Source organism: Verrucomicrobiota bacterium (genome assembly GCA_016871675.1).
GTDB lineage: Bacteria > Verrucomicrobiota > Verrucomicrobiia > Limisphaerales > VHCN01 > VHCN01.
Map to the genome: position 1 here is coordinate 1 of VHCN01000016.1, position 57,671 is coordinate 57,671.

General features: G+C 64.8%; 49 protein-coding genes and 3 tRNA genes (1 of these 52 running past the window's edge). 42 read left to right on the forward strand and 10 right to left on the reverse strand.

The features are described from left to right. Positions 1–442, forward strand: a 442-nt coding sequence (locus FJ386_05465) for a DUF1553 domain-containing protein (protein ID MBM3876153.1), incomplete at its 5' end; no start/stop codon positions are given. 9 nt (positions 443–451) lie between these two features. Continuing rightward, positions 452–1,876 (forward strand): DUF1501 domain-containing protein, encoded by a 1,425-nt coding sequence (locus FJ386_05470; GenBank protein MBM3876154.1) that lies wholly within the window; start codon positions 452–454, stop codon positions 1,874–1,876. A gap of 59 nt (positions 1,877–1,935) precedes the next feature. On the opposite strand, the gene FJ386_05475 is transcribed toward FJ386_05470, so the two are convergent. The 6 genes from FJ386_05475 to FJ386_05500 form a co-directional block, all read right to left on the reverse strand. Beyond that, complete coding sequence (locus tag FJ386_05475) at positions 1,936–3,906, reverse strand: hypothetical protein (protein ID MBM3876155.1); 1,971 nt, start codon at positions 3,904–3,906, stop codon at positions 1,936–1,938. A gap of 81 nt (positions 3,907–3,987) precedes the next feature. Continuing rightward, positions 3,988–4,899: a hypothetical protein gene (locus tag FJ386_05480; protein ID MBM3876156.1), complete on the reverse strand. Its 912-nt coding sequence runs from the start codon at positions 4,897–4,899 to the stop codon at positions 3,988–3,990. A gap of 49 nt (positions 4,900–4,948) precedes the next feature. Continuing rightward, a complete protein-coding gene (locus FJ386_05485; protein MBM3876157.1) occupies positions 4,949–5,806 on the reverse strand; it encodes a metal-dependent hydrolase in 858 nt (285 codons plus the stop codon). Position 5,807: 1 nt separating this feature from the next. Then, positions 5,808–6,239 carry a type II toxin-antitoxin system VapC family toxin gene (locus FJ386_05490; GenBank protein MBM3876158.1) on the reverse strand — a complete coding sequence of 144 codons (432 nt, stop codon included), beginning with the start codon at positions 6,237–6,239 and terminating at the stop codon, positions 5,808–5,810. A gap of 4 nt (positions 6,240–6,243) precedes the next feature. Beyond that, complete coding sequence (locus tag FJ386_05495; GenBank protein MBM3876159.1) at positions 6,244–6,498, reverse strand: hypothetical protein; 255 nt, start codon at positions 6,496–6,498, stop codon at positions 6,244–6,246. Between the two features lie 33 nt (positions 6,499–6,531). After that, positions 6,532–6,801 (reverse strand): hypothetical protein, encoded by a 270-nt coding sequence (locus FJ386_05500; GenBank protein ID MBM3876160.1) that lies wholly within the window; start codon positions 6,799–6,801, stop codon positions 6,532–6,534. Between the two features lie 242 nt (positions 6,802–7,043). Between FJ386_05500 and FJ386_05505 the strand changes: the two genes are divergently transcribed. The 11 genes from FJ386_05505 (at position 7,044) to FJ386_05555 (ending at position 28,998) form a co-directional block, all read left to right on the forward strand. Next, positions 7,044–8,390: a DUF1501 domain-containing protein gene (locus FJ386_05505; GenBank protein MBM3876161.1), complete on the forward strand. Its 1,347-nt coding sequence runs from the start codon at positions 7,044–7,046 to the stop codon at positions 8,388–8,390. 71 nt (positions 8,391–8,461) lie between these two features. Then, positions 8,462–9,751, forward strand: coding sequence for a DUF1501 domain-containing protein (locus FJ386_05510; protein ID MBM3876162.1), 1,290 nt, complete (start codon positions 8,462–8,464; stop codon positions 9,749–9,751). Between the two features lie 48 nt (positions 9,752–9,799). Next, entirely contained in the window at positions 9,800–12,364 is a 2,565-nt protein-coding gene (locus tag FJ386_05515; GenBank protein ID MBM3876163.1) for a DUF1549 domain-containing protein, read from the forward strand. Between the two features lie 7 nt (positions 12,365–12,371). Beyond that, positions 12,372–13,769: a DUF1501 domain-containing protein gene (locus FJ386_05520; protein MBM3876164.1), complete on the forward strand. Its 1,398-nt coding sequence runs from the start codon at positions 12,372–12,374 to the stop codon at positions 13,767–13,769. Positions 13,770–13,845: 76 nt separating this feature from the next. Next, positions 13,846–16,791, forward strand: a complete 2,946-nt coding sequence (locus FJ386_05525; GenBank protein ID MBM3876165.1) for a hypothetical protein — start codon at positions 13,846–13,848, stop codon at positions 16,789–16,791. Continuing rightward, entirely contained in the window at positions 16,791–20,057 is a 3,267-nt protein-coding gene (locus tag FJ386_05530) for a hypothetical protein (protein MBM3876166.1), read from the forward strand. Before FJ386_05525 ends, FJ386_05530 begins: the two co-directional genes overlap by 1 nt. A 183-nt stretch (positions 20,058–20,240) precedes the next feature. Then, positions 20,241–23,330, forward strand: coding sequence for a hypothetical protein (locus tag FJ386_05535; GenBank protein MBM3876167.1), 3,090 nt, complete (start codon positions 20,241–20,243; stop codon positions 23,328–23,330). Positions 23,331–23,404: 74 nt separating this feature from the next. Beyond that, positions 23,405–24,394 (forward strand): terpene cyclase/mutase family protein, encoded by a 990-nt coding sequence (locus tag FJ386_05540; GenBank protein ID MBM3876168.1) that lies wholly within the window; start codon positions 23,405–23,407, stop codon positions 24,392–24,394. Between the two features lie 34 nt (positions 24,395–24,428). Continuing rightward, the gene (locus FJ386_05545) at positions 24,429–25,964 is read left to right on the forward strand and encodes a hypothetical protein (protein ID MBM3876169.1); all 1,536 of its coding nucleotides are present in this window, start codon (positions 24,429–24,431) and stop codon (positions 25,962–25,964) included. Between the two features lie 155 nt (positions 25,965–26,119). After that, positions 26,120–27,553: a hypothetical protein gene (locus tag FJ386_05550; protein ID MBM3876170.1), complete on the forward strand. Its 1,434-nt coding sequence runs from the start codon at positions 26,120–26,122 to the stop codon at positions 27,551–27,553. A 14-nt stretch (positions 27,554–27,567) separates the two neighbouring features. Beyond that, the gene (locus FJ386_05555; GenBank protein MBM3876171.1) at positions 27,568–28,998 is read left to right on the forward strand and encodes a hypothetical protein; all 1,431 of its coding nucleotides are present in this window, start codon (positions 27,568–27,570) and stop codon (positions 28,996–28,998) included. A 26-nt stretch (positions 28,999–29,024) separates the two neighbouring features. Here FJ386_05555 and FJ386_05560 read toward each other — a convergent pair whose 3' ends face one another. Genes FJ386_05560 through FJ386_05575 form a run of 4 tightly spaced genes read right to left on the reverse strand, consistent with a single transcriptional unit; the run spans position 29,025 to position 34,547 of the window. Further along, positions 29,025–31,004 carry a c-type cytochrome gene (locus FJ386_05560; protein MBM3876172.1) on the reverse strand — a complete coding sequence of 660 codons (1,980 nt, stop codon included), beginning with the start codon at positions 31,002–31,004 and terminating at the stop codon, positions 29,025–29,027. 17 nt (positions 31,005–31,021) lie between these two features. Further along, entirely contained in the window at positions 31,022–32,371 is a 1,350-nt protein-coding gene (locus tag FJ386_05565; protein MBM3876173.1) for an MBL fold metallo-hydrolase, read from the reverse strand. Between the two features lie 41 nt (positions 32,372–32,412). Further along, complete coding sequence (locus tag FJ386_05570) at positions 32,413–33,801, reverse strand: MFS transporter (GenBank protein MBM3876174.1); 1,389 nt, start codon at positions 33,799–33,801, stop codon at positions 32,413–32,415. Next, positions 33,789–34,547: a creatininase family protein gene (locus FJ386_05575; GenBank protein ID MBM3876175.1), complete on the reverse strand. Its 759-nt coding sequence runs from the start codon at positions 34,545–34,547 to the stop codon at positions 33,789–33,791. Before FJ386_05575 ends, FJ386_05570 begins: the two co-directional genes overlap by 13 nt. A 331-nt stretch (positions 34,548–34,878) precedes the next feature. Between FJ386_05575 and FJ386_05580 the strand changes: the two genes are divergently transcribed. The 29 genes from FJ386_05580 to rplE form a co-directional block, all read left to right on the forward strand. After that, positions 34,879–34,954 (forward strand) — tRNA-Thr (locus FJ386_05580). 40 nt (positions 34,955–34,994) lie between these two features. Further along, a complete protein-coding gene (gene tuf, locus FJ386_05585) occupies positions 34,995–36,185 on the forward strand; it encodes an elongation factor Tu (GenBank protein ID MBM3876176.1) in 1,191 nt (396 codons plus the stop codon). 82 nt (positions 36,186–36,267) lie between these two features. After that, positions 36,268–36,343, forward strand: a tRNA-Trp gene (locus FJ386_05590). Positions 36,344–36,357: 14 nt separating this feature from the next. Beyond that, positions 36,358–36,447, forward strand: a tRNA-Ser gene (locus FJ386_05595). A gap of 74 nt (positions 36,448–36,521) precedes the next feature. Beyond that, complete coding sequence (secE, locus tag FJ386_05600; GenBank protein MBM3876177.1) at positions 36,522–36,722, forward strand: preprotein translocase subunit SecE; 201 nt, start codon at positions 36,522–36,524, stop codon at positions 36,720–36,722. 16 nt (positions 36,723–36,738) lie between these two features. After that, the gene (nusG, locus tag FJ386_05605; GenBank protein MBM3876178.1) at positions 36,739–37,287 is read left to right on the forward strand and encodes a transcription termination/antitermination factor NusG; all 549 of its coding nucleotides are present in this window, start codon (positions 36,739–36,741) and stop codon (positions 37,285–37,287) included. Between the two features lie 52 nt (positions 37,288–37,339). Beyond that, the gene (gene rplK / locus FJ386_05610) at positions 37,340–37,765 is read left to right on the forward strand and encodes a 50S ribosomal protein L11 (protein ID MBM3876179.1); all 426 of its coding nucleotides are present in this window, start codon (positions 37,340–37,342) and stop codon (positions 37,763–37,765) included. 53 nt (positions 37,766–37,818) lie between these two features. Further along, positions 37,819–38,529 carry a 50S ribosomal protein L1 gene (locus tag FJ386_05615; GenBank protein MBM3876180.1) on the forward strand — a complete coding sequence of 237 codons (711 nt, stop codon included), beginning with the start codon at positions 37,819–37,821 and terminating at the stop codon, positions 38,527–38,529. Between the two features lie 38 nt (positions 38,530–38,567). Continuing rightward, positions 38,568–39,092, forward strand: a complete 525-nt coding sequence (locus tag FJ386_05620) for a 50S ribosomal protein L10 (protein MBM3876181.1) — start codon at positions 38,568–38,570, stop codon at positions 39,090–39,092. 185 nt (positions 39,093–39,277) lie between these two features. Then, the gene (locus tag FJ386_05625; protein MBM3876182.1) at positions 39,278–39,670 is read left to right on the forward strand and encodes a 50S ribosomal protein L7/L12; all 393 of its coding nucleotides are present in this window, start codon (positions 39,278–39,280) and stop codon (positions 39,668–39,670) included. A gap of 223 nt (positions 39,671–39,893) precedes the next feature. Beyond that, complete coding sequence (rpoB, locus tag FJ386_05630) at positions 39,894–43,847, forward strand: DNA-directed RNA polymerase subunit beta (protein ID MBM3876183.1); 3,954 nt, start codon at positions 39,894–39,896, stop codon at positions 43,845–43,847. Between the two features lie 34 nt (positions 43,848–43,881). After that, positions 43,882–48,075, forward strand: coding sequence for a DNA-directed RNA polymerase subunit beta' (rpoC, locus tag FJ386_05635; protein MBM3876184.1), 4,194 nt, complete (start codon positions 43,882–43,884; stop codon positions 48,073–48,075). Between the two features lie 173 nt (positions 48,076–48,248). Further along, positions 48,249–48,644 carry a 30S ribosomal protein S12 gene (locus FJ386_05640; GenBank protein ID MBM3876185.1) on the forward strand — a complete coding sequence of 132 codons (396 nt, stop codon included), beginning with the start codon at positions 48,249–48,251 and terminating at the stop codon, positions 48,642–48,644. A gap of 51 nt (positions 48,645–48,695) precedes the next feature. Next, the gene (gene rpsG / locus FJ386_05645) at positions 48,696–49,169 is read left to right on the forward strand and encodes a 30S ribosomal protein S7 (protein ID MBM3876186.1); all 474 of its coding nucleotides are present in this window, start codon (positions 48,696–48,698) and stop codon (positions 49,167–49,169) included. Positions 49,170–49,328: 159 nt separating this feature from the next. Then, positions 49,329–51,563, forward strand: coding sequence for an elongation factor G (fusA, locus tag FJ386_05650; GenBank protein ID MBM3876187.1), 2,235 nt, complete (start codon positions 49,329–49,331; stop codon positions 51,561–51,563). A gap of 20 nt (positions 51,564–51,583) precedes the next feature. Beyond that, entirely contained in the window at positions 51,584–51,892 is a 309-nt protein-coding gene (gene rpsJ / locus FJ386_05655; GenBank protein ID MBM3876188.1) for a 30S ribosomal protein S10, read from the forward strand. A gap of 5 nt (positions 51,893–51,897) precedes the next feature. Beyond that, positions 51,898–52,632, forward strand: a complete 735-nt coding sequence (locus FJ386_05660) for a 50S ribosomal protein L3 (protein ID MBM3876189.1) — start codon at positions 51,898–51,900, stop codon at positions 52,630–52,632. A gap of 3 nt (positions 52,633–52,635) precedes the next feature. Further along, a complete protein-coding gene (gene rplD / locus FJ386_05665) occupies positions 52,636–53,268 on the forward strand; it encodes a 50S ribosomal protein L4 (GenBank protein MBM3876190.1) in 633 nt (210 codons plus the stop codon). Further along, entirely contained in the window at positions 53,265–53,546 is a 282-nt protein-coding gene (locus FJ386_05670; protein MBM3876191.1) for a 50S ribosomal protein L23, read from the forward strand. Before rplD ends, FJ386_05670 begins: the two co-directional genes overlap by 4 nt. An 8-nt stretch (positions 53,547–53,554) precedes the next feature. Continuing rightward, positions 53,555–54,409, forward strand: coding sequence for a 50S ribosomal protein L2 (rplB, locus tag FJ386_05675; GenBank protein ID MBM3876192.1), 855 nt, complete (start codon positions 53,555–53,557; stop codon positions 54,407–54,409). Between the two features lie 38 nt (positions 54,410–54,447). Then, positions 54,448–54,729 carry a 30S ribosomal protein S19 gene (rpsS, locus tag FJ386_05680; GenBank protein ID MBM3876193.1) on the forward strand — a complete coding sequence of 94 codons (282 nt, stop codon included), beginning with the start codon at positions 54,448–54,450 and terminating at the stop codon, positions 54,727–54,729. Between the two features lie 2 nt (positions 54,730–54,731). Then, positions 54,732–55,073: a 50S ribosomal protein L22 gene (locus FJ386_05685; protein MBM3876194.1), complete on the forward strand. Its 342-nt coding sequence runs from the start codon at positions 54,732–54,734 to the stop codon at positions 55,071–55,073. 48 nt (positions 55,074–55,121) lie between these two features. Continuing rightward, positions 55,122–55,817, forward strand: a complete 696-nt coding sequence (gene rpsC / locus FJ386_05690; GenBank protein ID MBM3876195.1) for a 30S ribosomal protein S3 — start codon at positions 55,122–55,124, stop codon at positions 55,815–55,817. Positions 55,818–55,851: 34 nt separating this feature from the next. After that, positions 55,852–56,271 carry a 50S ribosomal protein L16 gene (rplP, locus tag FJ386_05695; GenBank protein ID MBM3876196.1) on the forward strand — a complete coding sequence of 140 codons (420 nt, stop codon included), beginning with the start codon at positions 55,852–55,854 and terminating at the stop codon, positions 56,269–56,271. Positions 56,272–56,281: 10 nt separating this feature from the next. Further along, the gene (locus FJ386_05700) at positions 56,282–56,485 is read left to right on the forward strand and encodes a 50S ribosomal protein L29 (protein ID MBM3876197.1); all 204 of its coding nucleotides are present in this window, start codon (positions 56,282–56,284) and stop codon (positions 56,483–56,485) included. Positions 56,486–56,488: 3 nt separating this feature from the next. Beyond that, on the forward strand, positions 56,489–56,791 hold the full coding sequence (rpsQ, locus tag FJ386_05705; GenBank protein MBM3876198.1) for a 30S ribosomal protein S17: 303 nt from the start codon (positions 56,489–56,491) through the stop codon (positions 56,789–56,791). 8 nt (positions 56,792–56,799) lie between these two features. Then, entirely contained in the window at positions 56,800–57,168 is a 369-nt protein-coding gene (rplN, locus tag FJ386_05710) for a 50S ribosomal protein L14 (GenBank protein ID MBM3876199.1), read from the forward strand. Continuing rightward, positions 57,165–57,503: a 50S ribosomal protein L24 gene (locus tag FJ386_05715; protein MBM3876200.1), complete on the forward strand. Its 339-nt coding sequence runs from the start codon at positions 57,165–57,167 to the stop codon at positions 57,501–57,503. Before rplN ends, FJ386_05715 begins: the two co-directional genes overlap by 4 nt. A gap of 1 nt (position 57,504) precedes the next feature. Next, positions 57,505–57,671, forward strand: the 5' end (the start) of a protein-coding gene (rplE, locus tag FJ386_05720) for a 50S ribosomal protein L5 (protein MBM3876201.1). It continues 475 nt past the right edge of the window; 167 of the gene's 642 nt are visible here — the first part of the coding sequence; the start codon lies at positions 57,505–57,507; the stop codon falls past the right edge of the window.

Below are 57,671 nucleotides of genomic sequence, written 5' to 3' on the forward strand. Positions count from 1 at the left end.
CGGCGACATGGACATCGGCCGCAACCGAAACGCCGTCCTCAAGGCGGATTCCCGCAAGCGCAGCGTTTACCTGCCCATCGTTCGCGACATGGTGCCCGACGTGCTCGACCTGTTCGACTTCGCCGAACCCAGCCTCGTGGTGGCAAACCGCGATGTGACCACTGTGCCGTCGCAAGCGTTGTTCATGTTGAACAGCCCGTTCATCCACGAGAACTCCACCGCGCTGGCGAAGCGTGTGCAGACCGCTGCGTCCGATGATCGCGCGCGAATCACGAGCGCGTATCTGACCGCGCTCTCGCGCCCGCCAACCCCCGTCGAACTCGCGCGCGGCGAGAGTTACTTGAAGAAGTTGTCCGCCGAGCCGGGTTGTTCGCCCGAGACCGCGTGGACGACCTTTTGCCAGGCCTTGATAGCGAGCGCCGAGTTCAGGTATATCAAATAGACACAAACCATGAGCACCAACCGCCCGTTTGATTGTTCCCAGGTGCAGCCCCTCGTTTTGACCCGCCGCGACATGCTCAAAGGCGCGGGCGCGGGTTTCGGCTACCTCGCGTTTGCAGGGTTGTGCGCCGAGGCCGCCGCGCCGTATCAGAGCCCGCTGCTGCCCAAGGCCCCGCACTTCACGCCCAAGGCCAAACGCATCATTTTCCTCGCGATGCAGGGCGGGCCTTCGCACCTCGACACTTTCGACTACAAGCCCAAGCTCATCGCCGACGCAGGCAAGGCCGGGGACAAGGGCAAGCTCGTCGCGCCCGTCGCAGAGTTCAAGCAGCGCGGCCAGAGCGGTCTGTGGATTTCCGACGCATTTTCAAAAGTCGCCGAACACGCCGACGACATCTGCCTGCTTCGCGGCATGACCACGGACATCCCGAACCACCCGCAGGCCTTCGTCCAAATGCACACCGGCAGCGCGCGATTCGTGCGGCCCTCGATGGGCGCGTGGACGCTTTACGGACTCGGCACCGAGAATCAGAACCTGCCCGGCTTCATCACCATCGCCGCGCCCGTCGCGCTGGGCGGCGCGCAGAACTACGGGAGCGCGTTCCTGCCCGCGTCGTTCCAGGGCACGCGCATCGACCAACCCGCCGGCAACGCCTCGGCCAAGCCCGCGAAGGGCAACGCGGCCATGGCCACCGAGGGCATCGGCAACATCCGCAACCCGCGCTTGTCCGAGAAGGCCCAGCGCGAGCAGCTCGACTTGGTGCAGTCCATGAACCGCGACTTGCTCACCGGCGGTGCAAACCCCGAGGTCGAAGGCGTCATCCAGTCCTACGAACTCGCGTTCCGCATGCAGGCTGAAATCCCGAAGGTCATGGACTTCCGCAAGGAATCCGCCGCGACCCTGCAATCGTATGGCATCGGCGGCGGGCCGACCGAAGGCTTCGGCAAGCAATGCCTCATGGCGCGGCGGTTCGCCGAAGCAGGCGTGCGCTTCATCGAGGTCTGCCACCAGGGCTGGGACCACCACAACGGCCTGAAGACCCGGCTCAACGGCAGCAGCGCCGCGGTGGACCAGCCCATCGCCGCGTTGCTCGCCGACCTCAAGCGCCGCGACATGCTCAAGGACACGCTCGTCATCTGGGGCGGTGAATTCGGCCGCACGCCGACCAACGGCTCGGCCGACGGCCGCGGCCACAACGCGAAGGGCTACACCATGTGGATGGCCGGCGGCGGCGTGAAGGGCGGCTACTCGCACGGCGCGACCGACGACCACGGCGGCACGGCGGTCGAGGACAAGACGCACGTGCACGACATGCACGCGACGGCGTTGCACCTGCTCGGGCTCGACCACGAGAAGCTCACCTACCGATACGCGGGCCGCGACTTCCGCCTCACCGACGTCCACGGCCACGTGGCGCAGAAGGTGATCGCGTAACGGATGCGCTCAACGTCTGTCCCCACGGTCTCCCGCGGGATGCCGGCAGCGTCGTCGCGTCACTTCGTTTCCCTGATGAACTTGAGGATCGCCTTCGCCGTGTCGTTCTGGTCCTGCAGGAAGGCGAACACTTCCATGATGTGGGTCTCGCCCGGCGTGTAGACGAGCTGCGACTCGACGCCCGACTTCCGCAGCGCATTGTGAAACGCGCGCGCCTGCGCGGGCAGCGTGAAGTAATCGAACTGGCAGTAGCTCACGAGGAACGGCGGCGCGGGCGATTTCACAAAGCCCAGCGGCGAAGCGTCGCGACGCACGCCGGGATCGTTGCCGAAGACCGACGTGAGCCCGTCAATGTTCATGTCGTAGACACCGCTCAATCCGAGCACGCCCTTGATCTGCCGCGCCGAAAGCCCGTGCGCCGCGAGGAATCGCGGATTCAACGCCAGCAGCGCCGACAGGTGCCCGCCCGCGGAGTGCCCGCCCATGAACAGGCGCTTCGGGTCGCCGCCGTGTTCCGCGACATGCTTGACGGTCCACGCAAACGCAGCCGCGGCATCCTCGGCCTGCGCGGGCCATGGACTTCGCGGCGCGAGCCGGTAGCTCGGCACCACGCACACGATGCCGTGCCGCGCGTAAAACGTGCCGAGCGACGGATACAAGTTGCGGTCGCCGAACCGCCACGCCCCGCCGTGCAGGAAGACATACACGGGCGCGTTCGTCGCGCCCTTCGGTGAATACACGTCGAGCATCTGCTTCGTCGCGAGGTCGGCGCCGCCGGTCTCCGAATAACGGATGTTCTTCGCCGCCAAAACCCCGGGCGCCTCGATGGGCGTCATGCGGATTCCATTCAGCGAACTGGCGCCCACGTGGATGGCGTTCGCGTAAATCCACGGCCGGTCCTCGCCCGCGATGTTCAGCCACGCCTCGAGCCTGTAGGAGCCGTTCTCCTTGGGTTCGTGCTCGAAGCGCGTCGCGACGCGGTCCGCGATGACTTTGCCGTCGCGGATCAGCTTGTAGCGCGCGGCCACCGGCGCCTGCGCGACGAACCGCGTGCGCCCGCTGCCGACACCGAGTTGCGCCGAGTCGCCCATGCCAAAGGTGCCGAGGTTGTTGATGCACGCGAAGCCGAAGCCCGTCGGGTCGCAAAGCCAGTCGTGCGCGACGTAGCAGCGACCCGCCGCGAGCGCGTCACGGATCGCCCGCTCGGCCAGGTCGGGCGCGAGGATGTGCGTGGTCAGGTTGCGGAAGCTCACGTCGTAGGGATCGAACGTAATGTCCTTGAACACCTGGTTCTGGTGCGCGTCGTTCGCGGCGATGCCGGTGAAGAACCTTCGCGCGACAAGCTCGCGGTCCCACTTGGCCATGATCAGGTCGCGATGATCGCTGCCCGCCCCGAACAGTTCGTCGGGATACTCCTTGAATGTCGCGACCAGCCTCTGCCACGAGATCTCACTCACGGAATTCGCCAGCAGGTAGAGGTGCAAGCCCTTGTCGAGTTTCGCGTCGGTGTGGCGGTTGACAATCTCGAGCCCGGCGAAGCCCTTCGAGTCCGCGTCGAATCGCTCCTCGATGTGCGAGAGGAAGCGCAGCCCGCTCTTCTCGACGGCCCTGCCGTCCGCGCCGAATTCGGGGAACCACAACTCGCCGCCGCCGCCGACTTCGGAGCCGGCGAAGAACAGCACGCCGTCGCGCAACCCGCGCCATGTGTCGGCCTTGGGCCCGCGGTGGTCGGTGAACATCACCACCTGCACGCCGGTCTTCTTCGCAGCCGCGAGGACCTGCTCGCGCGTGCCCTTCGTGTGGTCGCTGTCCTCCGCGTGGACGTGCAACACGGCGCGGTAGTCGTTGTAGTGACCGAAGCCCGGGACGGGCTGGCGTTCGCGGGCAAGCCGCTCGCGCGCCTCGCGCGTGGCCTTGAGGTGGGCGGGTTCGAGCCGCTGAAGGACCGTGAAGCGGTTCGTGGACTGCGCGGTGGCGGCGTGCGCGAAAAGGACTGCGCCCAAAATCCCGGCGATGCGGACTGGCTGCATGGAGCGATACTAGCGGCTCCAGCCGTAATTGTCACACGCCGCTTAGGCGGCGGCTCACTATGGCCTAGATGTTAGCCTTGGTTAGCGCTCTGACGGCCCAGTGTAGGTTACGGGCTTGATTAGGGATTCGTCGATCCCAGCCTTCCTTGCCTCGTCCGGACTGATCCGCCAAACCGCGATCCCGGCAGAATCCCGCAATGATTTCTCCGCGGCTTTCTTTGCTAGCGGGAGGAGGAAAGGCACCGCTGAAACAGCTCTCGATTCGAGCGCACCCAACCCGACGCACGCCGCAACTTGCACGGCTTCTTCGCGATCGTGGAGGAGTCGCGAGATTTCGACAACGGAGGTCTCGGGCTCCTGGCGGCTTCGCCCCAGGGCCCTGGCAACAGCCGCGCGTGCCACAGCGTTTGTGTCCCTTAGCCGTGCGAGAAGAACACGGGCGGCGTCCGGAGTTGATGGGTTGACCGAGTCGAGCGCGGTCAGCGCGTTGCCGACGAGCCGCGGGTTGGGATCGGAGAGCATGTCCACAAGCGGGTTCAAGGTGTCGCCCCCGATGCATGCCATTGCCAGAGTCGCAGTCACGGAAGTTTTTGTGTCCCGCGCCATTCCCAAGAGCGCGGGACCGGCGGGCGCACCGGCCGCACCGAGTGCCCGGAATCCATTCAAAGCTTGAGCTCGCCGGACCACTGGAGGCGCAAGCTTCAACTCATCCAGTTTGTCGGTTCCCACGACCGCCTTGAGTTGCTTGTTGAATTCAGTGTCGTCGGATCGGGCCATCTCCACGAGCACGGGCACCACCATCGCCGCGGAAGCTCGCAGCGCGTCCGAAGCATTGTTCCGAACTGCCTCGGTGGCACTGGTAAGGTCTTTGAGCAAGTCGGGAATGGGCTTGGTTCCAGCCGTTGGCTCGACCGGTCGTGAACAGGCGGCTATGGCCAGGGTGACCATTCCGACTGCAACCAAACGCGAGCCGAGTGGTCGGGAAGGAATCATGACGATCTTACTTGTATGGTCCGAGCCCTTCCGAAATCCAGCCGAAACTTCACGCGGATCGATTGCATTCAGAGAATTGAACGGATTGCGGTTTCGCTGGAGCGCCCGCCAGCGTGAACTTCGGACACTGGCTCATGAAGCGGATGGGGTTGCCGTAAACCACGGCGTCCACGTCCGCCGCCGTCCAGCCGCGCTTGCGCATTTCCAGCGCGGTGTAGGGCACGTTGAGCGGGATGCTCACGCCCCAGTCGCAGGCGCTGTTCATCCAGAGGCGCTCGCGCCCGTAACATTCGAGGATGTCAATCGCGCGCGCCGGCGAGCATTTGCTCTCGGGATACAGCGTCATGCCCGCCCAGAAGCCCGCGTCGAGCACGAGTTTCACCGTGTGTTCCTCGACGTGGTCAATGATGCAACGCGCGGGCTCGATGCGCCGGTCGGCCTTCAGGGCGTCAATGATCAGCCGCGTGCCCTTGAGCTTGTCCTCGAGGTGCGGCGTGTGGACGAGGATCAACTGGTTCGTGCGCGCGGCGAGGTCAATGTGCCATTCGAGCACCTTGAGTTCGTTCTTCGAATTCTTGTTCAATCCGATTTCGCCGATGCCGAGCACGTTGGGCCGGTCGAGGAACTTGGGGATGATGGAGACGACTTCCTCGGCGAGTTTGGTGTCCTCGGATTCCTTGGGGTTGATGCACAGCCAGCAGAAATGCGGCAGGCCGAACTTGGCGGCGCGCTTCGGCTCGTAGTCGGTGAGCTGGCAGAAGTAGTCGTGGAAGCCGTCCACGCTGCTGCGGTCGTAGCCCGCCCAGAACGCCGGCTCGCACACGGCGGCGCACCCGGCGGTGACCATGTCGCGGTAATCATCCGTCGTGCGGCTGACCATGTGGCCGTGGGGTTCGATGTAGCGCATGTCAAATCCTCACAAGTTTGAGTCCTGCCGCCGCCGCCAGCTTCCGCTGCCGGTCGTCGAAGGTCAGGAAGTGCTTCAGCTTGAGTTCCACTGCGCAGGCCACGTGCAGCACGTCTGCCGCGCGAGTGCCGAATCGCGGCGAGTGGGCCTGGCTCAATGCGACCGCCTCATTCAACGCCGCGCGCCAAGCCAGTGAGACCAGGTGCAGGTGGCCCTCGGCTATGTCGTGATCCAGCAAGGCCCAAGCTTCGGTGGCTTTGTCCGCTGCAATCTCGGCGCGAAACCTGGCCAAACTGATGGCATTGACTACCTCAGCCCGTCCGTGGTGGGTGATCGGCAGCGAGCCGCCCAGCCTTGCCCGCCATGCGACTAGTTCGCGCGAGCGCGGCTGGTGCAGATAAAGAGGAATCAGCGCGCTCGGGTCGCAATACATGGACTCAGCGGTCGCCACGGTTGAAATCGTGAATGGCCTGGGCTGCTTCGATCGACATCGGTTCCGCTCGCTGCGCCTTCAACCTCGCCATGTAGTCGGGCAGCGGCTTGCGCTTCCTGGGCTTGGGCGCCACCGGCTCCATGACATAGGCCGGATGACCGTTGTCCGTGATGGTGACTCGTCCAAACTCCTCGACCTTCCTCTTCACGGAGCGGAAGTCGGTGCGAAGCTCGCGGATGCTGACCGTGGCGGTGCTCATGGTGTGAAACGGTAGTGTTTCACGGCAGGCGGGTCAACTGGCCTTTCCCGGCCACGCCCCCGTCGCCCCCTTCACCGTTGCCTTCGTCAGCGGCTTGGTCGTCGGGTCGCTGAGGGACAGCAGGACTTGCCTGGCGCGTTCAGGTTGTTTCTTCGCGAGTTCCTTCATCGCCTCGCGGAAGGCGCGGATGCGGAAGTCGTCTTCGCCCGGCGCACGGTCCACGCGGTCGAGGAACGCGGCGAGTTCGATGAGCTTGAAGCGGGCGTCCATGAAGTAGAGGTCGAGCACTTGGTCGCGTGTCATGGTGAGGTGTTCGAGTGCGGGATCGTCGCAGTCTGCGGCGACGGGTCGGCCGCTGGTTCGGGGCCAATTAAGCCACGCCCCGTCGAAATGACAACCGGGATTCGCCGCGCCGTCATGCGGTTTCGGCGTGGATGGGCGCCGGGCGCGCGCCGGGGCGGCGAAAATGTCTGAACATTCCTTAAATTGATCTTGCGGGCCGGGCGTCGGAAGTTCATAAACTTACCAAAGAACCAGCCCTGTTTATGCTAACGATACTCGGCCCCAAGCACACCGGCTTCTGTGACGGCGTCTCGCGCCGCAACTTCCTGAAGATCGGCACGCTTGGACTCGGCGGTCTCGCGCTGCCGGAGTTGTTCCGCGCCGAGGCGCAGGCCGGCACGCGACTCGGCCACAAGGCCGTCATCATGATCTTCCTGCCGGGCGGACCCTCGCATCAGGACATGTTCGACCTGAAGCCCGATGCGCCGAGCGAGTTCCGCGGTGCGTTCAATCCCATCGCGACGAACGTGGACGGCATTCAGATTTGCGAGCACCTGCCGCGCATGGCGAAGCTGATGGACAAGTGCACGATCATCCGCTCGATGGTCGGCGCGGCCGATGACCACTCGTCGTTCCAATGCTACACGGGACGGCTTCGTCGCAACCAGCCGCCCGGCGGCTGGCCCGCGCTCGGCTCGGTGCTCTCGAAGGTCGAAGGTGCGGCGCGGCGCGACATGGTCCCGTTCGTCGGCCTTGCGCCGAAGATGGGCCACACGCCATGGTCGGAGAATGGCCAGCCCGGTTTTCTTGGCCCCGGCCACTCGCCGTTCCAGCCGAACAAAGGCGGCGGCATGGAGGACATGGTGCTCAACGGCCTCACGCTCGACCGGCTCGGTGACCGCAAGACGTTGCTCGCGAGCTTCGACAAGTTTCGCCGCGACGTGGACGCGAGCGGGTTGATGGAAGGTCTCGACACGTTCAACGAGCAGGCGTTCGGAGTGCTCACGTCGAGCCGGCTGATGGAGGCGCTCGACATCTCGAAAGAAGACCCGAAAGTCCGCGACAGCTACGGCAAGGGCGACCCAAAGAACCGCGACGACGGCGGGCCGAAGCTGATGGAACATTTCCTCGCCGCGCGACGGCTCGTCGAGGCGGGCGCGCGCTGCGTGACGCTTGCCTTCAGCCGGTGGGACCACCACGGCGACAACTTCGGCGCGCTGCGCCAGGATTTGCCGCTGCTCGACCAAGGGCTGAGCGCGCTGCTCACGGACATCTATCAACGCGGTCTCGACAAGGACGTGTCCGTTGTCGTGTGGGGCGAGTTCGGCCGCACGCCGAAGATCAACGGCTCCGCCGGCCGCGACCACTGGCCGAATGTTTCCTTCGCGCTGCTCTCCGCGGGCGGCATGAAGCACGGGCAGGTCATCGGCGCGACGGACCGCATCGCCGGTGAAGCCGTGGACCGGCCGGTGAAGTTCGGCGAAGTCTTCGCCACGCTCTATCGCAATCTTGGCATTGATGTGCACAAGACTTACGTCAACGACCTGAGCGGCCGCCCGCAGCACCTCGTCGAGCCGGACTGCGACCCGATGCGGGAAATGTTGGGGTAGTTGAGCCGGGCGTCCCCCTCGATCCGTTACAAGGGATCGCGGCTGGAAGCTCATCGGAACATCAAGATCTCATGCTGACAATTTACGGCGACAAGAATCGATTCTGCGACGGCGTGAGCCGCCGCAACTTCCTCCGCATCGGCGCGCTCGGCATGGGCGCGTTTTCGCTGCCATCGCTGATGCGACTCGACGCGCTCGCCGGCAACGGCGCGTCGAACAAGTCCGTCATCATGATTTACCTGCCGGGCGGCGCGTCGCACCTCGACATGTATGACATCAAGGAGAACGCGCCCTCTGAAATCCGCGGCGAGTTCCGCGCCATCTCCTCGAACGTCCCCGGCATCCGCGTCTGCGAGCACATGCCACGACTCGCGGCGGCCATGGACAAGTTCGTGCCCATCCGCGCGCTCGTCGGGCAGGTGGACCAGCACAGCCCCTTCCAGACGATGACCGGCCGCGTGGAGCAGAAACAGCCGCCCGGCGGCTGGCCTTCGGTCGGCGCGACGCTCTCGCGATTCCTCGGCGCGCGCGAGGGCGTGCCCGCGTTCGTCGCGCTTTCCGGGAGGACGGCGCCGAGCGGTTACGCGGGCGCGGCGCACGGTTCCTTCGAGCCGAGCGGCCCCGGCAAGAACGACATGGTGCTCAACGGCGTCACGCTTGACCGCCTCGAGGACCGCAAGGCGCTGCTCACTTCCTTTGACAAGTTCCGCCGTGACGCCGACGCGAGCCGGATGATGGAGGGCTTCGATGGCTTCAATCAAAGGGCGTTCGACGTCATCACCTCGAGCCGGCTCGTGAAGGCGCTCGACCTCAAGAACGAAGATCCGAGGGTCGTCGCGCGCTACAACTCACCGACGCAGGGACGGCGCGGGCTGGAGAATTTCCTCATCGCGCGGCGCCTCGTCGAGGCCGGCGCACGCTGCGTGACTTTGAACTTCGGCGGCTGGGACACGCACAGCCAGAATTTCCAGACGCTACGCACGCAACTGCCGCAACTCGACCAAGGAGTCACCACGCTCGTCGAGGAATTGCACGAACGCGGACTCGCGAAGGACGTGAGCGTCGTCGTGTGGGGCGAATTCGGCCGCACGCCGCGCGTGAATGGCAGCGCGGGCCGCGACCACTGGTCACGCGTTGGCAGCGCGCTGCTCGCCGGCGGCGGCATGAAAACCGGTCAGGTGCTCGGCGCGACCGACCGCGGCGGCGGCGAGGCGGCGGACCGCCCGGTGCATCTCGGCGAAGTGCTCGCGACACTCTATCACAACTGCGGCCTCCAGCCCAACGTGCAGACGTTGCCCGATTTCGCCGGCCGGCCGCACTACCTCGTCGACAAGCATGCGCCGATTCCTGAATTGGTGTGATGGAGCCGGCTCGGCAAGCGTTCGAAACTGACCTGGCAACAGAGGATTATGCGACTGAAAAACCATTGGTTACACTCGACCGCGGCGTTTGTGGCGGCGTCCACACTCGCCTGCGCCGCCGCTGCGATTGGCCCCTCGAAGGAAACGCCCAAGCCCGCCAAGGACTCCACCGCGGCCAGGCCTTCCGAGAAACCCGCGTCGCTCGTGCTGCACATCGCCGACCCCGACCAACCCGCGTCCATCAAGCTCAAGGGCGGCGATGCGCGACAGCAGTTGCTCGCGACCGCAAAGTTCGCCGCCGGCAACGTCCGCGATTACACGCGGACCGTCACTTACTCCGCCGCGCCCGCGAACATCGTCGCCGTGGACAAGGAAGGTCTCGTGACGCCTGTCGCCGATGGCAGGGCCACCGTCACCGCACGATCGAAGGACGGCGTCACCGCCAGCATCGAGGTCGCAGTCGAGAACGCGAAGTCCGTCAACGCGATCAATTTCGCGAACCAGATCGTGCCCATCTTCACCAAGGCCGGATGCAACGGCGGCGGCTGCCACGGCAAGGCGAGCGGACAGAACGGCTTCAAGCTCTCACTGCTAGGCTTCGAGCCGGTGGAGGATTACGAGCACCTCGTGAAGGAGGCGCGCGGCCGCCGTCTCTTCCCGCCCGCGCCCGACCAGAGTCTGCTGCTGCTCAAGGCCGCCGCGGTCGCGCCGCACGGCGGCGGCAAGCGCATTGACATCGGCTCCTACGATTACGAACTCATCAAGCGCTGGATCGCCCAGGGCATGCCTTACGGCGACCCGAAAGACCCGACCGTCGCGCGCATCGAGGTCTTCCCGAAGGAGCGCACCATGACGAAGGACAGTGAGCAGCAAATCGTCGTCGTGGCCACATACACCGACGGCCGCACCGAGGACGTCACCCGCGGCGCGCTCTACGAGGCGAACGACAAGGACATCGCCGCCACCGACAGCAACGGCCGCGTGACGATGACCGGCCAGACCGGCGACGTCGCGGTGATGGTCCGCTATCAGGCGAAGGTGGCGACGTTTGTCGCCACGGTGCCGCTCGGCGAGAAGGTCGAAAACCTGCCCGTCGCGAAAAACTTCGTGGACGAGCTGGTCTTCAAGAAGCTCGTCAAAGTCGGCATGCCGCCGTCGCCCGTGTGCGACGACGCAACCTTCCTGCGACGCGCGACCCTCGACATTGCCGGCCGCACGCCGACGGCCGCCGAGGTGGAAAAGTTCCTCGCCGACAAGTCGGCCGACAAGCGCGACAAGTGGATTGACCAGCTCCTCGACAGCTCGGACTACGCGGACTACTTCGCGAACAAATGGGCCGCGCTGCTTCGCAACAAGCGCGTCCAGCCCACGCACACCCGCGGCACCTACGCCTTCTACAACTGGATTCGCGACAGCCTCGTGGTGAACAAGCCCTACGACCAGTTCGTGCGCGAAATCCTCGCGGCCTCCGGCGACATCGGCGAGAACCCGCCCGTGGCGTGGTATCGGCAGGTCAACAACATGACCACGCAGCTCGAGGACACCGCGCAGCTATTCCTCGGCACGCGGCTCCAGTGCGCGCAGTGCCACCACCACCCCTACGAGAAGTGGAGCCAGGCCGACTACTACAGCTTCGGCGCGTTCTTCTCGCAGGTCAGCCGCAAGCCCAGCGGCCAGCCCGGCGAGGAAATCATCTTCGCCAAGCGCGCCGTGCCCACGACGCAGAACAAGAAGAACAACCAGACCGTCAAGCCCGCCGGGCTCGGCGCGCCGCCGCTCGACATCATCCCCGACGAAGACGCCCGGCATGCGCTCGCCGACTGGATGAGCGCGCGCGACAACCGCTTCTTCGCCCACTCACTCGCGAACCGCTACTGGAAGCACTTCTTCAACCGCGGCCTGGTCGAGCCCGAGGACGACATGCGCGAGACCAACCCCGCGACGAACCCCGAGCTGCTCGACGCGCTCGCGAAAAGCTTCATCGAATCGGGCTTCGACATGAAGGCCCTCGTGCGCACGATCACCCGCTCGACGACTTACCAGCTCAGCGCCATCCCGAACGACTTCAACAAGGCCGACAAGCACTACTACTCGCGCTATTACCCGAAGCGCCTCACCGCCGAGGTGCTTTTCGACGCCATCAATGTCGTCACCAAGTCCGAGCCCACGTGGGCCGGCCTCCCGCCCGGCACCCGCGCCGTGCAGCTCCCCGACAACAGCTACAACGCCAGCTCCTACTTCCTCACGGTCTTCGGCCGCCCCGACTCGTCGAGCTCGTGCGAGTGCGAGCGTTCGCAGGACGCCTCGCTCGCGCAGAGCCTGCATCTGCTCAACTCAAAGGACATCCAGTCCAAGCTCGCCGCCGACAACGGCCGCGCCGCCGCGCTCGCCACCGACGACAAGCGCACCGACGACGACAAGCTTCGCGAACTCTACCAGTGGGCCTACGCGCGCAACCCCGAGTCCTACGAGGCCGAACTCGCCAAGCAGCACATCGAGAAAGTCCTCAAGAAGGAAGCCGACGCCGCGAAGAAGCCCGTCGCGAAGCGCCAGGCCTACGAGGACATCGTGTGGGCGCTCGTGAGCAGCAAGGAGTTCCTGTTCAACCATTGACCGCCGCATGACTCGCCTCGACCAGCCCAACCGTGTCGGCTGTCCCGAGTTCCGGAGCCTGCTCCGCCAGAACCGCCGCGGCTTCCTCAAGTCGGGTTTCCTCGCCAGCGCCGGCTTCGGTCTCGCGGACCTGCTCCGCGTCGAATCCGCCGCGCGCGCCGCGGGCAAGCCCACCTCGCGCGACAAGTCGGTCATCATCCTCTGGATGCGCGGCGGCCCCAGCCAGCACGAGACGTGGGACCCGAAGCCCGACGCGCCCGAGGATTATCGCGGCTCATTCGGCGCGATGAGCACGAGCGTGCCCGGCATCCAGATCTGCGACCTGCTGCCGATGCACGCGAAGATCCAGCACAAATACAGCATCATCCGCAGCCTGCACCACACCGACGCCGGCCACTCCGCGGGCGACCAGATTTGCTTCACGGGCTACCTGCCGAATCCGGGCCAGCCGGACATCAACGTCTATCCGAGCTGCGGCTCCATCGTCTCGAAGCAACTCGGCCACTTGAACCCGAAGATGCCGCCCTACGTCATCATCCCGCGCGATATGCCGGGGAGCGGCGCGGCGTATCTCGGGCAGAAGCACGCCGCGTTCGCCACGAACGCAGACCCGGCCAAGGACGGCCCGTTCAGCGTGCCAAATTTCGAGCTGTCCGAGGGGCTTTCCTTCGACCGCCTCACCGACCGCCGCTCGCTCATCAGCGGCATTGACCGCATCCGCCGCGAAGCCGACGCCAGCGGCCAGATGGTGGCGCTCGACAGCTTCCAGCAGCGCGCGTGGGACATCGTCACCGGCGCCGCCGCGCGCGACGCCTTCAACCTCGACGCCGAGCCCGCGAAGATTCGCGAGCGCTACGGCTTCATGCCCGAATACAAGGCGCCCACGCCCGACCGCTGCGGCGTGCCCGCGTGGAGCCAGCGCATCCTGCTCGCGCGGCGGCTCGTCGAGTATGGCGTGCGCCTCGTCACCGTGGATGTCCGCTGGTGGGACACCCACGTGAAGGGCTACGAGACGATGCGCGACGGCTTCCTGCCGCGATGGGACCGCGCCTACACCGCGCTCATCGAGGACCTCGAATCCCGCGGCATGCTCGACTCGACGATGGTCATCGCGTGGGGCGAATTCGGCCGCACACCCAAGGTCAACTCCACGGGCGGGCGCGACCACTGGCCGAACGTCTTCAGCGCCGCCATCGCCGGCGGCGGCGTCAAGGGCGGCCGCGTCGTCGGCTCTTCCGACGCGCGCGGAGGTGAGCCCAAGGACAACCCGAAGCATCCCGCCGACGTCCTCGCCACGATGTATCGCCACCTCGGCGTGGACACCTCCGTGAACTACGAGGATCATCAGGGCCGCCCGCACCCGGTGCTCCCACGCGGCACGCCGATTGATGAGCTGACGGTTTGACAGGACGTCACCCTTTCCGCGGCCAAGTTTTGTCGAAGAAACCCCGTTCCAGCGGGGTCATTACTGGGGCAAAACCATGCAGAACTCGTTCTCACATCTTGAATCGTCACCGCGCCTCGCCCGCACGCTCGTTCTCGGCGTGTGCCTCATCGCCGCGTCCGCGGCGGCCCAGGTCCAGCTCCCGCAGACGCGCCTGCTCACCGTCTTCCCGCCCGGTGCCAGGTCCGGCGCGACCACCGAGGTCGTCATCACCGGCGGCGACCTCGACGAGGTGGACCGCATGACGTTTACCCACGCCGGCATCACCGCCGCGCAGAAGAGAGCCGGCGACCAGCCCGTCGCCAACACCTTCGTCGTCAACGTCGCCGCGAACGTCCCGCCGGGCGTGTATGAGGCGCGCATCATCGGCCGCTTCGGCATCTCGAACCCGCGCGCGTTCGTCGTCGGCTCGCTGCCGGAATCCAACGAGGCCAGCACCAACAACAGCCTGGCAGGCGCGATCGCGCTCGCGGTCAACGCCACGGTCAACGCCCGCGCCGAGGCCAACAACGCCGACCACTTCAAGTTCGCCGCGAAGAAGGGCCAGCGCCTCATCGTGCGCTGCGACTCGCGCGACATTGACTCGCGCATGGACGCCGTGCTCGTGCTGCTCGACGCCACCGGCCGCGAGCTCGACCGCGTCCGCCGCGCCGGCCTGCTCGACTTCACCGCGCCCGCTGACATGGATTGCATCATCAAGGCGCACGACTTCACCTTCGGCGGCGGCGCCGAGCATTTCTACCGCCTCACCGTCAGCACGGGCCCGTGGATTGACTTCGTGTTCCCGCCGTGCGGCCAGCCCGGCACGAAGGCGAAGTTCACGCTCTACGGCCGCAACCTCCCCGGCGGCACCGCGGCAAACGTGAAGTCCGCCGACGGCAAGCCGCTCGAAAAGCTCGTCGTGGACATCGACGTGCCCGGCGATGCCGCCACGCGCTTGCGCCTGTCCGGCCGCACACACACGTCGCCCGCGCAAGCCGCGCTCGATGGCTTCGAGTATGCCATCACCACGCCGCTCGGCGTCTCGAATCCCGCGCTCATCACCTTCGCCACCGCGCCCGTCGTCGCCGAGGCCGAACCAAACTCCAAGCCCGCGCAGGCGCAGAAGATTTCGCTGCCCGCGGAAATCTGCGGCCAGTTCCATCCCGCGCGCGACGAGGATTGGTTCGCCTTCGACGCAAAGAAAGGCGACGCGTTCTGGGTCGAAGTCACCTCCGCGCGGCTCGGTTTGCCGACCGCGCCGCTCGTCATCATCCAGCGCGTGACGAAGGACGACAAGGGCGCCGAGACCACGACGGATGTGCTCACACTCGAGGGCTCCGACACGAACCCGAGCGGCGCGCCCGACTTCAACGCCGCCTCGCGCGACCCGGCCGGCCGCTTCGAGGCCAAAGACGACGGCGCGTATCGCATCGTGGTCCGCGACACTTACATCAACCGCACCGTGTCGAATCCCGCGCTCGTCTATCGCCTCGCCCTGCGCAAGGAGTCGCCCGACTTCCGCCTCGTCGCCATCCCCGCCGCACCCATGCCGAAGAAGGACGCGAAGAACCTCGAGTTCAGCAAGCCGCTCCTCCGCCGCGGCGAGACGCAGCCCATCCGCGTCATCGCGCTGCGCCGCGACAACTTCGGCGGCGACATCACCGTGGCCGCCGAGTCGCTGCCCGCGGGCGTCACGGCGGGAAGCGTCGTTATTCCCGGCGGCCGCAACGTGGGCACACTGCTCCTCACCGCGAGCGACAACGCGGCCTCCTTCACCGGCCCGCTCAAAGTCACGGGCCGCGCGAAGGTCGGCGACACGGAAGTTGCGCGCGAGGCCCGCGGCGCGGCGCTCGTGTGGACGATCGCCGACCCGTCGAACGAGGCCGTCCGCGCGCGGCTGGCGAGCGAGACCGTGCTGTCCGTCAGCGGTGTCGAAGCCGCCCCCGTCGTGGTCCGGCCCGCTGACGCGAAGCCGTTCGAGAACTCCATCGCGGCCAAGCTTCAGATCCCCCTCGTCGTCATGCGCCGCGGCGACTTCACGCAAAACCTCAGCCTCAAGGCCACCGGCCTGCCCGTGCTCGATCCGATGCCCGCGATCACCGTGGACGGCAAGGCCACCAACACCACGCTCACGATCGACCTCGCGCAATTCAAGCTGCCCGCGGGCGACCACACCTTCTACCTCGCCTCGCAGACGCAGGGCAAATACCGCAACAACCCCGAAGGCGCAAAGGCCGCGGACGAAGCCGCAAAGACGATGGAAAAATCCGCCGCCGACCTCGCCACCGCCGCGAAGAAAGCCGCCGCCGACCTCGCCACCGCCGTCAAAGCCCAGGCCGATGCCGACGCCGCCGCGAAAACCGCCGCCGAAAAGGCCGCTCAGGCGAAGACCGCCGCCGAGAAAGCCGCCGCCGACCAGAACCTTGCCAAAGCCGCCGTCGACGCCGCGAAAGCTGCGGACGACGCCAAGGCCAGGGCCGCCGCCGCCGCAACCGCGAAAGCCGCCGCCCAGAAAACCAGCGAGGAAGCCGCCGCGAAACAAAAGGCGGCCGAGACCCAGCGCGACCAGTTGAAAGCCAAGGCCACCGCTGCCGCGACCATCGCCACGCCGAAGGACGTCCTCGCCTCCGTTTATTCCGCGCCCATCCAGATCAAGCTCGCCCCCGCCCCCATCACCGTCGAACTCGGCGCACCCGCGGGCCAGGTTTCGCAGGGCGCCAAGCTCGACGTCCCCGTCAAGATCACGCGCCTCTTCGGCTACGCCGATCCCGTGGACGTCGTCCTCACCGTCCCCGGCGCGGTGAAAGGCGTGCAAGCCGCGAAAGTCACCATCGCCAAAGACCAGACCCAGGCCACGCTCTCCCTGACCGCCGGTGCCGACGCCACCGCCGGCGACCACAAACTCACCGTCCAAGCCCAGCTCAAGCTCAACAACCAGAACCTCACCGTGGACCAACCCCTCGCCCTCAAACTGCTCGAGCTCCCGAAGGCGAAGAAGTGATGCTTGGCACGAGCAGCCGTGCGATCCCAAGTTTGATCCAGCCACTTATGACCACTGCCATGACCCGTTTCATTCCCACAACCACGCACGCACTCACCGTCGCATTCTGCCTGGCGACGTCGTTCGGCGCTGACTCCAAAACGGTGAAGAAAGAGCCCGAGAAAAAGGACGCCGAAAAAGCCGCCGCGCCGGCCGAGGCGCCCAAGTCGGACGCGCACCAGCCCATCGCCATCGCCAAGATCAAGCACCCGAAGGCGGTGGATTTCGAGAAGGAGATCCTGCCCATCCTCCGCGCCAAGTGCCTCGCGTGCCACAACGAGACGACCGCCGAGGAGAAGCTCGTGCTCGAGACGCCGAAGGACATCCTGAAAGGCGGCGATTCCGGCCCGGCCGCGAAGGCGCGCAAGTCCGCCGCGAGCCTCCTGATCCAGCTCGGCGCGCAGCAGAAGAAACCCTACATGCCGCCGCCCAAGAACAAGGTCGGCGCGAAGGACCTCACGCCCGAGGAACTCGGCCTCATCGCGCAGTGGATTGACGAGGGCGCGAAGGGCGAGGTCAAGGGCGCCGGGCCCATCGTGTGGCAGCCGTTGCCGCCGGGGCTCAACCCGATTTACGCCGTCGCCCTCACGCAGGACGGCCAGTTCGCCGCCGCCGGCCGCGCGGACCAGATTTTCATCTATCACGTGCCATCCTCCAACGCCGTCACGCGCCTCGTGGACCCGGCGATGGCGAAGATTCCCGGCAAAGGCGCGGTCGCGCACCGCGACATGGTGCACTCGCTCGCCTTCAATCCCGACGGCACCTTGCTCGCGTCGGGCGATTACCGGCAGGTGAAGTTGTGGAAACGCCCGGCCACCGCGCAAAAAGCGAAGCTTCCCGGCGGCGCGGAGAAGTCATTCGCCGTCACCGCCGCAAGTCCCGACGGTCAGTGGCTCGCCGCAGCGGGCGACGACAACAGCATCAAGATTTGGAACCTCGCGACCGGCAAGAGCACGAAGACCCTCTCGAAGCACAGCGCACCGGTGACGGGCCTCAAGTTCACCCCCGACTCCGCGCGGCTCATCTCCGGTTCGACCGACAAGTCCGTGCGCGTGTGGACCGTCGCGGATGGCGCGCTGTTCGCCGAAGCCGAGCTGCCCGCCGAGGTGAACGCCGTCACGTGGGCCGCGGACGCGAAGCAGGTCGCCGCCGGCTGCGCGGACAATCTCATCCGCGTGCTCAAGCTCCCCGACGCCGCGGGCGGCAAACTCGACGCCGTGAAGGAACTCAAGGGCCACACGAAGTCGGTCACTTCGCTCGACACCGTCACAACCAACGGCGTGCAGCTCCTCTCCGGCAGCGCGGACGGCAAGGTGACGCATTGGGACCTGGAGAAGGGCACGGCGATCCGCTCGATGGCGCACGGCAGCGCGGTCACGTCGGTCGCGGCGCGCCCCGACGGCAAGTTCTTCGCGTCCGCCGCGGGCACGAACGTGGCCGCGAAGCTGTGGAACGCCGCCGATGGCAAGCTCGTCGCAGACTTGAAGGGCGACCGTTACGCGCAGGAAACGCAGGCCACGCGGGAGACCGATGCCGCGTTCGCCGTGACCGAGGTCACCTTCCGCAAGGCTGCACAGAAGTCCGCGGAGGACGCCCAAAAACAGCGCGACGACGCCGCGAAGAAAACCGGCGACGAGAAGGACGCGCTCGCGAAGACGCTCCCCGAAAAAAAGAAGGCCGTGGACGAGGCGAAGGCCAAGCAGGAACCCGTCGAGAAAGAACTTGAGCCGCTGAAAGCCGCCGAGACGAAGGCGAGGGACGCGAAGGACTCGAACGACAAGATCATCGGCGGCGCCGATGCCGGCACGAAGGCCGCGACCAACAAGGTCGCGATGGCGAAGGCTGGCTTTGACAAACTCGCCGCCGACAAGAAATCGAAGGCGAAGGACAAGGAAACAGCCGCGAAGGCGCTCGCCGATGCGGAGAAAGCCGTCGCCGAGTTGACCGCGAAGATCAAGGCCGCGAACGAGTCGAAGGCAAACCTCGACAAGGCGTTCACCGATGCCGCAGCGGCGGCCAAGACCGTGAACGACAAGCTTGCTCCGTTGACGAAAGCGTTCACAGACGCGACCGCCGAGGTGAAGAAATACACCACCGCCGAGGAGAACTTCGCCCTCGCGCAAGCACAAGCGAAGAAGGCCGCCGGTGTCACTGCCACCGCAAAAGCCGACGTCGCGAAGGCCGAGGAAACGCAGAAAAAGGCCGACGCAGATTCCGCCGCGGCGAAGAAAGCCGCGGCGGACGCGGAGAAGCCGGTGCGAATCGTCGCGTTCTCGCCCGACAATCGCGCGCTCGCGACCGCGGGCGACGATGGAATGGTCAGGACCTGGAGTGCCGAGACGGGCGCGCCGTTCGAGGTGTTCAAGGGCCACACCGGCGCGGTGGTTTCGCTGCAGTTCACCAGCGCGGCGACGCTCGCGAGCGGTTCCACGGACAAGAGCGCGGTCATGTGGGATTTGAACCCGCCGTGGACACTCGAGCGCGTCATCGGCACGGGCGAACCGGGCTCGCCCTTGAGCGGCCGCGTGAACGCGCTGGACTTCAGCCCCGACGGCAAACTGCTCGCGACCGGCTCGGGCGACCCGTCGCGCAGCGGGCAGCTCAAGATTTGGAACGTCGCCGACGGCACGCTCGCGCACGACTTGAAGAACGCGCACAGCGACACCGTGCAGGGCGTGGACTTCTCGCCCGACGGCACGAGGCTTGTGTCGGGCGCGGCGGACAAGTTCGTGAAAGTGTGGGACCTCGCCGAGGTGAAACTCGTCAAGTCCTTCGAGGGCCACACGCACCAGGTGCTCGGCGTGAGCTTCCGCCGCGAAGGCCGGACGATCGCGAGCGCAGGCGCGGACAACAACATCAAGGTGTGGAGCCTCGACACGGGGGAGGGCAAGCGCACCATCGCGGGCGCGACGAAGGAAGTGACCTCGCTCTGCTACGTGGGTGCGAGCGACCAGTTCGTGGCGACCTCAGGCGACAATCTGGTCCGGCTCGTCGCCGAGGGCGGCAACACCGTGCGGAGTTTTCCGGGTTCGACCGACTTCGTGTATTCCGCGGCCGTGAAGCCCGACGGCAGGCTCGTCATCGCCGGTGGCCAGGACAGCGTGCTTCGCATGTGGGACGGCGCCAGCGGCGCGCTGCTGGCCGCGTTCAGCCCGCCTGACGCCGACCTGATTTCCAAGCCACCCCCGCCGAAGGTTGAGCCGGCGACGAAGAAGAAAAAGAAGTGACGGCTGGCGCGGGCGAGTGCAACCCGGTCATCGTGTCGGGGCGCTTGAATCAGGATTTGCGCGCGGTGTGTGGACCGGCAGCTTGGGACCGATGAGTCCCGCCGTGTCGGTCGCGTATTCGGGCTTCCCGTCCGGAGGTTTTCAGGGTAGAGAACGTCCAACTCTGCGACCATCGGCGACACCATGAACACTCACGACGATCATCTCGCGCTGCCCGACCCGCTGCGCGCGAAGTTCGCGGCGATGGAGCGGCGGCTTTGGCGGACAGAAACCACGGCGGCCGCGTGCGGCGCGCTGCTTGCGCTGGCGGTGAGTTTCAGCCTGCTTTTCTTCTCGGACCGGCTATGGGACACGCCGGTCTGGCTGCGCGCCACGCTCACGCTCGCAGGTCTCGCCGGGCTCGCGTGGTTCGCACTCGGGTGGGGACGACACTGGGTTTGGAACCGCCGCGACTGGCGTTCGCTCTCGATGATCGTGCAGCGCGAATTCCCGCGCCTCGGCGACCGGTTGCTCGGCATCGTCGAACTTTCGGACGAATCGAAGCGCCCCGCGGGAATGTCCGCCGGCTTGTGCCGCGCCGCGATCCGGCAGGTCGCCGACGAGGCCGCGCGGTTTGATTTCACCGAGGCCGTGAACCCGCGCCCCGCCCGCGGATTCGCGCTCGGGCTCGCGGTGGCGCTCGTGCCGCTGGTGCTCGCGGGCGTCGTCGCCTCGCAGGCGAGCTGGAACGCCTTCACGCGCTGGGCTGCGCCGGTCGCGGACATCCCGCGATACACGTTCGTGGAAATCACGAACCTTCCCGACCGCATCGTGGCCGCGCACGGCGAGGCGTTTGAAGTGCGGTTCGGCGTGAACTACCGGTCATTCTGGCGGCCTTCCGGCGCGTCGGCGCGGTTTGAAGCCCAACAGCGCCTCGCGTCGCAAGTCGCAGACAAGCAGGTCGCGCTCAAGGTTCCCGCCCAGACGCGCGACGGCGTGCTCAAGGTGCGCGTCGGCGATGTCCGCCGCAGGGTGACGATCGTGCCGACGCACCGCCCCGCGTTGAAATCGCTCCAAGCGATGGTCGCGCTCCCCGCCTACCTGCGGTATCCGGTCGAGGACAAGCCGGTGCAAAGCGCCGCGATGAACGTGCTCGAGGGCAGCTCCGTCGTGTTGATTGGCACGGTGAACCGCGAGCTCACCGGCGCGCAGATGCGCATCGAGAACGACCCCGCGGCCACGCTCGACGTCATCGGCGATTCCTTCCGCTCGGGTCCGCTCAAGCTCGACGGCCGCTCGCACGCGGGCTTCACGTGGCGCGACAAACTCGGCCTCGAAGTCGCCGCGCCGTGGGTGCTTTCGCTGCAAACGCAGAAAGACCTCGCGCCGCGCGTGGACATGCCCGACCTCTCGACCGAGCTCTCGATCCTCGAGACCGATGTCCTGCCGCTGCGGATTCTCGCGACAGATGATTTCGGCGTGAAGGAATCCGGTTTCGCATGGGAAGTCATCTCGTTCCTCGACTCGACCAACGTCGCGCCGAAAAAGGAATTCCGCGCCGCCGCCGGCACGCCGCAGGAAAAACGGCTCACGAACACGTTCTCGTTCAGCCCCGCCGTGATGCGCATCCCGCCTGATTCGACCGTGGAACTTCGCGCGCAAGCCCTGGACTTCCTGCCCGGGCGCAAGCCGAGCGAATCGCAGGTCTTTCGCATCAACATCGTGAGCATCGCCAAGCACGCGGAGCTGGTGCGCCAGCAGCTTGAGGCGGTCTTCGCACGGCTCGAGGAAGTCACACGGCAGGAGGAGGGCATCGAGAACAAGACCACCGACCTCAAGCGACTGTCCGAGGAAAAAATGGCGACCGAGGAAACGGCGACGAAGGCCGGCGAACAGGCCGACGAGCAGGCCAAGACCGCGCGCCAGCTCGAGCAACTCGCGCAGGAAGGCGTCAAGGCCGTTGCCGAGGCATTGCGCAACCCGGCTTTCAAAGAGCAGCAGCTCAAGGAATGGACCGAGGCGCTCCAGCAGATGAAGAACATTTCACAGGGCGACATGAAGCAGGCGCAGCAGGCGCTCAAGGCCGCGCAGAAGAGCCCACCCGAGCGCGCCGAGCAACTCGGCAAGGCCCAGGAGTCCGAGCAGAACGCGCTCGAGAACCTGAAGGAACTCCAGCAGAAGATGAACGAGAGCCTCGACAACCTGCAGGCGCTCACGCTCGCGCAGCGGCTTCGGAAGCTCGCCGGCACCGAGCAGGATCTCGGCGGCAAGATCAACCGCATGGTGCCCGACACCATCGGCCTGCAGCCGAAGGAACTTCCCCCGCGGCTCAAGAAAGCCAACGACTCGCTCGCGAAGGACCAGGGCATCGCGCGCAACGAGGCGCAAACCGTGCAGGAGGAGATGAGCCGGTTCTTCGAGCGCACGCAAAGCGCCAACTACGGCGTCGTGAGCCTTGAAATGAAACAGCAGAACGTCGGCGAGGACCTCGACCGCATCCGCAAGCTCATCGACGCGAACATCTCCATGGAAGCCATGGGCGGGCTCGCAACGTGGACGAAGAAGTTCAACGCATGGGCCGAAGTGCTCGACCCGCCCTCCGAGGACGGCGGCGGCGGGGGCGGCGGCGGGGGCGGCGGCGGCGGCGAAGACCTGCTCAAGCTGCTGATGGCTTACGTCCGCATGCGCGGCGCGGAGGTAAACATCCATGAACGCACCCGCCTGCTCGACGAACAGAAGGACGTGGATCCCGGCTTCGCGAGCGCGCTGCAAAAGCTCGCGAACCAGCAGCGGGACTTGCGCGGGGACCTGACGAAGATGCAGTTGGAAAACCGGATCAACCCGATCGTCGACTTGCTTGTGGAAGCGCAGGACGCAACCCGCGCGGCCGAGTCGAAGCTGTTCGAGAACAAGTCCGACGAATCCGCGCGCAAATCGCAGATGCTCGCCGTCCAGCACTTCTCGGACATCATCAACCTCATCAACGAGCAGATTCAGAAGGGCGGCGGCTCGCCACAGCCATCACCCGGGGATCCGGCGGCGATGGAACAGTTATTGCAGATGATCCAGCAAATGCAGCCCGGCATGGGGCCGCCCGGGCAAAACCCCGGCGGAAACCTGATGGGCGGGAGCACCGACCGGCCGAACTCCGGCATGCCCGGCGACGGGCGCGGCGTGGCACCGGGTGCGCGTGGCACCACCAAGTCCAGCGGCGTGACAAGGCCCGTTCCAGCGGAGTTTCGCGAGGCCCTCGAGAATTTCTACCGCGCGGTGGAGAGGCAAGGGGGCAAATGAATCCGATGCAGAATGCGGAACGTGGGATGCCGAACGACTGGACTCCGGTGTGTTGGTTCAATGCCGCATGCCGCATGCCGCATGCCGCAATCATCGCGCTCGCGGTCGCCGTCGCGTTGGTCCAATCCACATTCGCCCAACAGCTCTTCATCGAGAAGTCGGACATCAACCCGACCACCATCGACGCGATGTATGTCAAGGGGCTGCGCTTCCTCGTCAAGACGCAGGCCCGCGAGGGCAACTGGAAGGACCAGCCCTACGGCTCCGAGCCTGCGGTCGTCGGCCTGACCGTCGTCGCGATGCTCGCGCACGGGGATGATCCCAATTACGGGCCTTACAACCTCTCGATCCGCAAGGGACTCGAGTTCATCCTCGCCCAGCAGAACAAAGACACCGGCTACATCGGCCGCTCGATGTATAACCACGGTTTCGCCGCACTCGCGCTCGCCGAGGCATACGGCGCCGTGGACGACGCCCGCCTCGGCCCGGCGTTGCAGAAGGCCGTGAACCTCATCCTCACCTCGCAATCGCGCAATCCCTACAGCGCGTGGCGCTACAGTCCGGAGAGCAACGACGCGGACACGACCGTGAGCGGCGCGCAGATGGTGGCGCTCTTTGCTGCGCGGAACGCGGGCATCGCCGTGCCGGAGGATGCGATTCAAAAGGGGCTCAAGTATTTCACCACCTGCCAGTCTTCGGACGGCGGGATTGGTTACACCTCCGCCGCGGGGCCCAATGGTGCGCGCACCGCGATCGCCGCGCTGTGCTTCGCGCTGGCGAAGGAGAAGACCAATCCGGCCTTCAAGTCCGCGATCGACTACCTCGAGCGCTCGCCCGGCGAGGGACACTACTACCACTACTACCTCTACTACGCGGCGCAGGCGCACTTTCATGCCAGTCCGGCCTCATGGCGCACGTGGAACACGAAAAACATCAAGACGCTCTCCGCCTCGCAGACCGCCGAGGGGAGCTGGGAAGGACAGTTTGGCTCCACGTTCTCCACGACCGCGTCGCTGCTCTCGCTTGCGCTGAACTACCGGTTCCTGCCGATTTATGAACGCTAAGTCTGGAGTTCCAATTTCCGATTTCCGGTTTCCGATGGAACGGGACTCCTTTCGAACGCATGCCCGCGAGTCCGCGCCCGGAACCTGCGTGCGGGCAACCGCGATCGTCTGGCTGCTCGTCGCAGCGCAGTGCGGGTTCAGCGCCGACGCGACAAATGCACCCGCACCGGCACCCGCGTCCTCGCTCGAGTTTCTCGACGGCTCGATGTTGCTGGGCGCGCTCGATGGCATCAATGCGCAAACCGGCGTCCGCTGGAAGCACCCGGGCGTCAAGCAACCCATCGAGTTCGCCTCAAGCAACCTCCATCAGGTGCGATTCGCCGCGCCGCGTCAGATCGCGACAACCGCCCCGGCCTCGTGCCGGTTCCGCTTCGCCAACGGGGACGAGGTCATCGGCGAACTCGTCTCGCTCGACGCGGAGGTCGTGGTGATCGATTCGTGGTTTGGCGGCAAGCTGCGCGCGCCGCGCAAGGAACTTCGCGCCATCGCGGTGAACGGCGCGGGCAACGCGCTGATTTACGAGGGGCCGCTCAATGACGGCGGCTGGAAGTTCGGCGGCTCCGGCGTGGTGATGGGCGGCGTTGCGCGACCCGTGCTCATCAACCCCGCGGCGATCATCGGCGGCATCGTGGGTGGGGACGGTCCCCGGCCGCCGGCGACCCCGGCGTGGACCTTCAAGAACAACGGCTTCATCTCCACCGCGTCCGGCACGCTCGGGCGCGACTTCAAGCTGCCGCCGGTCGCGCGCGTCGAGTTCGACCTGGCGTGGAAGACGATGCCCAGCATGCGCATCGCGCTCTACACGGACGTGATTGACCGCATGGATTACAACGCAGGCTACCAGTTTTACATCAGCAGCAGCTACGTTTACCTCTACCGGCGCACCGTCAACGAAGGCGGCGGCATGGTCTTTTCCGCGACGGAAAACGCGCGCGTGCCGCAGATGAACAACCGCAGCAAGGTGCGGTTCGAGATGCGCATCAACAAGGAAAAGGAAACCGCGGCGCTCTATGCCGACGGCACGCACGTCAAAACGTGGCGCGTCAGCGGACCTCAACCCGAGGGCACGGGCATTCTCTTCTACTCGCAGCGCACCGACGGCTCCATCCGCGTGAGCAACCTGCGCGTGTCCGCATGGGACGGCCGTGAGGAAATCTCGACCCCGACGAATGCCATGTCAGAGACACTGCTCCACCTGGCAAACAGCGACCGTGTTGCCGGCAAGGTCAACGCCATCAAGGACGGCAAGGTCGCGTTTGCCGGACCCGCGGGCGAATTGCAGATTCCGCTTCAACGCGCGACACAGATTTTCTTCCCGTCGGACACCAACGCGCCGCCCGCGAACGCCACCGGCCGGAATGTTCGCGCCTCGCTCGTGCGCGGGGACTCGGTCACGTTCACGCTCGACCGGTGGGAAGGCGCGGAGGTCACCGGCACGAGTGCGAACTTCGGCAAGGTCACGTTGCGCGTGGACAGCGTGAAAGACCTGCTCTTCAACCCCGAGTCGCCTCGGCCGCCCGCGGACGACCTCGGCGTCTGGGATGATTCGCCGTTCAGCCGGGAGGAATGATGCCGCCACGGTCCCAACGCGGCCCCGCACCGGATTCGTTTTGGGGCGGGCGTCCCCGATTTGCACCGCGGCGGGAAACGAGGAGCCTCGGCGGGGATTTCACCGATGGCCCAACGAAGAGCGGTGTCGCCGCTCCACGGGGCCACCTCCCTCCGATGCCCCGCGGCCTTGCGAGCCTCTGCGAGCCGTGGATTCTCGCCGTGTGTTGCTTCGCCTGTTCGTTGCAGGCCCAATCTCCCGCGCTGACCGGGCAGCTTCAGTTCCTTGATGGCGCGTCCCTTCACGGCGCGTTGCTCGGCATCGATCCCCATCGCGGCGTGCGCTGGCAGCATCCCGCGGCCGCGCAGCCCATCGAGTTCAACCCGCGCAATCTCCAGCAGGTGCGATTCGACCGGTCGCCGCTCCTTCCCACAAACTCTGCGGCGTCGTGCCGGTTCGTGTTTCTCAACGGCGACGAGTTGCTTGGCAGGCTCGTGTCGCTCGATTCGGAGCGAGTCGTGCTGGAGACATGGTTCGCGGGCCGCGTGAGCGCGCCGCGCGATTCGCTGCGCTCCATGGCATTCATCACCGGGCCGCACGGCTCGTATTACGAGGGGCCGACCGGCACGGACGGGTGGAAGATCAGCTCGCAAGGGCCGCAGTTTATCATCCGCGCGGGTCCGGAAGGCGCCAAGCAGGTGCCCGCCGCGCCCGCGGCGCCGTGGCGCTATGCGGATGGCGCGTTCATTTCCGAGGGCGTGGGCTTCCTCGGCCGCGACTTCAAGCTGCCCGACCAGGCGCGCATCGAGTTCGACCTCGCATGGCAGGGACCGCTCGGCCTGCTGGTGAACGTCTACACCGACGTGCTGGATCGATTCGACTACAGCCAGGGCGCCTACCAGATCAACCTCGGCTCGGGCTACGCCAACCTCATGCGCATCCAGGGCAACGCCGGCATGATGCACCTCGGCATGGCGCAAATCCCCGCGATGACGCTGAAGAACAAGGCCCGCATCGAGCTTCGCATGAGCCGCCAGCAAAACTCCATCACGCTGCTTTCCGACGGCGAGCAGATCCAGCACTGGCGCGACCCGGCGGGCTTTGCCGGACAGGGAACGGGCATCACATTTTACTCGCAGCGGATCGGGCCGGGCGTGCGCATCAGTTCCTTGCGCGTCTCGGCGTGGGACGGCAAAAGCGACGCGCAGGGCGAGCCCCACACCAATCACTCCGCGAACCTCGTCAAGCTTGCGAACAGCGACCGCGTCACCGGCCGGATGCAATCCGTCCGTGACGACAAGCTCGTCATCGCGACCGCGCAGGCCGAGCTGACGATCCCGCTCGCGCGCGTGACGGAGATCATTCTCGCGGGGGACAACGCATTGCGGCCGCCGCGCCAGCCGGGCTCCGTGCAGTTGCACCTGCCCACGGGCGAGCGCGTGACCCTCGCGGCTGCGACGTGGAACGGATCGCTTGCGGGCGGAGTGAGCCCAAACTTTGGACCCGTGTCGCTCGGCGCCGCATGGGTTCGATCGCTGGAGTTCAACCCGGCGCGGCCGGGGAATTCGGCGGACGAACTGGACTTCTTCGGGACGGAGGTCCAGCGATGAGGGAGGGAATGGGGATGAAGTTCAAGAGCAGGATCAGGATTACGGCAGACTGCGTGCGGGCGTGGACAAACTGTTTCCCTCCCAATCTTGCGCGTAGTCCTCATCTCCTCCTCCTCTCCCTCCTCGCGCTCGCCGCGTTCCCCTCGGGCGCGCAATCGAACCTTGTCCCACCGCCGCGCCACGCGCTGCTGTTTCACAATGGTGACCTGCTCTACGGAACACTCCACTCCATCCGGCCCGGCGGTGAGTTGCGGTGGAATCATCCCGATGTCGGCGCCCCGATTCAGTTTGCGCTCACGAATTTCAGCGAAATCCACCTCGGCTCCCAGCCGCCACCGGCTTCGCGCCCGGAGAACTTCTGCCACGTGCAGCTTGTGAATGACGATGAACTGTCCGGCGGCTTGCTCTCGCTGGACGCGGACAGCGTGGTGCTCGACACGTGGTTCGCCGGGAAACTCGCGCTGCCGCGCGCGCGCGTGCGCTCGATTCTCCCCGTGCCGCCGCCCGCGGCGCTGCTGTTCGACGGTCCCACCGGGCTTGAGGGGTGGACCCATGGCAGGGTGCAGGGCATCGAAAACTCCGGGCAGTGGCGCTACGTGAACGGCGCCTTCACCGCGTCGCAGTCAGCGAGCCTTGCGCGCGACCTCAAGCTGCCCGACCGTTCGAACATCGAGTTCGAGATGGCGTGGCGCGGAACGTTCAACCTCGCCATCGCGCTCTACACCGACTCGCTGCAGCCCGTGAGCCTGCGCGCGAAGGAAAACGAGCCGGACTTCGGCGCGTTCTACTCGCTCCAATTGAACAACCCCGTGCTCAGCGTGCTGCATGTGTCCAAGGCCGCCCCCTTGAAGCAGCTCGGGCAGAGCGTGATCTCCTCCTTCAATCAGACCAACCGCTCGCGCATCGCCATCCGCACGGACCGCCCGCAGAACATCATCGCGCTCTACGCCGACGGGGCGCTCATCAAGACTTGGTCCGACCCGGACGGCTTCAACGCCGGGGGCACGGGCGTGCGCTTCGTGCATCAGGGCGTCGGCGCGGTTCGCATCTGGAACTTGCGCGTGACCGAGTGGGACGGCCGGTTCGACACGCCCGCGGCGCCCGCGGCCAATCCCGCGCTGGATCTTGCGCGCCTCGTGAATCACGACACGGTCGTCGGCCCGCTCAAAACCCTGCGCGATGGCAGGCTCGTGTTTCACATCGGCGGGAACGACATCGAAGTCCCGTTGGCGCGAGTGACGCGAGTGGATTTCGCCCCGGCAAGGGCCGAGGCCCTTCCCGCCCGGCGCGGCGAATCGCGCTTCTTTTTTGCGCAGCGCGGGCACGTGACGATGGAACTTGCCGGGTGGGACTCGCGCCGGATGTCTGGAACCAGCCGGGTGTTCGGAACGGCCGGGTTCAACCCGGCGTCGTTCAGCCGGATCCAGTTCGCGCCACTGCCGTAGGTCGTCGTCCGCGATCGGGTCGAGGACTACTTGCCGCCGGAAGCCGCCTGCTTCGGGTCGCCGCCGCTTTGGAGGAACGCGAGCAGGTCGAGAATCTGCTCGCGGCTCATCAGGTTCATCAACCCCGCGGGCATCAGCGAACTGGGCTGCGGCGTGCGCGAGGCAATGTCCTTCTTCGCAAACTTCTGGATGAGGTTTGCGCCGGGACCCGTCTGCACGAACAGCGTGTCGCCCTCCTCCTTCACGAGGAAGCCCGTGAACGGCTCGTTGTTCCCGACCGGCTTGAACTCGTAGGGCCGGTATCGCGGCTCGATGATCTTCGACGGTTCGAGGATTTCCGACAGCACGGCCTTGGCGTCGCCCTTGTATTTGGCGAAGACGCCGGTGAGTTCGGGTCCGTAATCCACTCCCTCCTTGCCGACTTTGTGGCACGCGACGCAGCCGATGGTGGTGAACAGCGCGCGGCCCTTCTCGAAGGCCCGCCCGCGCGCGAGCTCCGGCAGGTCGGGCTCGAGGTCGGCAAGCTTCCACTCCGTGATCACCGGCGCGGCCGGTTCTTCCGGCGCCTTCGCGAGGTGCTCGTCGAGGTCTTTCACCACCCTGAGCACGCCGCGCATGCGCTGCCAGTGGCCGGGAAACGTGCACACATACGGATAGTCACCCGGGGCCGAAGGTGCGGTGAACCGAAGCCGCGCGCTCTCGGACGGATTCAACATCTTCGTCGCCTGCAGGATCTTCGGCGACACCGGGACGTAAAGCCGGCCTTGCGCGTCGGGCACGGGTTGCATCCTTTCGGCCGCGGCGCCGATTTCGTCGAGCGCGCCCGGGAGCGTGAGCACAAAATTGTGCGGCATCGCGTCCGTGTTCTCGAACACCAGTTCGATCGGCTTGCCTGCCTCCGCGAGCAGCAGGACCTTGTCGAAAAACATCTGCTCGTGAAGCGTTCGCAGCCGCAGCACGTTCACGCCGAGCCCGCGAAACGCCGTCGCGAGGGGCGCGCCCGCGTCGCGCGGGAGTTTCGCCGCAAGCGCGACGCCGAGTTGCGTCATGTCGAGGAAGTCATCCTGCGTCCGCTGCGCCTCCGGCACTTTCCGGGCGGCGACAAGCAGCGCGTCGGCGAAGGGCTTGATCTGCCCCTCCGGCCACTTGTCGCGCGGCAGGGCGAGCGCCGCGCGGGCGCAGTCCGGCGCGTCGATGCCCGCGGCGGCGAGTGCCGCGAGCGCGTTGAACACCTCCGCCTCGTGCCCGCCCATCACCGCCGCGGCCGAAATCGCCGCGCGTCGCACAACTGCGTCGCCACCGGGCTTGAGCAGGGGAAGCGTCCTCGCGACGAACGCTGCGCGCTTCGCGCCGTCAGCCACGAGGGGCACGCCGCCGAGCAGGTTCGCGAGGGCGCCCGGCTTGCCGTCCGCGAAAGTCCACAACGCATCCGCGGGGCGGATCGCGATGAGCGCCGCGAACGCGGCCTGACGCGCGGACGCCGGGCCGTCGCCGCCCGCGAGCGTCTCAAGGTCGGGCTGGTGCTTTTCCAATTCGGCCGGCTTCTGCGAGGCGAGCAGCCGGGACAACTCGGCGAGCACCTTCGCGTCTTCGGGTTTGAGCCGCCGGATGCCCGCGAGAATCTCCGTCGGCACGTCGGACTTGTTGATTTTCGCGAGCGCGGCGAGGGCGTCCTGCTTGAACTTCACGGCGATGCCAGGCCGGGCCACGATGGCCTCGTGAACGGGGGCGAATTTCGCGTGCGTGTCCTCGCGATCCACGAGCAGGAGCTGCTCATTCGAGAGCCGGCCGAGCTGGAACTTCACGATCACGGGGCTCTTGTCGAGGAACACGACGGGCTTGTCCGCCTTTGCGCCCTGGGGGTGGTCGTCGTGTTGCGCCATCGCGAACGAAGGCGGCGTGACCAGCATCAAGCCGGCGGCGAGAAGGACGAGTTGAGGAAAGCCGCCCGGCCCGTTCGAGTTCATGACGCGGCGACTATGGACGAAGCCGCGCGCGGATTCCATTCAAGAGTCGCCGCCCGTCACACTTCGAAGTGCTGCTTGTATTCGGGCACGTGGACCTCGGCCCGCGGCCGGAGCTTGCGCAACGTGTCGCCAAAGGCGAGCGCCTGCGACTCCTCGCCGTGGATCACGAAGATCTTCCGGAGGTTCCCGGTGAGTCGCCGGACGTATTCGCGCAGCTCGTGCTTGTCCGCGTGGCCGGAGAAGGCGTCGAGCCGGGCGACTTGCGCGCGGACTTCGTGGGGTTCGCCGAAGATGTTCACGGGGCATTTGCCCGCGAGAATTTGCGCGCCGAGCGTGTGCTCCGCGCAAAAGCCGATGAAGAGCACGAGATTCGCGGCATCGCCCATGTGGTTGATCAGGTGGTGCCGGATGCGCCCCGCCTCGCACATGCCGGACGCGCTGATGATGATGGCCGGGCCTTTCAGCTCGTTGAGCTTCCGCGACTGCATCGAGTCGCGGATGTAGGTGAGGTTCTCCATCGCGAACGGGTTCGCCACGTCGCGCAGGAATTTGTAGATGGACTCGTTGAAGCACTCCGGGTGGAGCCGGTAAACCTCGGTCGCGTTCACGCTCAGCGGGCTGTCCACGAACACCGGCACGCGGGGCAGCCGGTCGGCGAGGATCGCCTGATGCAGCGCGTAGACCGCCTGCTGCGTCCGGCCGACGCTGAACGCCGGGATGATGACCTTGCCGCCCCGCGAAAGCGTCTCGTGGACGATCCGGCCAGCCTCCTCGCGGGCGGAGGCCTTCACGAAGTGCTCGCGGTCGCCGTAGGTGCTCTCGACTTGCAGGAAGTCCACGTCTTCCACCGGCTGCGGGTCGCGCAGGATGTCGTCGTCGCCGCGGCCGACGTCGCCGCTGAAGAGCCAGCGGAACGTGCGGCCGCCCTCGCGCACGTCGAGCACCACTTGCGCGCTGCCAAGGATGTGCCCCGCGTCGCGGAAGGTGACCGTCACGCCGTCGGCCACAGGCATCGGGCGGTCGTAGTTGATGGCAACGAACTGGCGGATGGCCATCTCGGCATCGGTCGCGGAGTAGAGCGGTTCGACCGGTGGCAGCCCCTTCTTCGCGCGCTGCTTGGAGACGAACGCCGCGTCGTCCTTCTGGATGCCCGCGGAATCCTCAAGCATGATGCTCGCAAGGTCGCGCGTGGCAAAGGTGCAGTAGATGTTGCCGGTGAAGCCCTGCTTGCAGAGGTTCGGCAGGTTGCCGCAATGGTCGATGTGCGCGTGGCTGAGCACGACGCAGTCGAGCATCTTCGGGTCGAACGGGAAGCAGCAGTTGCGCGCGATGGATTCCTCGCGCCGACCCTGAAACAGCCCGCACTCGACGAGGATGCGGCGGCCGTTCACCTCGAAGAGATACATCGAGCCGGTCGTGGTGCGCGTGGCGCCGAAGAAGTGGACTTTCATCTTGAGTTCGGTGGCTTTGCCGCGGGTGTTTGAGCAGCGCGGGGCGGACTCGGCTGGGCGGCGGCATCACTGTCCTTTCCCCACAACAAGGTCAACGCGATGAAGCCGATGAGCGGCGCGAGCCCGGCAAGGGCGATGCCGAGGTCGAAGGACTTCGTGGTGTCGTAAAGCCTGCCAAACACCCACTGCAACGGCGACGACGTGACCCAAGCGACGAAACCCAGCGTGCCCGTCACCTTGCCCTGATGTTTCGTGCTGAGTTCCTGGCTGAACGAGTAGTAGCACGGGAACAACCCGAGCGAGCCGGCGGCAATCACAAGCAGCACTCCCAGCAAAGGCCAGCCGCGCGGCAGCCACGAGATTGCGCCCGTGAGCGCGCACAGCAGCGCGCAAACGCCGAACACCGTCGCGCGCGAGCGATGCACAGGCTGCCCGCGCCTGACCAGCCACAGCGACGCCGCGCCCGCGGCGAGACAGCCCACATCCGTCGCCACGTAGTAGAGCGAGTTGAAGTAGAGCGCCTCCGGCTCCGCGTAGCCGCGCCCCTGGATGAGGAACTTCGGCAGCCACGCGCGGATGATCTGCCAGCAGGTGTTGATGCATGCGACCACCACCACGAGCGCGAGGAAGCGCCGGCTGAGGATGACCTCGAAGAACGGCCGGTCGGGCTGGTTCGCCGCGGGCTCGCCGGCTTTGTCCGTCTCCACCACGGCAGGCGTGTCGAAATCCTGCGGCTTGAGCAGCGCGAACCATGCGACCATCCACACGAGTCCGAAGCTGCCGATGACCAGGAACGGCATCCGCCACGCCCCCTCCTCCGTCCGGCCCGCGAGCATCCACGTCATGATGAGCGGCGTGGTGATGGCGCCGATGGACGCGCCGCTTTGCAGCACGCTGTTGCCCATCGTGCGCTGCTCGCGCGAGAGCAGGCGCTGCGTGGTCTTGAGCGCGCACGGCCAGTGGCCCGCCTCGAACAGGCCGAGCAGCGTGCGGCACACCAGCAAGCCCTCGTAGCTTTTCACGAGCCCCGTGGCGAAGCCCATCAGCGACCACAACATCACGACGCAGGGATACAGCCAGCGGACACTCCACTTGTCCGCGATGACGCCGAAGCTGACCGCGCCGACCGCGAACGCGTAGCCGAAGCACATCTCGAGCGTGCCGTATTGCGCCTCCGAGAGCTTGAACTCCGTGGTGATGCGGACCGAGACATTCGGCAGCGTCTGCCGGTCCATATAGAGCAGCATGGACGCAAGCAGGAGCAGTCCGCAGACGAGCCACTTCCAGGCAGCCGGACGATGAGCGGGCACATCACTCATGGGGAGGTGGGGCGCACGAAGACGGGATTCTCGGGTTGCATTCTCACGGAACTTCATCCGTTCCACGATCGCCCATCCCACTTGAGGATGCGTTCGAGGAGCTTGACCACGTCGTCCGTGAACACCCGGAAGATGGTTTCACCCTTGTCCGCCGTGGCAAAGCGCGGGTCGCCGATGTGGCCGGGCACGCTGCGGTCGCCCATGATCCAGCCGCGGTTCGCCGGCTCGAACGGGTTGCCAAACTCGACCGGTTCGACCTTCTTCAAGTCGCCGACGAGGTGCGGCGCGAGGCGGAGCATCATGCTCGTCTCCCACTCGCAGGCGTGGCCCATGCGCTGTTGCTTGATGTCGCGGTTGACCTCGTGCGGCTTGCCGCCGAGCAGCCAGTAGGTCGCGAAGAGCAGGAGCAGGTCGCGCCGCGCGCGATGTTTCTGGCGCAGCTCGAACACGGCCTGTTTGCCGGGCACGTCGTTGCCGCCGTGGCCGTTGATGAAGACGATGCGCCGGAAGCCGTGCGTGATGAAGTTGTCCATCAGCCCGCCAAGCAAATCGAGATACGCGCGGGGCGCGGCGGAGAGCGTGCCGGGAAAGTCCATGTGATGCTCGGAGTTGCCGAGCCACTGGAGTGGCGCGAAAAGCACGCAGTCGCCGAGGCGCTCGCTCGCGCGGCGGATGATTTCGCCGCAGAGGAGGCTGTCGGTGAAGACGGGCATGTGGCGTCCATGCTGTTCGAGCGCGGCGACGGGGAAGACGACGGGCGTGTCCTTGCTGAGGGCCTGGACATCGGGCCACTTGAGGTCGGCGAGTTGCATGATGATTGAGGCGAAGGCTAGCGATCACACCGGCGATGACAAGCAGCGAGGCGCGTGGGGCGCATCTCAGTTCATTGCAACCCTCTCCCCTCGTCGGACGAGGGGGGGGAGGAACGGGGTGAGGGGCGCCATAAACTGAGATGCGCCCGGTTTCTTGGTGCCGTGAAAAAACCCGTTACACGAGGTTTACCCCTCCCTATTTTCGCAACGAATTCGAGCGCAGTAAGAAGCGTAAACACTCATCGGCCCGCACCTACGGCGAAAGGCCAGCGAATGCGGGCGATGATTTTTTTTCGCTTTGAAGGGCGGCAGAATTGAAGCGCTTTCAATCGCCCATGTAGCTCAGTCGGTAGAGCGCGTCCTTGGTAAGGACGAGGTCACCAGTTCAAACCTGGTCATGGGCTCCACCGCAAAATGTCAGCGACAAACTAACAACCACGACACGCAATGGCAAAAGAAGCATTCCAACGAACGAAACCCCACGTCAACGTCGGCACCATCGGGCACGTTGACCACGGCAAGTCCACGCTCACGGCGGCGATCGTCGCCACGCAGGCCCGCAAGGGACTTGCCAGCCAGATTTCGTATGCCGAAATCACGAAAGGCGGCACCGTGCGCGACGAGACCAAGACGGTCACGATCGCCGCGTCGCACGTCGAGTATCAGAGCACGGAACGCCACTACGCGCACGTCGATTGCCCCGGCCACGCCGACTACGTGAAGAACATGATCACCGGCGCGGCGCAGATGGACGGCGCGATTCTCGTCGTGAGCGCCGCCGACGGCCCGATGCCGCAGACGCGCGAGCACATCCTCCTCGCGCGGCAGGTCGGCGTCCCGGCGATCGTGGTTTACCTCAACAAGGTGGACCTCGTGGACGACAAGGAACTGCTTGACCTCGTCGAGATGGAAATCCGCGACTTGCTCAACAAGTATCAATTCCCCGGCGACACCACGCCGATCATCCGCGGCAGCTCCGCGGCTGCGCTCGCGGGCACACCCGAGGGCGAGGAGTCGATCCAGAAGCTTCTCGCCGCGGTGGACAGCTTCATCCCGCTGCCGATGCGCGAGGTGGACAAGCCCTTCCTGATGTGCATGGAGGACGTGTTCAACATTGAAGGTCGGGGCACGGTCGTCACCGGCCGCGTCGAGCGTGGTCTCCTCAAGAAGATGGAGGAGGTCGAGATCGTCGGTCTGAAGGACACGCGCAAGACCGTGGCAACGGACATCGAAATGTTCCGCAAGCTGCTCGACTCCGCGCAGGCGGGTGACAACGTCGGGGTGCTGCTGCGCGGCATCAAGAAGGAAGAAGTCGAACGCGGCATGGTGCTCGCCAAGCCCGGATCGATCAAGCCGCACACCAAGTTCAAGGCCGAGGTCTACGTGTTGACCAAGGACGAGGGCGGCCGTCACACGCCGTTCTTCAACAAGTATCGTCCGCAGTTCTATTTCCGCACGTCGGACGTGACGGGCAACGTGAGTCTGCCCGCGGGCGTGGAAATGGTGATGCCGGGCGACAACGTCTCGGTGGACATCGAGCTGATCGCGCCGATCGCGATGGAGAAGGGCCAGCGGTTCGCGATTCGAGAGGGCGGCCGGACCATCGGCGCCGGACGCGTGAGCGAAGTCATCGCCTAGTGATGACGAGCCTGTGGCCGGGTCGGGAGATCCCCGTCCTGGACGGTTCGCTGAACGACACAAACCAGCTTCTCGATGGTTTACGGCGTTAGCTCAATTGGTAGAGTAGCGGTCTCCAAAACCGTTGGTTGGGGGTTCGAGTCCCTCACGCCGTGCCAGATTCTCAGCCACCGGAGGGGTGGCAGAGCGGTCGAATGCGGCGGTCTTGAAAACCGTTAGGGTCGCAAGGCCCTCGGGGGTTCGAATCCCCCCCCCTCCGCCAGCAGCGTTTGCAGCAGTGAAATGAGCACAAGCACGATCATCGCCTTCGTTGTCGTCGCCGTCCTCTTCGGATGGATGTGGCGCAAGGGCCATCTGCTGCGTTTTGCCCACTACGTGCAGGACACGCAGGTCGAACTCAAGAAGTGCACGTGGCCGACCTTTGGCGAGCTCAAGGGCTCGACGACGGTGGTGCTCGTGTCGACGGTGCTCATCGGGGCGTTCACCGTGCTGGTGGATTTTCTGGTCACCCTCGTGCTCAAGTTCCTCCGCACCTGATTCAACCGGATTGATTATGCAGAGCCAATGGTTCGCCATCCATACGCTGTCCGGCCAGGAAATGAAGGTCAAGGACAGCATCGAACGCCGCATGAAGGCGGAAGAGATGCAGGACTACATCAAGGAAGTCCTCGTCCCGATGGAAAAGGTGGTCGAGGTGCGCGGCGGCAAGAAATCCGTGAGCACGCGCAAGCTGCATCCCGGCTACGTCTACATTGACATTGCGCTGCTGGACGAGAACCGCCGCGTCATGGAGAAGCCGTGGTATTTCATCCGGGAAACGCAGGGCATCATCGGATTTGTCGGCGGCGAGCGCCCCGTGGCGGTGATGCCGGACGAAATCGCGGTGATCAAGGAGCAGATCTCCGACTCGGAGGACACCGAGAAACCGAAGGTCAACTTTGAGATTGGCGAGACCATCAAGATCAACGACGGCCCGTTCTTGAACTTCAGCGGCGTGATCGAGGAAATCGAGCCCGAGCGCGGCAAGCTCAAGGTGACCGTGAACATCTTCGGACGCAACACACCGGTGGAACTCGAATACTGGCAGGTGGAGAAGTCCTGATCTCAACACCGCGCCCGCGGACGGGCGCGCCTGAACCCAACGCCCAAGACGCATGGCAAAGAAGAAGACAGCAGAAATCAAGCTCCAGCTCCCCGCCGGACAGGCCAATCCCGCGCCGCCCGTCGGCACCGCGCTTGGCCAGCACGGCGTGAACATCATGGGCTTCTGCAAGGAATTCAACGCCGCCACCAAGGACCAGCCCGGGCTCATCATCCCCGTGGTCATCTCGGTGTTTCAGGACAAGTCGTTCACCTTCATCACCAAGTCGCCGCCCGCCGCCGTGCTGCTCAAGAAGGCCGCCGGCATCGCCTCCGGCTCGAAGCAGCCGAACAAGGAAAAGGTCGGCAAAGTCACCCGCAAACAGGTCCTGGACATCGTGAAGCTCAAGATGAAGGACCTGAACGCGACCACCGAGGAAGCGGGCTTTCGGATGATTTGTGGCACCGCCCGCAACATGGGCATCGAGGTCGAAAACTAAACAATTGCGGGAGGATGCCGCCGGGGCATCCGTCAAGACCGCAAGCACTGGAAATGGCAACCAAACACAGCAAGCGTTGGAAGAAGGGCGCCGAGAATTACGACGCCGCGAAACACTATCCGCTCAAGGAGGCCGTCGGCGTCCTCGCGAAGTTTCCGCGGGCGAAGTTCGTGGAGACCGTGGACCTTGCGTTCAAGCTGGGCATCGACCCGAAGCAGAGCGACCAGATGATCCGCGGCACCGTCCCGCTCCCGCACGGCAGCGGCAGGGTCGTCCGCGTCCTCGTCTTCGCACGGCCCGGCGACGCCGCCGATGCAGCGCGCGCCGCGGGCGCGGAGCACGTGGGATTTGACGACCTCATCAAGAAATGCGTCGAAGGCTGGTCAGAGTTCGACGTCGCGATAGCCACGCCCGAGGCGATGACCGAGGTTCGCAAGCTCGGCAAAGTCCTCGGTCCGCGCGGGCTCATGCCCAATCCCAAGACCGGCACCGTGACCGACAACACCGCCAAGGCCGTCAAGGAAGTCAAAGCCGGCCGGGTTGAATTCAAGACCGACAAGTCGGGCAACGTGCACGTCGTCGTAGGCAAGGCCAGCTTTCCACCCGAGCAACTGGAGGAGAACGCGCGGACGGTCATCGACACGATTTTCAAGGCACGCCCTTCAGCCGCCAAAGGACAGTTTGTCGAGAGCATCACGCTTTCCGCAACCATGAGCCCGGGCATTCGCATCGACATCAAGGACGTGCACGCTGGCACCCACTGAGCCGCCACCCGAACTCTACCCCTATACCCCCACAGATCATGCGCGCCGAAAAGAAACTCATCACCGCCGAATACGTCACGCGGCTCAATGCCGCGCCGTTCTTTCTCGTCGTCGATTACCGCGGGTTGAATGTTCTGCAGTTCACGGAACTCCGCAAGCGACTCGCCCGGGCGAACGCCGAGGTGCACGTCGTCAAGAACTCCATCTTCCGCGCCGCAGCCAGGGAAGCAGGCGTCGGCGACCTCAACGGATTGCTCAATGGGCAACTTGCCGTCATCACTGGCTCCAAGGATGTCTCCGCGGCGGCAAAGATGCTCAAGAATTATCAGGCTGAATTCGAGAAACCCAAGACCCGGTTCGGTTATCTCGACAACCGCAGGCTCGAGGCCGGCGACATTCAGGCCCTTGCCGACCTGCCCTCCATCGAGGTTCTGCGCTCCAAGTTCCTCGGGCTGCTCAAGGCGCCCGCCACCCGGCTCGTTTGCCTGCTCAATACGCCCGCCAGCCAGCTCGCGCGCGTGCTCAAGGCGCGCGCCGACAAGGAAAGCGCGGCGCCTGCCTGAACAAAAGCGCTGCCGCCAGCGTCAGCCGAACCCCTGACGAGCGGCCGCGCGCCAGACCAATCTCGCCCCGCCCGTTTGCGGGGCAGGAACACAGCAAAAACACGAACCACCACACGTAACTCGTCGGCCCGCGGCTGCGGGCACAATTCCCCGGGGCTCCGGGGGCGACGAAACAGAAAGCAACCATGCCCGACATCGCCCAAATCGTTGAAGACCTGAGCAAGCTCACGGTCCTGGAAACCGCCGACCTCGTGAAGCAACTCGAAGCCAAGTGGGGCGTCACCGCCGCCGCGCCCGTTGCGGCTGCATCCGCCGCACCCGCCGCGGGCGGCGCCGCCGCTGCCGCGCCCGCCGAGGCCAAGACTTCCTTCGACGTCGTGCTCGTGTCCGCCCCGGCGGACAAGAAGATCGCCGTCATCAAGGCCGTCCGAGAAATCAAGGCCGGACTCGGCCTCGCCGAGGCCAAGGCCCTCGTCGAAGGCGCCCCCAAGACCATCCTCGAGGCCGCGAACAAGGCTGACACCGACACCGCCAAGAAGAAGCTGGAAGACGCCGGCGCCAAGGTCGAAGTCAAATGACTCCACCGCGTCCCGGCCGGTCGCGGCGCGAGCTGCGCCGGCCGGGTGCGCGAAACTCAGACACCCGACACCAACACACCCAGCACACCACGTCAGCGCACGTCCGAGCCAACTGAATCAGCGTGAACGAGGCAGGCCACCTGCGGGAGCGGGAGCTTTGCCTACAGCCGTCTAAGCGAACCCAAGGGCCGCGCCGCGCGGCGCCGCCAACCAGAAAGCCCCAATGCCACATCGAGTCGCAGAACGCAAAAACTTCGGGAAAATCGAGGAAGTCATCGCCCCGCCCGACCTCATCGAGATTCAGGTCAACTCCTACGACGAGTTCCTCCAGAACGCGGTGGAGCCCAAGAAGCGCAAGAACACGGGCCTCGAGGCCGTGTTCCATGAGGTCTTCCCCATCGAGAGCTACGATGGCAAGACCAAGCTCGAATACGCCTGCTACGAGATCGGCGACTCCAAGCTCGACTGGCTCGAGTGCTTGCGCGAGGGCCTGACCTACGGCGCTCCCCTGCACGTCACCTTCCGCCTGCGCGAGGAAATGCGCGGCGCGAAAGAGGAGAAGGTGTTCATGGGAGAACTGCCGTTGATGACCCCGCAAGGCACCTTCGTAATCAACGGTGCCGAGCGCGTGATCGTGAGCCAGCTCCACCGTTCGCCCGGTCTGGCCTTCGAGGCCACCACGCACCCCAACGGCAAGCTGCTGCATTCGTTCCGGATCATCCCCGACCGCGGGTCGTGGTATGAGGCGCAATTCGACACTGGCGACCTGCTTTACATTTACCTCGACCGCAAGAAGCGCCGGCGGAAATTCCTCACCACGACATTCTTCCGGGCGCTGGCGTTCTTGGACGCCGACGCTCGCGGCGAAAAGCCGTCCAAGGGCGACGCCACCATCCGCGGCACCGACGAGGAAGTCCTCAAGCTCTTCTACGAGATCGAGGAACTCACCGTCAAGGAAGCCGACAAGATCGAGGACATTCAGAACAAAGTCCTCATCAAGGACGAGGTCGACCTGGCCACCGACAACGTCGTCGCGCGCGCCTTTGAACCCCTCTCCAAGGCGGTCGTCAAGCAGCTCGCCGACGCGGGCATTCAAAAACTGCGTGTCGTCGACACGTCCGTCGACGACGGCATCCTCATCAAGTGCCTCAAGAAGGACCCCACCAAGAACGAGGAGGAAGCCCTCAAGGACATCTACCGGCGACTCCGTCCCGGCGATCCACCGACGCCCGCGAACGCCCGCGCCCTGATCAAGCGTCTCTTCTTCGACCCCAAGCGCTACGATCTGGGCCGCGTCGGCCGCTACAAGGTCAACCAAAAACTCGGGTTCGACGACAAATCAACCTCCCGCATCCTGACCAAGGTTGACCTCGTCAACGCCACCAAATACCTCCTCAAACTCAAGCGAGGCGAAGGCTCGCTCGACGACATCGATCACCTCGGCAGCCGGCGGGTCCGCACGGTCGGCGAGCTCCTCGCCAACCAGTGCCGCGTCGGACTCGCCCGCACCGAGCGCCTCGTCAAGGAACGCATGACCCTGTTCGACCAGGACATCGAGACCATGACGCCCGCCAAGCTCATCAACCCCAAGGCCCTCAGCGCGGTCGTCCGCGACTTTTTCGGCCGCAGCCAGCTCAGCCAGTTCATGGACCAGATCAATCCGCTGGCCGAGCTCACCCACAAACGCCGGCTCAGCGCCCTTGGGCCCGGCGGCCTCAGCCGCGACCGCGCCGGATTTGAAGTCCGTGACGTCCACCCCTCCCACTACGGGCGCATCTGCCCCATTGAAACACCCGAAGGCCCCAACATCGGCCTCATTGCCTCGCTTGCCACGTTCGCGCGCGTCAACGGATTCGGGTTCATCGAGACCCCCTATCGGCGCGTCCACAACGGACGCGTCACCGAACACCTCGACTACCTTACCGGCGACCGCGAAGAAGGCTTCATCATCGCCCAAGCCAACTCCACCATCGACACCAGGGGCCACTTCACCACCGACCGCGTCCTCTGCCGCTGCAAGGGCGACTTCATCGAAGTCGAACCCGACCGCGTCAACTACATGGACGTGTCCCCCAAGCAACTCGTCAGCGTCGCCGCCGGCCTCATCCCGTTCCTCGAGCACGACGACGCCAACCGCGCGCTCATGGGCTCCAACATGCAGCGCCAGGCCGTCCCGTTGATGGTCACGGAAAGCCCCTACGTCGCCACCGGCCTCGAGGAACGGGTCGCACGCGACAGCCAGGCCGTCTTGATCGCCACGGAAGCCGGCAAAGTCGTCAGCGTCACCGGCGACGCCATCATCATCACCCGCGACGGCAAAATCCCCGAGACCAAGAAAAAAATCAAACACGACCCCGGCGAAGGCGTGTGGGTCCACCGCCTGCGCAAATTCATGCGCAGCAACGCCGCCACCTGCATCAACCAGAAGGCCCTCGTCGCTCGCGGCGACTCCGTCAAGAGGGGCCAGATCATCGCCGACGGCCCCTGCACCGCCGAGGGCGAGCTCGCCCTCGGGCGCAACGTCCTCGTCGCCTTCATGCCGTGGAACGGATACAACTTCGAAGACGCCATCCTGATCAGCCAGCGCATCGTCAAGGACGACGTGTTCACCAGCATCCACATCGACGAGTTCGAGGTGGCGGCGCGCGACACCAAGCTCGGCCCCGAGGAAATCACCCGCGACATCCCCAACCTTGGGGAGGAAGCCCTCAAGAACCTGAGCGCCGACGGCGTCATTCGCACCGGGGCCGAAGTCAAGCCCGGCGACATCCTCGTCGGCAAGATCACCCCCAAGAGCGAAACCGAGCTGGCACCCGAGGAAAGGCTCCTGCGTGCCATCTTCGGCGAGAAGGCCGCCGACGTCAAAGACACCAGCCTCAAGGTCCCCAGCGGCACCTACGGCATCGTGATGGACGTGAAAGTGACCGCCAAGAAAGCCGGCGAAGTGCTGGGCAAGGCCGATGCGCGCGAAGCCCGCAAGGCCAGCAAGGCCGCCAATGAGGAACACCGCGGCAAGATGGACACTCTGCGCGAGCAACTCACCGAAGCGCTGAGCAACATCCTCCTCGGCGAAAAAATCCCCCTGGACGTCGTCAACAGTGAAACCGGAGAGATCATCATCCCCGCCAACCGGAAGATCACCAAGACCCTCCTGCGAAAACTCGCGCAAGTCTACGACCGCATCGAGATCGACCCCTCGCCCATCCGTAACAAAATCAACGAGATCATCGGCAACTTCAAAAAGAAGTTCGACGACCTCCAATCCCATCACGACCAGGAGATCGAGCGCGTTGAGGCCGGTGATGAAGTCGACGTCGGCGTCATCAAATCCGTCAAAGTCTACATCGCCTCCAAGCGCAAACTCTCCGTCGGCGACAAGATGGCCGGCCGCCACGGCAACAAAGGCGTCGTCGCCAAGATCGTCCCCGAGGAAGACCTCCCCTACCTGGCCGACGGCACCCCCGTCGACATCGTCCTCAACCCCCTCGGCGTGCCCTCGCGCATGAACGTCGGCCAGCTCCTCGAGACCCACCTCGGCTGGGCCGCGCGGCTCCTCGGCCTCAAATTCTCCACCCCCGTCTTCGACGGCATCAAGGAGAAGTCCACCGACAAGTTCAAACAAGCTGACCTACTCACCTGGGGCGTGCGTGATTTTCTCAAGGAAGCCGGCGAACTCCAGAAAAAGGACAACCTCAAGCCCCTCATCGGCGAACACGGCAAGACCCGCCTCTACGACGGCCGCACCGGCGAACCGTTCGACCAGGAAATCGTCGTCGGCTACATCTACATGATGAAACTCGGCCACCTCGTCGCCGACAAGATCCACGCACGCGCCGTCGGCCCATACTCCCTCGTCACCCAGCAACCTCTCGGCGGCAAGGCCCAATACGGCGGCCAGCGCTTCGGGGAGATGGAAGTCTGGGCCATGGAAGCTTACGGAGCCGCCTACACCCTTCAGGAACTTCTCACCGTCAAGTCCGACGACGTGCAGGGCCGCACCCGCATCTACGAGAGCATCGTCAAGGGCGACAACGCCCTCGAAGCCGGCGTCCCCGAATCCTTCAACGTCCTCGTCAAGGAAATGCAATCCCTCGGCCTCGACGTCTCAGTGGGATACACGAATCCCGCCGACCAACCCTCACAAGCCACCGCCACCCTGGCCGCCCTCGGCAACTGACCCACGCCACCCGTTACCCATCACCCATCCCGCCATGATCAACACCAAGGAAAACGCGCGCGAAATGCTCGGCCTCGACAAGGTCAACCTCGTCGACTACGTCGGCATCACCGTGGCCTCGCCCGACAACACCCGGGCCTGGTCCAAGGGCGAGGTCAAGAACCCCGAGACCATCAACTACCGCACCTTCAAGCCCGAGAAAGGCGGCCTCTTCTGCGAGCGCATCTTCGGGCCCGTCAAGGACTGGGAATGCTCCTGCGGCAAATACAAGCGCATCAAACACCGCGGCGTCGTGTGCGACCGCTGCGGCGTCGAGGTCACCCTCGCCCGCGTCCGGCGCGAACGCATGGGCCACATCGAACTCGCCGTGCCCGTATCCCACATCTGGTTCTTCAAATGCATGCCCTCACGCATCGGCCTCATGCTCGACATGACGGCCCGAAACCTCGAACGCGTGATCTACTACGAGGACTACCTGGTGATCGACCCGGGCAACACCCCCCTCAAGCAGCACCAACTCCTGAGTGAGCACGAATACCGCGAAGCCCTCGAGACCTACGGGGGCGACACCTTCACCGCCAAGATGGGCGCCGAAGCCGTGCGCGAAGCCCTCGCCCGCATCGAACTGGCCAAGACCATCGAAGAGATGCAACAGGCAATGACCGAGACCAAGTCCAAGCAGATCCGCAAGAAACTGGCCAAGCGCATCAAGCTGCACCAAGGCTTCCTGAGTTCCAAGACGAGGCCCGAGTGGATGATCCTCGTTGTGTTGCCCGTCATTCCGCCCGACCTCCGGCCCTTGGTGCCGCTGGAAGGCGGTCGGTTCGCCACGTCGGATCTGAACGACCTCTACCGCCGCGTCATCAACCGGAACAACCGGCTCAAGAACCTGCTCTCACTCAAGACACCCGAGGTGATCATCCGCAACGAGAAGCGGATGTTGCAAGAGGCCGTGGACGCGTTGTTCGACAACGGGCGGCATGGTCGGGCGGTGACGGGCGCGGGCAACCGGCCGCTCAAGTCACTGTCGGACATGTTGAAGGGCAAGAGCGGGCGGTTCCGGCAGAACCTGCTGGGCAAGCGCGTGGACTACTCCGGCCGATCCGTCATCGTCATCGGCCCCGAGTTGCGGCTCAACCAGTGCGGGTTGCCCAAAAAGATGGCCCTCGTCCTTTTCGAGCCCTTCATCATCCGGCGCCTCAAGGACCAGGGCTATGTGCACACCGTGCGCAGTGCCAAGAAGATGATCGAGCGGCAGGAAAAAGTGGTGTGGGACATCCTCGACGAAGTCACGCGCGGGCATCCGGTGATGCTGAACCGGGCGCCCACCTTGCACCGGTTGAGCATCCAGGCATTCGAGCCCGTGCTCATCGAGGGCGAGGCCATCCGCATTCACCCGCTGGTCTGCACCGCCTATAACGCGGATTTCGACGGCGACCAGATGGCCGTGCACGTGCCCCTGAGCGTCGAGGCGCAACTGGAGGCGCGCCTGCTCATGATGGCGTCGTTGAACATTTTCAACCCGTCATCCGGCAAGCCGATCATGACGCCCACGCAGGACATCACGCTGGGGTGTTACTATCTCACGGCGGAGCCGCGTCCCAACAACCCGCAGCGGTCGCGCAAACTGATCTTCGGAAGCAAGGACGAGGTGGTGTTCGCGCACGCCGAAGGCGATGTGAAGACCCACGACCGCATCCGGCTGGCGAATCCGGACCGGGGCCGCAAGACGATCTTCGGCAACGCGGAGGCGGCAACGATCGAGACCACGGTCGGGCGGGTGTTATTCAGCGAGATCTGGCCCGCGGAGCTGGGCTTCTACAACAAGTTCGCGGGCAAGAGCCAGCTCGGGGACTTGATCTGGAATTGCTACAAGCACTGCGGCCACGAAGCGACGGTGGCCACCCTGGACCGGCTGAAGGAACTCGGCTTCCGCGAGGCAACACGAGCCGGCATCAGCATCGGCATTGACGACATGATCATCCCCCGGGAGAAGGGCCAGGAAATCGAGACCGCGCAGAAGCAGATCGCGGACGTGGAGAAGCAGCACCGCAAGGGCGTGATCACGAGCGGCGAACGGTATAACAAGATCGTGGACATCTGGACTCACTGCACCGACCAGATCGCGAACGTGATGCTCAAGACGCTGGAGCAGAACCAAAACAAGCGGGAGTTCAACCCCGTTTACCTGATGGTGGACAGCGGCGCGCGCGGCAACAAGGCGCAGGTGCGCCAGCTCGCAGGCGTGCGCGGATTGATGGCCAAGCCCTCGGGCGACATCATCGAGAAGCCGATTCTGTCGAACTTCCGCGAAGGGTTGACGGTATTGGAATACTTCATCAGCACGCACGGCGCGCGCAAGGGTCTGGCGGACACGGCCCTCAAGACGGCGGACTCGGGTTATATGACCCGAAAGCTGGTCGACGTGGCGCAGGATGTGATCATCCGGCTCGAGGATTGCGGGACGACCAACGGGATCTGGGTGTCACCCATCTACGAGGGGGAAGACGAGGTGGTGAAACTGAGCGACCGGATCATCGGGCGGTTTTCGTGCGACGACATCGTGGACCCCGCGGAGCCGAAGGTGAAGCTCGTGAAGGCGGGCGAGGACATCGACGAGACCAAAGGCCGGAAGATCGAGGCGGTGGGCGTGGAGCGCGTCAAGCTGCGCAGCGTGCTGACGTGCGAGAGCAAGGAGGGCGTGTGCATCAAGTGCTACGGGCGGAACCTCGCGACGGGCCAGCACGTAAAGCTGGGCGAGGCGGTGGGGATCATCGCGGCGCAGAGCATCGGCGAACCGGGCACGCAGTTGACCATGCGCACGTTCCACATTGGCGGCACGGCGTCGCAGGTGTTCAAACAGCCGCAGATCAAGGCCAAGCACGACGGCATACTTCGCTACAATGACATCCGGAGTGTGGAGCTGGAGGACGGGAGTCACATCGTGCTGAACAAGAACGGGAGCATCTCGGTCTTGAGCGAGGAGGACGGGCGTGAGTTGGAGAGCCACACCATTGTGATTGGCGCGGTGATCGCGGTGGCGGATGGCGGCAAGGTCAAGGGGCCACCGAAAGACCCGAAGACGGGCAAGCGCGACGGCGAGGGCCAGACCTTTGTGCAATGGGATCCCTATAACGCGCCGATTTTGTCAGAGAAGTCGGGGCGGATTCGCTTTGAGGACATCATCGACGGCGTGACGATGAAGCAGGAGATGGACGAGAGCACCGGACAGGAGACGATGGTGGTGATCGAGCACAAGGAGGATTTGCACCCGCAGATCATCGTGCAGAGCGACAAGGGCGAGATCGTCGCGAAGTATCCAATCCCGTCGGGTGCGCACATCGTGGTGGAAGAACACAACAGGATCGTGGCGGGGACGTTGCTCGCGAAGACCCCAAGGCGCACGACGAAGACGAAGGACATCACGGGCGGATTGCCGCGCGTGGCGGAGCTGTTCGAGGCGCGGCGACCGAAGGACGCGGCGGAGATTTCGAGGATCGACGGCGTGGTGGACTTCGGCCCGACGACCCGGGGCAAGCGGCCGATCTTGATCAAGGATCCGAAGACGGGGACTGAGGAGGAGCACTTGGTGCCGATCGGCAAACACGTGATTGTGTTCAAGGGGGACTTGGTGAAGAAGGGCCAGCAACTCACTGAAGGGCCTGTCGTGCCGCATGAGATTCTGGATGTGTGCGGCACACAGGAATTGCAGGAACACCTCGTGAATGAGATTCAGGAGGTCTATCGGTTGCAGGGCGTGACCATCAACGACAAACACATCGAGATCATCATCCGGCAGATGTTGCGGAAGGTGCGGATCACGGAACCGGGGGACACGACATTCTTGTGGGGCGAGCAGATCGACAAGATCGAGTTCGAGAACGAGAACCAGCGGGTGGACAAGATGGGCGGAAAGCCCGCGGAGGCCGTGCCCGTGTTGCTGGGCATCACCAAGGCGAGCCTGGAGACGGACAGTTTCCTGAGCGCGGCGAGTTTCCAAGACACCACGCGCGTGCTCACAGAGGCCGCGACGATGGGCAAGGTGGACAGTTTGCGCGGGTTCAAGGAGAACGTGATCATGGGCCACATCATCCCCGCCGGAACGGGGTTTGTCCGGCATCGCAACGTGAGGCTGGTGCCGTTGGTGGAGGAGTTGCCGCCTGCTCCCGATGCCGAATCGGGACCGGCCGACTCGGCCCTGATGGACCGGGAGTCGTTGGTGGGCTAGGGGGGACGGCCAATTGTCAATGGCCAATTGGAAGTGAGGACAGGAAATGGAAAATGGCACAAACTTGTTGCAACACGAACGACCTCCGCTAATATCTCCGCTCCTTTCCCCGGGCGCCGGGGGCGGGAGATTGCCGATGGGCAATTGGAAATCGCGAATTGGAAATCAAATTAATGCCTACGATTAACCAACTGGTGCGGATGGGGCGGCGAAAGCTGACTTTCAAGAGCAAGTCTCCCGCGCTGGAGGTCGCGCCGTATCGGCGGGGTGTCTGCCTGCAGGTGATGACTCGCACGCCGAAGAAGCCAAACTCAGCGATGCGTAAGGTGGCGAAGGTGCGGCTTACGAACGGCTTTGAGGTGATCGCTTACATTCCGGACGAGGGTCACAACCTGCAGGAGCACTCGATTGTGCTTGTGCGTGGCGGTCGCGTGAAGGATTTGCCGGGTGTTCGTTATCATATTGTGCGCGGGACGTTGGACGCCACGGGCGTGGAGAAGCGTCGTGTGAGCCGTTCGAAGTATGGGGTGAAGCGCCCGAAGGCCGGGGCCAAACCTGCGACGGCTTGAGAATGGCGAATCTCGAATTGCGATTTCGAAACTCGAAACGAGGAACAAAGAATGTCACGTCGTCGACGAGCAGTGAAACGGCAGATGCAGCCGGATGGGCGGTTCAACAGCGTGCTGGTGGCGCGGTTGGTGTCCACGGTGATGGAGCGGGGCAAGAAGAGCACCGCGCAGCGGATCGTTTACGGGACGTTTGAGGCGATCGTGGAGAAGTTGCCGGCGACCAATCCGGTCGACGTGCTGCAGCGGGCGGTGGACAACGCGAAGCCGCGGCTGGAGGTCAAGCCCCGGCGCGTCGGCGGGGCGACGTATCAGGTGCCGCTGGAGGTTCCGGCGGACCGGCAGGTGTCGCTGGCGGTGCGCTGGATTGTGAGTTTTGCGGACAGCCGGAAGGGTGCGCCGATGCGCGAGGCGCTGGCGGCGGAGATTCTCGATGCCTATGCCGGGCAGGGGAATGCCATCCGGAAGCGGGATGATGTGCACAAGATGGCGCAGGCGAACAAGGCGTTCGCGCATTTTCGGTGGTAGCAGGTCGGTGGGAAAAGCCCCGGGGGCGAGTGCAATCCGGGGCGTTTTTATCGACAGGCTTGGTAGAATGCGGCATGCCGACCGCCGACTGGACGTTGGACATTGGGAATTGGGAATCGTAATGAGTGAATCGTAATGAGTGAATCGTAAATCGAAAGCATGACGGCCGTGGACAAAAAGGCAGCCAATTCGCCTCTCCGGCAATATCCGCTGGAGCGGACGCGCAACATCGGGATCGCCGCGCATATTGACGCGGGCAAGACGACCACGACGGAGCGGATTCTTTTTTACACGGGCTTGATCCACAAGATCGGCGATGTGGACGATGGGAACACGGTGACGGATTGGATGGAGCAGGAGCGGGAGCGAGGCATCACGATCACGAGTGCGGCCGTGACGTGCTATTGGACGCAGAAGAAGGAGACTGGGCTCTACAAGGCGTTCGAGGGGCTGGGGCACCGGGTGAACATCATTGACACGCCGGGGCATGTGGATTTCACGGCGGAGGTGGAGCGGTCGATGCGGGTGCTGGACGGGGCGGTGGCTGTTTTCTGCGGCGTGGCGGGTGTGCAGCCGCAATCCGAGACGGTGTGGCGGCAGGCGACGAAGTATGGTGTGCCGCGGATTGCGTTCGTCAACAAGATGGATCGCACCGGGGCGGATTTTGGGAATGCGTTGTCGGACATGCGCAAGAAGTTGAATGCGTATGCGTGGCCGGTTTTCCTGCCCATCGGCGCGGAGGAAAAGTTCGCCGGCGTGGTGGATGTGGTGAATTTGAAGGGGATCGTGTGGGGCGAGGGGGATATTGCGAACGAGGGGTTGCGGTATGAGGTGGTGGAGTTGGAGGAGCTGGACCGGAGATTCCCGATTTCCCAACTGCCATCGAGCGGCGGCACATGGGCCGACCGCGCCGGGCGCGCGCGGGCTGAGCTGGTGGACGCCGTGAGCAACAAGGACGATGGCGTGGCGGAGTTGGTGTTGGAGGAGAAGCCCGTGCCGGCGGAAGTGTTGAAGGCGGCGATCCGGCGCCTGACGTGCAAGCTGGAGTTCGTGCCCGTGTTGTGCGGGACGGCGTTCAAGAAGAAAGGCGTCCAGGTGCTGGTGGATGCGGTGGTGGATTATTTGCCGAGCCCGCTCGATGTGCCGGCAGCGCAGGGCCACGAGGCGGGCGCGGGTGCGGACGCCCCGGTGGTGGAGGCTCCGACTGATGACGGGCACAAGTTTTGTTCGCTGGCGTTCAAGCTCTGGCGTGATGCCTATGCCGGGAAGCTCGTGTTTTTCCGGGTGTATTCGGGGCAGTTGCGCAAAGGCGACATGATCTACAACCCTCGCACGCGCAAGCGAGATCGTGTGAGCCGGTTGATGATCATCCAGGGGAGCGAGCGCAAGGACGTGGATCATGTTTTTGCCGGGGATATCGCGGCGCTGGTCGGGCTCAGGAACATCACGACGGGCGACACGTTGTGTGACGAGGAGTTTGACATCGCACTCGAGCCGCCGACGTTCCCGGAGCCGGTGATCAGCATGGCGGTCGAACCCAAGACGAAAGCCGACCGTGACAAGATGAGCGAGGGGTTGCAGCAGTTGAGCGAGGAGGACCCGACGTTTCGTTGTTTCACGAATGAGGAGACCAGCCAGCTCATCATCGCGGGCATGGGCGAGCTGCACTTGGAAATCATCATCGACCGGTTGAAACGGGAGTTCAAAGTCGAGGCGAATTCCGGCGCCCCGCAGATTGCGTATCGTGAGACAATCACGAAGGCGGCGGAGGGCGAGGGCAAGTTCATCCGGCAGTCGGGTGGCCGCGGGCAATACGGGCACGCGTGCATCAAAATTGCTCCGAACGAGAAGGGCAAGGGCGTGGAGATCGAGAACGGGATCGTGGGCGGGGCGATTCCAAAGGAATACATCCCGGCGGTGGTGGACGGGATCGAGGAGGCGATCCAGGGCGGCGTGATCGCCGGCTTTCAAGTGATCGACATCAAGGTGGAAATCACCGACGGGACGTTCCACGAGGTGGACTCGAGCGAACTGGCCTTCAAGATGGCCGGGATCTTCGCGTTGAAGGATGCGTTCAAGACCGCGGGCGCGATTCTGTTGGAGCCGATCATGAAGGTGGAGGTGACAACACCCGACGAGTATCAAGGGGATTTGCTCGGCGACATCAACAGGCGTCGCGGGATCATCCACGGCGTCGACGCGAAGGCCGGGCAGACGGTATTGAGCGCGAACGTGCCGTTGGCGGAGATGTTCGGTTATGCCACGGCGATCCGGTCGTTGAGCAAGGGCCGGGCAAGTTATTCGATGGAGCCGCACACGTTCGAGCAGGTGCCGGCGCAGATCGCGAAGGATATTTTGGACACGGCCTCCAAGAGGGCGGCCGCTCGCAGTTAACCTCACCCCCTGTTCTTTGTATGCCTGGACAACGCATTCGAATCCGCCTCAAGGCGTTTGACCATCGGGTCATCGACCAGTCGGCCTTGGAGATCGTCGAGACGGTCAAGCGCACGGGAGCGCGCGTGGCGGGGCCAATCCCGCTGCCGACGCGCATCGAGCGCTTCACCGTCCACCGCTCGCCGCACGCCGACAAGAAATCGATGGAGACATTCGAGCAGCGGACGCACAAGCGGTTGCTGGACATCCTCGACCCCACCGCCAAGACCGTGGATGAGCTGAAGAAACTCAACCTTCCTGCCGGCGTGGACATCACCATCAAGATTTAGCGCGTATGCCCATCGGACTTATCGGCAAGAAGCTCGGACACACCCGTGTCTACGATATGACCGGCAACATCGTGCCCGTGACGGTCGTCCTCGCCGGACCCAACCGGGTGCTTCAATGCAGGACCGTGGAGGCGGACGGCTACGCCGCCGTGCAACTCGGTTTCGGCCCGCAAAAACCCCAGCGGCTCAACAAACCCAAGATCGGCCACCTGAAGAAACACGGCGTCGAATTCAAGGAAAACAGCACCGACCCGATCCCCGCCGTCCAGCGCATCCGCGAATTCCGAGACTTCTCCAAGGCCGTCAAACCCGGCGACATCATCGGCCCCGACGTCTTTGCCCCGGGCGATTTCGTGGATGCCATCGGCATCACCAAGGGCCGCGGTTTTGAAGGCGTCGTGAAGCGATGGGGATTCCGCGGCGGCGACTCGACGCACGGCGCGAAAGGCTGGCACCGCCGCTCCGGCGCGATCGGCCAGCGCCTGTTCCCCGGCACCGTGATGCGCGGCATGAAGATGCCCGGCCACATGGGGCAGGACCGTCGCACGGTGCAGAATCTTGAGGTCATCAAGGTGATCCCCGAGGAGAACATCCTCCTCATCAAGGGCAGCTTCGCCGGGGCGGAAGACGACTACTGCATCATTCGCGAAGCCAAGAAGCGCCCGAAAGGCTGGAAACCGCGGAGCGCGGCACAACCGCAGGCCAAGGCCAAGGTCAAGGTCGAGGTCCGAAAGAAGTAAGCCATGAAGCTGCCTGTTCACGATTCCAATGGCGCCGCGCAAGGCGAGCTTGAGGTCAAGTTCCCCCTCGTCGAAAAGGACAAGGGTGCCCAGGCCGTGCATGATTACATCGTCGCCTACAACGCGGCGCAACGGCAGGGCAACGCCTGCACCAAGACGATGGGCGAGGTCGCCGGCACCGGCAAGAAACCCTGGAGGCAGAAAGGCACCGGTCGTGCGCGCGCAGGATCGTTCGCCTCGCCGCTCTGGCGTGGCGGCGGCGTTACCTTCGGCCCCAAGCCGCGTGATTATCGGAAGCAAGTCACGAAGACTGTGCGCGCCCTGGCGCTGCGCAAGGCGATGACGGAGCGGCTTAGCGCCGGCGACGTCATTGTCGTGGACGATTTGAAGCTCACGACGCACAGGACGAAGGAGTTTCTGGCGTTGCGCGCGCGACTCAAGATCGAGGGCACGTCGCTCTTTGTCACGCTGGGTGTGGACCGTAACCTCCTCGCCGGGTCGGGCAATGTGCAGGGCGTGGATGTGACCACCAGCGACATCCTCAACACCTACGACGTGCTCAAGCCCGACAAGCTCGTGTTCACGCGCAGCGCCTTCGAGGCAGTCGACCAGCGCATCATTGCAGCCAAATCATGAGCCCCTACGACATTGTCAAGACCGTCCGCGTGACCGAAAAGGGGACGCGGCAGGCCGACCTGTACAACCAGTATACGCTCGTGGTCGACCCACGCGCCACCAAACCCGAGATCAAGGCCGCCGTCCAATTCCTCTTCCAGGTCCACGTCGTCGCCGTTCGCACGATGCACGTTCGCGGCAAGCTCCGCCGACAGGGCCGCAAGGATGCCGGCTCCACGTCCGCGTGGAAGAAAGCCATCGTCCAGCTCAAAAAGGGCGAAAGAATCAACCTCGCCTGACGCACGCCATGCCCGTCAAGACCTTCAGACCCCTCACGCCGTCGCGCCGCTACATGACGGTGGCCTCGTTCGACGAGATCACCAAGTCGCGGCCTGAAAAGTCCCTGGTCTACACCAAGAAGCAGACGGGTGGCCGCAACAATCGTGGCCGCATCACCGTCCGCGGCATCGGACACGCCCACAAGCGCAAAATCCGGATCGTCGACTTCCGCCGCGACAAGCACGGCATTCCCGCCGAGGTCCTGGCCATCGAATACGACCCCAACCGTTCCGCCCGCATCGCGCTTGTTCAGTATCAGGACGGGGAGAAGCGCTACATCCTCGCACCCGTCGGCTTGGCCGTGGGCACCAAGCTCCACTCCGGCCCCGACGCCGAGCCAGAGATAGGCAACGCATTGCCTCTCTCAAAAATCCCCGTCGGCCTCACGATCCACAATATCGAGATGATCCCCGGCAAAGGCGGGCAGATGGTCCGCAGCGCCGGCGGCGGTGCGACGCTGATGTCCCGCGACGGCGGCTACGCCCAACTCCGGTTGCCCTCCGGCGAAATCCGTCGCATCCACGAAAAGTGCCTCGCAACCATCGGTCAGGTTGGGCACATCGAGCACGAGTCGATCGTTCTCGGGAAGGCCGGTCGCGCCCGCTGGCTGGGCAAGCGCCCCATCACCCGCGGCGTCGCCCGCAACCCTGTCGACCATCCCAACGGCGGCGGTGCCGGCAAGTCCAAGTCGGGCGGCGGCTGGCAACAGCTTACCAACCCGTGGGGCCGGCTCGCGAAGGGCTACCGCACCCGGCGCAAGAAGAAAATCTCCAACCGCTTCATCGTTGTCCGCCGCGACGGCCGGCCCATGAAACTGAGATAACCGGAAACCCGAAACACCGACCCCGAAACCCGACCGCCATGGGACGCTCCATCAAAAAAGGCCCGTTCATCGACCAACACCTTCTGGACAAGGTCGTGAAAGCCAAGGCCGCCAACACCCGCACCCCGATCAAGACATGGTCCCGGCGCTCCATGATCACGCCGGACTTTGTCGGCCTGACCTTCGCCGTGCACAACGGCAAAATCTTCAACCCCGTGTTCGTCACCGAGAACATGGTCGGCCACCGCCTCGGCGAATTCTCGCCAACGCGCGTTTTCAAGAAACACGGCGCCCACACCGCCAAAGCGGAGGCCAAATAGCCATGGAAGTCACCTCCATCTACCGCAACTTCCGCATGTCCGCGCAAAAAGTCCGGGAAGTCGTCCGGCAAATCCAGGGCAAGAGCGCTCTCGATGCGCAGAACGTGTTGGGTTATGTGACGCGCAAGTCCGCGCGCGCCGTGGCGAAGACCCTCAAGAGCGCCATCGCCAACGCCGAGCACAACCACCAACTCCGCGCCGAGACATTGGTCGTGAAACTTGCCGTGGCCGAGACCGCCCGGAGCCTCAAACGCATGATCCCCAAGGCCCGCGGCTCCGCCGGGCCCATCATCAAGCGGTCCTGTCACATCCGCATCGTCCTCACCGACAACGCAGCCAACTAAGCACACGGATCTGAACCTTTGACTTTGAACTCTGACCCCTAGACGCCCATGGGACAAAAGTGCAATCCAATCGGCCTGCGGACCGCGGTCAACAAGGACTGGCGTTCCAAGTGGTATGCGGACAAGCGGGACTACGCGCGACTGCTGAGCGAAGACCACAAGATCCGCGGCATCCTCAAGCGCAAGCTCGAGAGCGCGTCCGTGCCGCGCATTCAGATTGAGCGTGCGGCGAGCCGCTGCCGCATCACCATACACACCGCCCGCCCCGGCGTGGTCATTGGCCGCAAAGGCGCGGAGATTGACAAGCTCAAGGAAGAGCTGAGCCGGATGACGGGCAAGGAAATCTACGTGGACATCCAGGAAGTGACACAACCCGAAGCCGACGCGCAACTCGTAGCCGAGGCGATCGCGATGCAACTGGAGCGGCGTGTGTCGTTCCGGCGTGCGATGAAAAAGGCGATCCAGACCGCGATGGGGATGGACGGCGTGGAAGGCATCAAACTGCGGGTGGCCGGCCGCCTCGGCGGGGCCGAGCTGGCGCGCGTGGAGCAATACCTGGAAGGCCGCGTGCCGCTGCACACGCTCCGGGCGAACATTGATTATGGATTCGCCGAAGCCCTCTGCACCTACGGCAAGCTTGGGGTGAAGTGCTGGATCTGCAAAGGCGACCGCAAACCCGCGAAACCCGTGACCGTGGTGACCACCGAAACCGCATCAGCGGCGACTGCCACTCCGTCGGCCTGACGCTGAACGCCAAGCACCAAAGGGAAAAAAGCCTATGCCCATGATGCCCGCCCGAGTGAAGTATCGGAAGATGCACCGAGGCAGCCGCAAGGGGCTTGCCACGCGCGGGCACACCGTGGCCTTTGGCGAATACGGCTTGCAAGCGCTCGAGCGCTGCTGGCTCGATGCGAAAGTCATCGAAGCCTGCCGCGTCGCCATCAGCCGCCACATGAAACGGCGCGGCAAGATGTGGGTTCGCATCTTCCCGCAGAAATCCTACACCAAGAAGCCGCTTGAAGTCCGGATGGGCACCGGCAAGGGCGGCGTCGAAGGTTGGGTCGCGGTCATCAAACCCGCCGCCGTGCTTTACGAGATCGACGGTGTGCCCGAGGCGCTCGCGCGCGAATCGCTGCGGCTTGCGGCGACCAAGATGCCGATCCGCACCCGGTTCATCTCACGCCACACCCACGCCTAGGACACCGACCATGAAAATGTCCGAGCTCCAAGATCTCACGCTCAAGGAACTTGCCGTCAAGGGCCGCGAATTCCGGCAGGAGTTGTTCCACCTGCGGATCCAGCAGGCGACCTCCCAGTTGGAAAACCCGTCGCGCATCCGGCAACTTCGCAAGAACATCGCCCGGGTCGAGACCCAGATGTCCGCCGTTCGCATCAAGGCGGCCAAGAAGTAACCTATGACCGAGACCCAACCCATCCGCGAAACCCGACGCAAGGAGCGCGTCGGCGACGTCGTGTCCGACAAGATGGACAAGACCATCGTCGTGCGCGTCGAGCGGCGCTTCCAGCACCCGATCTACAAGAAGGTCGTCACTTCCTCCAAGAAATACTACGCCCACGACGAGAAGGGCGAGGCGCGGACGGGCGACCGGGTCCGGATCACGGAGACGCGCCCCCTTTCCAAGACCAAGCGCTGGCGGCTCGTGGAGATTGTCGAGCGCGGCGAACGAGTCCATGCGCCCGAACCCCCAACGTCCTGACCTGACCTATGCTTCAAGTCCGTTCCATCGTTGATGTCGCCGACAACACCGGCGCCAAGCGGGCTGCTTGTATCGGCGCCACGCACAAGCCGAGCCAGCGATACTGTTTCGTGGGCGAGACGATCAAGGTCCACATCAAGGACGCCGCGCCCGACGGCCAGGTCAAGAAGGGTGAAGTCTGCGACGCCGTGATCGTGCGGACCCGCAAGGCCATCCGCCGCGACGACGGCTCCTACCTGCGATTCGACAGCAACGCGATCGTCATCATCAATGCCGAGGGCGAACCCCGCGGCACCCGCATCTTCGGCCCCGTTGCTCGCGAGCTTCGCGACCTCAAGTTCATGAAGATCATCTCCCTCGCCCCGGAAGTCCTATGAAGAAACCCGTTCGGAACCGACGCCTCCACGTCAAGAAGGGCGACGAAGTGGTCGTGATCAGCGGCTCCAGCCGGGGCAAACGCGGCAAGATCATCCACGTCTTCATGAAGAAGATGCGCGTGTCCGTGGAGGGCTGCGCGATGATCAAGAAGCACATGCGCAAGAGCCAGCAGCACCCGCAGGGGGCGATCATCGAGCGCGAGGGCACCATCCACGCCTCCAACGTGATGCTGGCCTCCAAGTGGGACGCCCGCCGCGCCAAGCGCGCCGCCGCCCAACCCGCATTGGCCGCCGATGCGCCCGCCGCGCAGGCAGCGCCCCAACCCACAGCTTGAAATGAAAGACAATCCCGCCGAAAAACCCGCGAAGCCCGCCAAGCCCGCGAAAGCGGAGGCCGTGAAGGCCGAGCCCGCGCCAAAGGGTCCGCCTCCCGCGCCGCCGCGGCTCTACACCAGATACATGGAGGCGGTGAAGCCGGCACTCTTTACATCGAGGAAGTATAC

Excerpts from the sequence above, each read along its gene's own strand:
- FJ386_05470 (MBM3876154.1), top strand. The coding sequence starts at position 452 with ATGAGCACCAACCGCCCGTTTGATTGTTCCCAGGTGCAGCCCCTCGTT.
- FJ386_05475 (MBM3876155.1), bottom strand. The coding sequence starts at position 3,906 with ATGCAGCCAGTCCGCATCGCCGGGATTTTGGGCGCAGTCCTTTTCGCG.
- FJ386_05480 (MBM3876156.1), bottom strand. The coding sequence starts at position 4,899 with ATGATTCCTTCCCGACCACTCGGCTCGCGTTTGGTTGCAGTCGGAATG.
- FJ386_05485 (MBM3876157.1), bottom strand. The coding sequence starts at position 5,806 with ATGCGCTACATCGAACCCCACGGCCACATGGTCAGCCGCACGACGGAT.
- FJ386_05490 (MBM3876158.1), bottom strand. The coding sequence starts at position 6,239 with ATGTATTGCGACCCGAGCGCGCTGATTCCTCTTTATCTGCACCAGCCG.
- FJ386_05495 (MBM3876159.1), bottom strand. The coding sequence starts at position 6,498 with ATGAGCACCGCCACGGTCAGCATCCGCGAGCTTCGCACCGACTTCCGC.
- FJ386_05500 (MBM3876160.1), bottom strand. The coding sequence starts at position 6,801 with ATGACACGCGACCAAGTGCTCGACCTCTACTTCATGGACGCCCGCTTC.
- FJ386_05505 (MBM3876161.1), top strand. The coding sequence starts at position 7,044 with ATGCTAACGATACTCGGCCCCAAGCACACCGGCTTCTGTGACGGCGTC.
- FJ386_05510 (MBM3876162.1), top strand. The coding sequence starts at position 8,462 with ATGCTGACAATTTACGGCGACAAGAATCGATTCTGCGACGGCGTGAGC.
- FJ386_05515 (MBM3876163.1), top strand. The coding sequence starts at position 9,800 with ATGCGACTGAAAAACCATTGGTTACACTCGACCGCGGCGTTTGTGGCG.
- FJ386_05520 (MBM3876164.1), top strand. The coding sequence starts at position 12,372 with ATGACTCGCCTCGACCAGCCCAACCGTGTCGGCTGTCCCGAGTTCCGG.
- FJ386_05525 (MBM3876165.1), top strand. The coding sequence starts at position 13,846 with ATGCAGAACTCGTTCTCACATCTTGAATCGTCACCGCGCCTCGCCCGC.
- FJ386_05530 (MBM3876166.1), top strand. The coding sequence starts at position 16,791 with ATGCTTGGCACGAGCAGCCGTGCGATCCCAAGTTTGATCCAGCCACTT.
- FJ386_05535 (MBM3876167.1), top strand. The coding sequence starts at position 20,241 with ATGAACACTCACGACGATCATCTCGCGCTGCCCGACCCGCTGCGCGCG.
- FJ386_05540 (MBM3876168.1), top strand. The coding sequence starts at position 23,405 with ATGCCGCATGCCGCAATCATCGCGCTCGCGGTCGCCGTCGCGTTGGTC.
- FJ386_05545 (MBM3876169.1), top strand. The coding sequence starts at position 24,429 with ATGGAACGGGACTCCTTTCGAACGCATGCCCGCGAGTCCGCGCCCGGA.
- FJ386_05550 (MBM3876170.1), top strand. The coding sequence starts at position 26,120 with ATGCCCCGCGGCCTTGCGAGCCTCTGCGAGCCGTGGATTCTCGCCGTG.
- FJ386_05555 (MBM3876171.1), top strand. The coding sequence starts at position 27,568 with ATGAAGTTCAAGAGCAGGATCAGGATTACGGCAGACTGCGTGCGGGCG.
- FJ386_05560 (MBM3876172.1), bottom strand. The coding sequence starts at position 31,004 with ATGGAATCCGCGCGCGGCTTCGTCCATAGTCGCCGCGTCATGAACTCG.
- FJ386_05565 (MBM3876173.1), bottom strand. The coding sequence starts at position 32,371 with ATGTATCTCTTCGAGGTGAACGGCCGCCGCATCCTCGTCGAGTGCGGG.
- FJ386_05575 (MBM3876175.1), bottom strand. The coding sequence starts at position 34,547 with ATGCAACTCGCCGACCTCAAGTGGCCCGATGTCCAGGCCCTCAGCAAG.
- tuf (MBM3876176.1), top strand. The coding sequence starts at position 34,995 with ATGGCAAAAGAAGCATTCCAACGAACGAAACCCCACGTCAACGTCGGC.
- secE (MBM3876177.1), top strand. The coding sequence starts at position 36,522 with ATGTGGCGCAAGGGCCATCTGCTGCGTTTTGCCCACTACGTGCAGGAC.
- nusG (MBM3876178.1), top strand. The coding sequence starts at position 36,739 with ATGCAGAGCCAATGGTTCGCCATCCATACGCTGTCCGGCCAGGAAATG.
- rplK (MBM3876179.1), top strand. The coding sequence starts at position 37,340 with ATGGCAAAGAAGAAGACAGCAGAAATCAAGCTCCAGCTCCCCGCCGGA.
- FJ386_05615 (MBM3876180.1), top strand. The coding sequence starts at position 37,819 with ATGGCAACCAAACACAGCAAGCGTTGGAAGAAGGGCGCCGAGAATTAC.
- FJ386_05620 (MBM3876181.1), top strand. The coding sequence starts at position 38,568 with ATGCGCGCCGAAAAGAAACTCATCACCGCCGAATACGTCACGCGGCTC.
- FJ386_05625 (MBM3876182.1), top strand. The coding sequence starts at position 39,278 with ATGCCCGACATCGCCCAAATCGTTGAAGACCTGAGCAAGCTCACGGTC.
- rpoB (MBM3876183.1), top strand. The coding sequence starts at position 39,894 with ATGCCACATCGAGTCGCAGAACGCAAAAACTTCGGGAAAATCGAGGAA.
- rpoC (MBM3876184.1), top strand. The coding sequence starts at position 43,882 with ATGATCAACACCAAGGAAAACGCGCGCGAAATGCTCGGCCTCGACAAG.
- FJ386_05640 (MBM3876185.1), top strand. The coding sequence starts at position 48,249 with ATGCCTACGATTAACCAACTGGTGCGGATGGGGCGGCGAAAGCTGACT.
- rpsG (MBM3876186.1), top strand. The coding sequence starts at position 48,696 with ATGTCACGTCGTCGACGAGCAGTGAAACGGCAGATGCAGCCGGATGGG.
- fusA (MBM3876187.1), top strand. The coding sequence starts at position 49,329 with ATGACGGCCGTGGACAAAAAGGCAGCCAATTCGCCTCTCCGGCAATAT.
- rpsJ (MBM3876188.1), top strand. The coding sequence starts at position 51,584 with ATGCCTGGACAACGCATTCGAATCCGCCTCAAGGCGTTTGACCATCGG.
- FJ386_05660 (MBM3876189.1), top strand. The coding sequence starts at position 51,898 with ATGCCCATCGGACTTATCGGCAAGAAGCTCGGACACACCCGTGTCTAC.
- rplD (MBM3876190.1), top strand. The coding sequence starts at position 52,636 with ATGAAGCTGCCTGTTCACGATTCCAATGGCGCCGCGCAAGGCGAGCTT.
- FJ386_05670 (MBM3876191.1), top strand. The coding sequence starts at position 53,265 with ATGAGCCCCTACGACATTGTCAAGACCGTCCGCGTGACCGAAAAGGGG.
- rplB (MBM3876192.1), top strand. The coding sequence starts at position 53,555 with ATGCCCGTCAAGACCTTCAGACCCCTCACGCCGTCGCGCCGCTACATG.
- rpsS (MBM3876193.1), top strand. The coding sequence starts at position 54,448 with ATGGGACGCTCCATCAAAAAAGGCCCGTTCATCGACCAACACCTTCTG.
- FJ386_05685 (MBM3876194.1), top strand. The coding sequence starts at position 54,732 with ATGGAAGTCACCTCCATCTACCGCAACTTCCGCATGTCCGCGCAAAAA.
- rpsC (MBM3876195.1), top strand. The coding sequence starts at position 55,122 with ATGGGACAAAAGTGCAATCCAATCGGCCTGCGGACCGCGGTCAACAAG.
- rplP (MBM3876196.1), top strand. The coding sequence starts at position 55,852 with ATGCCCATGATGCCCGCCCGAGTGAAGTATCGGAAGATGCACCGAGGC.
- FJ386_05700 (MBM3876197.1), top strand. The coding sequence starts at position 56,282 with ATGAAAATGTCCGAGCTCCAAGATCTCACGCTCAAGGAACTTGCCGTC.
- rpsQ (MBM3876198.1), top strand. The coding sequence starts at position 56,489 with ATGACCGAGACCCAACCCATCCGCGAAACCCGACGCAAGGAGCGCGTC.
- rplN (MBM3876199.1), top strand. The coding sequence starts at position 56,800 with ATGCTTCAAGTCCGTTCCATCGTTGATGTCGCCGACAACACCGGCGCC.
- FJ386_05715 (MBM3876200.1), top strand. The coding sequence starts at position 57,165 with ATGAAGAAACCCGTTCGGAACCGACGCCTCCACGTCAAGAAGGGCGAC.